The sequence below is a fragment of the Vibrio sp. SBT000027 genome (assembly GCF_963894355.1).
In the GTDB taxonomy this organism is placed as follows: domain Bacteria; phylum Pseudomonadota; class Gammaproteobacteria; order Enterobacterales; family Vibrionaceae; genus Vibrio; species Vibrio splendidus.
This window is the reverse complement of the sequence record NZ_CAWQGD010000003.1, coordinates 1-57671: the sequence shown is the minus strand read 5'-3', so window position 1 is coordinate 57671 and position 57671 is coordinate 1. Positions and strand designations below refer to the sequence as shown.

Sequence of the window (57671 nt, the reverse complement as noted above, 5' to 3'; positions counted from 1 at the left end):
AAATCAGGTAAAGCGGAAACAGCCAGCGAGCAGTATGCAAATCTTGAGGGCGTTCGTTCTCAACCACCATGGTATGGAATTGGCGCGGAAGACAGACAATCGCCAACATGGTTAAAACGGTATGAATAATTAAGGTCGGAATATTCGGCGATTCATAGGTGGAAGCCGCCACATCAAGCAGGTCGATTTTGTCACTGCTCACCGCCAGGTACATGATGAACAAGCCAACAATCAAAAATGCCGCGAGCTTAACGATGGATTCAAACGCTACAGCCATCATCATGCCACGGTGGTGTTCCGTGTTATCGATGTGTCGCGTGCCAAACAACATCGTAAAAATGGCCAATGCACCGACCACAAACCAAGAGACGTGATAGTCCTGATAACCAAAATCAGTGGCTAGGTTTGGCGCAACAATATCCAAGCCCATGGTAATACCGCGCAATTGCAGGGCGATATAAGGAAGAATGCCAACCACAGCGATAATGGTCACCGCCACCGCTAAGCCTTGAGATTTTCCATAACGAGCCGCGATAAAGTCGGCAATAGAGGTGATGTGTTCACGCTTCGCGATGAGGATCAGCCGAGCTAAGATCCGCCATCCCAACGTGAAAACTAAAATAGGGGCGAGGTAGATGGGCAAGAAGGACCATGGGTTATTGCTCGCCTGCCCGACCGTTCCATAAAAGGTCCAAGAGGTACAATACACCGCAATAGAAAGGCTATAGATCCATGGACGCCAGCGTGATAGCCAACGAACTTGCCTATCTCCATACCAAGCGATCAAAAACAACACGCCCAAATAGGCTAAAGAGACTGGAATTACTATCCATCCTTGCATTAAAAACCCTTTTTCATCCATAAAAAAACCTCTCCATAAGGGAGAGGTTTCATTTAACTAGGGAAGTGCGTTTAACTCAATCGCATCGCTTAAATTCTGTGCTTTAGGCTTTAATTCTGAGCATCAGATTGAGCTGAGGCTGTTTTATTAACCTCAACCACTGAGCTTCTTTCATCGACCTTAATAAACAAGGCAAGTGCTCCCATTGCGGCCATACCCCAGAAGATATTGGCACCCCAAAGCTCATATCCCCAACCACTTAAGGTGGTCATTAGTGCGATAAATGCACCCAATGGAATCGCATTATAGAGAGCTTGTAGCGCAACCATCTTGTTCTGTTCTTCAGATTGGATGTATTGAATCGCTGCGATGTGTGCCATGGCGAATGTCACCCCGTGCAGCAACTGAGCCACTATCAATACTGGAATCGCAATCGTTGATGCTGTGATACCCCAACGCGCCATTACCCCTATGCCAGCAATCACAAACAGAGTGCGCAATGATAATCCAGCAAACAATCGCTTGCTCAGAGCAAATACAGCCACCTCAGCAACCACAGCCAAGCTCCACAGATAACCGATGATCGCCTCAGAGTGCCCCGCCTCTTTCCAGTAAATCGCACTAAAGCTGTAATACGCGGCGTGGCTTCCTTGAAGCAGTGCCATCAATGCAAGAAACTTCACTACCGACGATTCACGTAATAGTTGACCAAGTTTAGGTCTTTCAGTGACTTGTTCTGATTCTGTCACCGGCATTACGTTCGGGTTTCTCATCGCGAACAACAGAGAAACCAAAACTCCTGCCAGCGCAGTATACAAAATCATATCCGTGCCAAATTCAGCCACCAGATAACCAACCACTGTTGAACCAGCAATAAATGCCACTGAACCCCACAAACGTGTACGTCCGTAATCGAGCATCTTGAGACGGCTGTAATGGTTCGCCATTGCATCAGAAAGCGGAATAATCGGTCCATAGCAGAGGTTGAACATTACCGTTGCTAGCAACATCAATAAAAAGCTACCACCAGTAAAGAAATGGAAACCAACAAATAATAGCGCGACAAAACTGAGGCAACGCAATGCTGGTATTAAATGCTCAACTTTATGGATACGCGGTGTTATCACAAAGTTGGCAACACAACGCGTAGCCAAACCCACACCAATCAATACGCCAATGTCCCCTGCAGAAACGCCTTGGTCTTCAAACCACAGCGCCCAAAATGGCAGATAAACGCCATAGGCAAAAAAGAAACCAAGAAAATACTGGGATATCCAGCCATAAGGGGAAGGATTAAACATAGGCGACCTATAAAAATGTGTGGAACAAGGAAGCGCCAATTATGCCTAGGTCACAAAAGATGAAAAAGGGAATTATTGAAGAGATAGTATTCCTGTATTCAATGAATATCGATATCCCATTTGAGTGAGGTATCCGGCGCTCACCCGCACCCACGATCGCATTTAGACTAAAGTCGTCTGGAGCTTCGCTGGTAATTTGTCAGACTGAAAAGAGACTCCTACTTCTTTCGATGCTTATGCCTGATAAATTTAATATGCAGCACCCGCCTTTCGATAGCCTGTCCGACACGGAGCAGTTAACGCTGCGTTCCTCATTAGATGTGGTTTATTACCGAGCACACGAGGTGATATTGGAGGCAGACCGCCCTAGTCGCCATTTGCATATTCTGATTAAAGGTGCTGTTGAAGAGCGTGCGAGCAGCGATGGAGAGATCTACGCACATTATGCCAATGACGATATTTTTGATGTCCGAAGCCAGTTTGAATCTCACACCAAACACCAATATATCGCGCTCGAAGATACATTAAGTTATCTGCTGCCCACCGATATTTTTCTCGAGCTTTACCACGCCAATGGCCAATTCGCCGCCTACTTTGATAGCAACCTTTCGACACGAAAAGCGCTAATTGAAGCTGCCCAACAGCAACAAAATCTAGCCGAGTTCATATTGACCAAAGTGGATGACTCTATCTATCACCCACCACTGATACTTGAACCGAACCAACCTATCAACCAAGTCACTCAAACCCTTAAAGAACGAGGGTTGGACTCAGCTCTCGTTCATTTGGAACATGATAATCCAAAAGCTTTTGGATCATCATGTTCCTTACCGTATGGAATCGTCACTCGAACCAATTTATTGCATGCTGTGATGCTCGATAATTTCCCACTGGATGCGCCCGTCGGCAAGATCGCGACGTTTCCGGTGATGCACGTAAATCAAGGCGACTTCTTATTTAACGCCATGATCACCATGACCAGAAATCGGGTAAAAAGGTTGATGGTCTGTGATGGTCTAAATGCAGTTGGCATGGTGGATATGACACAGATCCTCAGTGCATTCTCCACTCACTCTCACGTTCTCACTTTGCGTATTGCTCGCGCCACCAGCGTTGAAGAATTGGCAATGGCTTCTAACAAACAGCGTCAACTGGTCGAGAGCTTGCTCAGTAACGGGATTCGCACACGCTTTATCATGGAGCTGATTTCTGCGGTTAATGAACAGATCATAGAGAAAGCTTTTGAGTTGGTGATCCCACCTGCACTGCATAATCATTGCTGCCTAATCGTGTTGGGGTCCGAAGGCCGTGGGGAACAAATTCTCAAAACCGATCAAGACAACGCGCTAATAATTCAAGATGGCTTGGAGTGGCATCAATGCCAAAGTGCCATGAACGACCTCACCCACACACTGCAGCAATTGGGCTATCCACTGTGCCCGGGCAATGTGATGGTTAACAACCCGAAATGGGTACATTCAGAAAAAGAGTGGAAACAAACGCTCACCCGTTGGGTAAAAAAAGCCACGCCAGACACTGTGATGGATATTGCTATCATGGCGGATGCACACGCCGTTGCGGGTAACAGAGAGTTATTAAAACCAGTAAAACAACACCTCAGTGATTTGATGCTCGGACAGGAATTGATTCTGACTGAATTCTGCCGCCCTGCTCTGAACTTCTCGGTTCCCCTCACCCTGTTTGGTAATGTAAAAAAATCCAAATCAGGGCTCGATATCAAACAAGGCGGCATTTTCCCTATCGTGCATGGTGTGAGAGCACTTTGTCTTGAGCATGGCGTCACGGTCAACAACACCTTCGAACGCATTGAGCAGCTGGTCAGCAAGAAAGTATTAGAGCAAAGCACCGCAGACAATCTCAGTGAAGCTCTCAAACAATTCTTTAAGTGGCGCTTAGCCCAAAGGCTTTCTCAGCAGCACAGCAGCAACAAGATTAACGTCAAACTGATGGAGCGAGCAGACAGAGATCTGCTTCGTCATAGCTTACATGTGGTGAAGAAATTCAAGCAATGGCTAGGTTACCACTATCAAATAAGAGATTAGGCGGCTGAACGATGAATAGATTGGTTCGTTATTACTGGCATCACAAACTCAAAGGCTCTGCTTATCAGCCTCTGTTTGCTGCGTCTGCTAATCACGAATACGTATCTCTCGATTGTGAAACCACCAGTCTCGACCCCAATCAGGCGGAATTAGTTACCATTGCCGCGACCAAGATCATTGGTAATCGAATCATTACCAGCCAGCCTTTCGAGGTCCGGCTACGAGCCCCTCAATCGCTCGATTGCAATTCAATCAAAATTCATCGCATTCGCCATCAAGATCTCAAGCATGGTATCGAAGAGAAACAGGCTTTGATCGAGCTGCTCGACTTTATTGGTAATCGCCCTTTAGTTGGCTATCACATCCGCTATGACAAGAAAATTCTCGACCGCGCCTGTTTAAAACAACTCGGATTTCCACTGCCTAACCGGTTAGTCGAAGTGAGCCAGCTCTATCAAGAAAAACTCGAAAGACAGCTACCTAATGCCTATTTTGATCTTAGTATGGACGCCATCTGTCGCCAGCTGGATCTACCTATCCCTGTCAATAAACATGATGCATTACAAGACGCTATCTCCGCCGCCCTTATCTTTGTTCGCCTTAAACACGGTGATTTACCTCGTTTCAACTCTTCTTATTCTTAATTCAACCATTGCCTCTCTACATAGAGAGCAATATCGCAAAAATGAACTTAACTCGCTATTTTGTAAGTGAAAAGCGGCGTCTCATCCTAAAGTCTAATTGTGGAAATCGCCGTCCTAGCCGAGAGTGATAGCACAACGACGGTCCTGTAATAGACTTAGAAACTGAACACAAAGGAAGTTGCCAGTTCATTAAGAATGTAGGCACAAGGAGAGATGCAATGAGTGAAGCCCACGTTTATCCGGTAAAAGAAAATATTAAATCAACCACACACGCGGATAATGACACTTACCTAGCCATGTACCAGCAATCTGTTTCTGACCCTGAAGGCTTTTGGGGTGAACACGGAAAAATCGTTGATTGGATTAAACCTTTCACACAGGTAAAAAATACTTCTTTCGACCCAGGCCACATTGATATTCGCTGGTTTGAAGATGGCACGCTTAACGTTTCGGCTAACTGTATCGACCGTCATCTTGCTGAGCGCGGTGATGAAGTCGCTATCATCTGGGAAGGCGATGACCCTGCTGATGATAAAACCCTAACCTTTAACGAACTACACAAAGAAGTGTGCCTGTTTTCTAATGCTCTGAAAGAGCAAGGCGTACGTAAAGGCGATGTGGTTTGTTTATACATGCCAATGGTTCCAGAAGCGGCGGTTGCGATGCTGGCATGTACCCGTATCGGCGCAGTTCACACTGTGGTATTTGGCGGTTTCTCCCCAGAAGCACTGTCTGGTCGTATTATCGATTCAAATTCTAAAGTCGTTATCACTGCCGATGAAGGCGTGCGTGGCGGCCGTGCTGTTCCACTGAAGAAAAATGTCGATGAAGCACTGACTAACCCTGAAGTGAAGAACATCGAGAAGGTTGTGGTATTCAAACGTACTGGCGGTGATGTTGCATGGCACGAACACCGTGATGTGTGGTGGCATGATGCTATCGCAAACGTATCTGCAGACTGCCCACCAGAAGAGATGAATGCAGAAGATCCACTATTCATTCTTTATACATCAGGCTCAACAGGTAAACCTAAGGGTGTTATGCACACCACAGGTGGTTACCTTGTTTACGCAGCCATGACTTTCAAATACGTATTCGATTACCAAGAAGGCGAAACCTTCTGGTGTACTGCGGATGTGGGCTGGATTACTGGTCACACTTACCTTGTTTACGGACCGCTTGCCAATGGTGCGAAAACCATCCTGTTTGAAGGCGTGCCGAATTACCCGAACACAAGCCGCATGAGTGAAGTAGTTGATAAGCATCAAGTTAATATTCTTTATACTGCGCCAACGGCGATTCGCGCCCTAATGGCGAAAGGTAATGAAGCGGTTGAAGGGACTTCTCGTGACAGCCTAAGAGTCATGGGCTCAGTAGGTGAACCTATCAACCCAGAAGCGTGGGAGTGGTACTACAAAACAATTGGTAACGAACAGTCTCCAATTGTCGATACATGGTGGCAAACAGAAACGGGCGGCATCTTAATCGCTCCACTACCGGGCGCAACAGACCTAAAACCGGGTTCAGCGACTCGTCCATTCTTCGGTGTGCAACCAGCGCTTGTCGACAACATGGGCAACATCATTGAAGGCGCGACTGACGGCAACCTTGTGATTCTTGACTCTTGGCCAGGACAAATGCGTACCGTTCACGGCGATCATGACCGTTTTGAGCAGACTTATTTCTCTACCTTTAAAGGCATGTACTTTACCAGTGATGGCGCTCGTCGTGATGAAGACGGTTACTACTGGATTACGGGCCGTGTCGATGACGTGCTTAACGTATCAGGTCACCGTATGGGGACCGCTGAGATTGAATCTGCGCTAGTGGCGTTCGATAAGATTGCAGAAGCAGCGATTGTGGGCATTCCTCACGATATTAAAGGCCAAGCAATTTACGCTTACATCACGCTTAATGATGGTGAGTTCCCAACCGCAGAGCTTCATAAAGAAGTCAAAGACTGGGTACGTAAAGAGATTGGCCCAATCGCAACACCAGACGTACTGCATTGGACAGACTCTCTGCCGAAAACTCGTTCAGGTAAAATCATGCGTCGTATCTTGCGTAAGATTGCCACTGGCGATACTGGCAACCTAGGCGATACGTCGACACTGGCAGACCCAAGCGTGGTCGATAAACTGATTGCAGAGAAAGCTGAACTGGCATAAGCAACCCGTCACATTAGCTTATCACTGTTTAAAACAGCCATTAATAAACCGTCACCTATGTGGCGGTTTTTTTATGGCTGATCTTGATCTCAAATATCTTCGATAAAATTAAGGCCATCGTGGTTTTTTGTTAAGTTGATAACAATTCCATGCCGTACTTATAGGAGATTAGACCAGTAAATTGCTGCGATTTGCGCTGAATTAGCTATAATCTGGTTCTAATTTTTAAATTTGGGTTTTTCTTACTGGAAATTAACCCCAAATTTTCAATAAAATGGCAACATTCACATTCGTAAACACGATAAAGGAAGATAGCCCCACAATGTCTACAAAGTTTCGCATTCTAGTTTTAAATGGCCCAAACCTTAACCTGTTAGGCCTTAGAGAGCCTGCACACTACGGTTCTCAAACACTTGACCAGATTATTAGCTCTTTGACCGAGCAAGCGAAAACACAAGATGTTGAGCTGTCTCACTTACAGTCAAATCGTGAGTATGAACTGATTGAAGCTATCCATAGTGCTTATCAAAATGTTGATTTTATTATTATCAACCCAGCGGCCTTTACACATACCAGTGTGGCGTTGCGTGATGCACTACTTGGTGTTGCTATCCCATTTATTGAGGTTCACCTATCGAATGTTCACGCACGTGAACCATTCCGTCACCACTCTTACCTATCTGATAAAGCAGAAGGTGTGATTTGTGGCTTAGGTGCCCAAGGTTATCAATTTGCTTTGACGGCTGCGCTCAACAAGCTCAACGCAAAGTAAATAAAAACAACGAACTATTACTAACCTACTCAGTCAAAGAGTAAGTTCAATCAACAGATAAAGAGAAAGAAACAATGGATATTCGCAAAATCAAAAAGCTAATCGAATTGGTTGAAGAGTCTGGTATTTCTGAGCTAGAAATCTCTGAAGGTGAAGAGTCAGTACGAATCAGTCGTAACAGCCCTGTATCTGCAGCACCGATTCAATATGCAGCGGCTCCAGCTCCTGTAGCGGCAGCACCTGCGGCGGCTCCTGTAGCAGCAGAAGCAGCAGCTCCTGCAGTTCCAGCTGGTCACCAAGTTCTTTCTCCAATGGTTGGTACTTTCTACGGCGCTCCAAGCCCAGATGCAAAACCATTCGTTAAGGTTGGTCAATCTGTAACTGCTGGCGAAACGCTATGTATCGTTGAAGCAATGAAAATGATGAACCAAATCGAAGCTGATAAATCTGGTGTTGTAACGGCTATCCTAGTTGAAGACGGTCAACCAGTAGAATTCGACCAAGCTCTAGTAATTATCGAATAATAGAGAGCACTCATTATGTTAGATAAATTAGTAATCGCGAACCGTGGTGAAATTGCACTGCGTATTCTGCGAGCATGTAAAGAGCTTGGCATCAAAACGGTAGCGGTTCACTCAACAGCTGACCGCGATCTTAAGCACGTACTGCTTGCTGACGAAACCATTTGTATCGGTCCAGCTCGTGGTATCGATAGCTACCTAAACATCCCTCGTATCATCAGCGCAGCTGAAGTAACGGGTGCAGTAGCTGTTCACCCTGGCTACGGCTTCCTATCTGAAAATGCAGATTTTGCAGAACAGGTAGAGCGCAGTGGTTTTATCTTCGTTGGCCCTAAAGCTGAAACCATTCGCATGATGGGTGACAAAGTGTCAGCTATCACGTCAATGAAGAAAGCTGGCGTACCTTGTGTACCGGGTTCTGACGGCCCTCTTGATGATGATGAAGTGAAAAACAAAGCGCACGCTAAGCGCATTGGTTTCCCTGTAATCATCAAGGCATCTGGCGGCGGCGGCGGTCGTGGTATGCGTGTTGTTCGTACTGAAAAAGAACTAACAGAAGCTATCGCAATGACTCGTGCTGAAGCAAAAGCATGTTTCAATAACGACATGGTTTACATGGAAAAATTCCTAGAAAATCCACGTCACATTGAAGTACAAGTGCTTGCAGATGGTCAAGGCAATGCTATCCACCTAGGTGAGCGGGACTGTTCAATGCAGCGTCGTCACCAGAAAGTTGTGGAAGAAGCGCCAGCACCAGGTATCACTGAAGAGATGCGTAAGTACATCGGTGACCGTTGTACTCGTGCATGTCTTGAGATTGGTTACCGCGGCGCAGGTACATTTGAATTCCTATACGAGAACGGTGAGTTCTACTTCATCGAAATGAACACTCGTATCCAGGTTGAGCACACGATTACTGAAATGGTAACGGGTATCGACTTAGTGAAAGAGCAACTTCGTATTGCTGCTGGTCAGCCTCTATCATTCACACAGGATGATATTAAGCTGCGCGGCCACTCAATCGAATGTCGTATCAACGCGGAAGATCCAGTTCGTTTCTTACCATCTCCAGGTAAGATCACGCGCTTCCATGCTCCAGGTGGTATGGGTGTTCGTTGGGAATCTCACATCTATACTGGCTACACAGTACCACCACACTACGATTCAATGATCGGCAAGCTGATCACTTACGGTGAGAACCGTGACGTAGCGATTGCACGTATGAAGAACGCACTAGCAGAAATGATTGTTGAAGGTATCAACGTCAATACTGAGCTGCAATTAGCGATTATGAACGACGAAAACTTCCAACACGGTGGGGCAAACATCCACTACCTTGAGAAGAAGCTTGGTCTGCAATAGAAGCTAGTCTTCCGTAATACGTTCTCTGTAGAACAGTAATAAATGCTCACTTCGGTGGGCATTTTTGTTTTTAAACACTCGCAAAAATCAATCAATAATCCCTCTTATAATCCGCGGTGTTTTGATGAATTTGCTCATATTTTCTGCTAGACTCCCCATCCAATTTTTCTCATATAGAAGATGCAGCCATGCCTTGGATTCAAATCAAGCTTAATGCGACCAATGAAAATGCCGAACAAATCGGCGACATGTTAATGGAAGAGACTGGTGCTCTTTCCGTAACTTTCCTGGATGCACAAGATACCCCTGTATTTGAGCCTCTGCCGGGTGAAACTCGCCTTTGGGGTGATACTGACATTCTCGCGCTTTACGACGCTGAGACTGATACTGGTGTCGTTCTAGCGCAGATTAAAGCAAGCAACATGTTCCCTGCAGACTTTGCTCATAAAGTCGAGCAAATTGAAGACAAGGATTGGGAACGTGAATGGATGGACAACTTCCACCCAATGAAGTTTGGTGAGCGTTTATGGATCTGCCCTAGCTGGCGCGATATCCCTGAACCTGACGCTGTAAACGTAATGCTGGATCCCGGTCTTGCATTTGGTACTGGTACTCACCCGACAACGGCATTGTGTCTTGAGTGGCTTGAAGGCTTAGACCTTACAGGCAAAACCGTGATCGATTTCGGTTGTGGTTCAGGCATCCTAGCAATCGCTGCGATCAAACTTGGCGCGGCAAAAGTTATCGGGATCGACATTGATCCTCAAGCCCTGCTTGCATCAAAAGACAACGCACAACGCAATGGCGTGGCAGAGCAACTAGAAGTGTTCTTACCACAAGATCAACCGGAAGGTTTGCTTGCCGACGTTGTTGTTGCCAACATCCTTGCAGGCCCATTACGCGACCTTTCTGGCATCATTAAAGGCCTAGTTAAGCCAAATGGTGTACTTGCGATGTCGGGTGTTTTAGATACACAAGCGGAAGATGTTGCGACTTATTATCGTGATGAGCTTCACATTGATCCGATCATTGAACAACAAGAATGGTGTCGAATCTCAGGTCAGAAGCAGGCTAGGTAAGACTTTGAGCGCTAATTGATTGAAATTTAAACAAATTACAAAAACAAATTGTAAATGCTCAAATATTAGTCTTTTCACGCAGCGAAAAAATGCGTAAAATGCGCGCCCTTGCTGGTACAGAACTGTGATGACATTTTTGAAAATCGGAAATTATCAACTTAAGAACAATCTAATCGTCGCTCCTATGGCTGGCGTAACGGATAGACCATTCCGTGAGTTGTGTCTTCGTTACGGTGCGGGGATGGCAGTCAGTGAAATGATGTCCTCCAATCCTAAAGTTTGGAAAACGTCAAAGTCTCAGCAGCGTATGGTACATGAAGGCGAGTCGGGCATTCGTTCAGTACAAATCGCTGGTGCAGATCCACAGCTTATGGCCGAGGCTGCTCAATTTAATGTCGATAACGGTGCGCAAATCATCGATATCAACATGGGGTGTCCAGCCAAAAAAGTGAATAAGAAGCTTGCGGGCTCAGCCCTACTGCAGCATCCAGAACTCATTGAAGATATTCTGAAAGCGGTGGTAAATGCTGTCGACGTTCCAGTAACGTTGAAAACGCGCACAGGCTGGGACACAGACAACAGAAACTGTGTTCAAATCGCGAAAATAGCCGAAGACTGCGGCATACAAGCTCTTGCCCTTCATGGGAGAACTCGCGCTTGTATGTACAAAGGTGAGGCAGAATACAAACACATTAAAGCAGCGAAACAAGCAGTATCTATTCCGGTTATCGCTAACGGTGATATCGATAGCCCGGAAAAAGCGAAGTTTGTGCTGGAGTACACCGGTGCTGATGCTTTAATGATAGGTCGACCTGCCCAAGGACGTCCTTGGATTTTTAACGAAATCCTACACTATTTGGAAAACGGCACCACGATGGACCCGCTCCCGATTTCGGAAGTGAAAGACATCATGCTTGGTCATGTGAACGCTCTACATGAGTTTTATGGCGAGTTTTTAGGCCCCCGAATTGCTCGTAAGCATGTGGGTTGGTACCTAAAAGAACATGAACAAGCGAGTGAGTTTCGCCGTACCTTCAACGCATTCGAAGCAGGTGATCTGCAGCTTGAAGCGCTAGAAGGTTTTTTTGATAACGTTGCACCATAATTACGAGAAGAGCTAGACCGAATATGTTCGAACAAAATCTGACTTCAGAAGCATTGACAGTAACTACAGTTACATCACAAGACCAAATCACGCAGAAACCACTACGTGACTCAGTTAAAGCATCATTGAAAAATTACCTTGCTCAATTAAACGGTCAAGAAGTCAGCGAGTTATACGAATTAGTATTAGCTGAAGTTGAACAGCCACTACTAGACACTATCATGCAGTACACTCGCGGTAACCAAACTCGCGCAGCAACCATGATGGGTATTAACCGCGGTACTCTTCGCAAGAAACTTAAAAAATACGGCATGAACTAATCGTTCTTTCGTAATTTATTGAATGGAAAGCCAAGCTCATTTTTTGAGTTTGGCTTTTTTTTGGCTTGTCGATCCGTGACAGGTGGCTAATTACTCTCCAGTGCGACAGCAGCGCTCTTTATCAACGTTTGCTGAATCCAAGGCTGCCAGAATAGAACAATGGCTTGCATCGTCGTCTACGTGGCCACAACACGCATCATTGATCTTTTTAAGTGCAGTGCGAATCTTGGTTAACTCGGTAATCTTCTCATCGATCATCTCTAGTTTTGCTGAGGTAATTGATTTCACTTCAGCGCAACTGTGCTGTGTGGCTTCGAGACGAATCTCAAGCAATTCTTTAATCTCGTCCAGACTCAGTCCCAACGCTTTAGATTTGAGAATAAACGTTACCTGTTTCTGGTTATTTTCATCATATAGGCGATAACCCGACTCACTGCGACTGGCTGGCGCGATCAGGTTATTCTTCTCATAAAATCGTAAGGTATCGGCTGTCACACCGCATCGTTTCGCTAATTCACCGATCTGAAACATGTTTTTTCCTACTGTTCCGTCCATTCCACAATTAACCTTATCGTTACTTTTCAGGCTGAAATGGCACTTTTCATAATTAATTTTGAGATGCCAAACGATTGCGCGAGCTTTTTTGTAATAAATTAGTTAGAATCTGCGCCATCAAATTTGGAGTTGGTTATCTTATAGCTTAATCATAAGACTAACCCAAAAGGTCTTTACCAAAACTGGCCAATATTTTATCTCTTACTGGTATCTAAGATAATCCACGCTAAGAAGATAGAAACAAGTTCTTTTTTGGCAAATATCTTTATTTTAACCCCATGAATTTGAGGAAGATGGAAGCATGAATAACGCTCGTCCAATTCGCCGCGCTCTCATCAGCGTATCAGACAAAACTGGTATCGTTGAATTTGCACAAGCTCTTGCTAACCGTGGTGTAGATATCCTATCTACCGGTGGCACTGCTCGCCTGCTTGCTGAAAAAGGCATCTCTGTTACAGAAGTATCTGACTACACTGGTTTCCCAGAAATGATGGATGGCCGTGTTAAGACTCTGCACCCAAAAGTTCATGGTGGTGTTCTAGGCCGTCGTGGCCAAGATGATGACGTGATGGAAACTCACGGTATCAACCCTATCGATATGGTTGTTGTAAACCTATACCCATTCGCAGAAACCGTTGCTAAAGAAGGTTGTACCCTTGCTGACGCTGTTGAGAATATCGACATCGGTGGCCCTACAATGGTTCGCTCTGCAGCGAAAAACCACAAAGACGTAACGATCGTTGTAAACGCACACGACTACAAGCGCGTTGTCACTGAAATGGACGCGAACGATAAATCTCTAACACTAGAGACTCGCTTCGACCTCGCTATCGCAGCATTCGAACACACAGCTTCTTACGACGGCATGATCGCAAACTACTTCGGCACTATGGTTCCATCATACGGTGCCTCTCTACTTGATGAAGAAGGAAAGAAGGCTGACAAAGAGTCTAAGTTCCCTCGCACGTTCAACCAACAGTTCGAGAAGAAGCAAGACATGCGCTACGGTGAGAACAGCCACCAAGCAGCAGCTTTCTACGTTGAAGCAAACCCTGAAGAAGCGTCTGTATCTACAGCTCGTCAAATCCAAGGTAAAGCACTTTCTTACAACAACATCGCTGACACTGACGCAGCACTTGAGTGTGTGAAAGAGTTCGACCAGCCAGCATGTGTAATTGTTAAGCACGCTAACCCATGTGGTGTAGCACTAGGTACAGATATCCTAGAAGCATACGACCGTGCATTCAAAACAGACCCAACGTCTGCATTTGGCGGCATCATCGCATTCAACCGTGAACTAGACGCTGCAACAGCAACAGCTATCACTGAGCGTCAATTCGTTGAGGTTATCATTGCACCGTCGGTTTCTGCTGAAGCAGTAGCAATCGTCGCGGCTAAGAAAAACCTTCGCCTACTTGAGTGTGGTGAGTGGACAACGAAGACAACTGGTTTTGACGTGAAACGCGTTAACGGCGGCCTGCTAGTTCAAGACCGCGACCAAGGCATGGTTTCTGAAGACGACCTAAAAGTAGTTTCTAAGCGTCAACCAACGGCTGAAGAGCTAAAAGATGCGCTATTCTGCTGGAAAGTAGCGAAGTACGTTAAATCTAACGCGATCGTTTACTCTAAGGGTGACATGACGGTTGGTGTTGGCGCTGGCCAAATGAGCCGCGTTTACTCTGCGAAAATCGCAGGCATCAAAGCTGCAGACGAAGGTCTACAGGTTGAAGGTTGTGTGATGGCATCAGATGCATTCTTCCCATTCCGTGACGGTATCGACGCGGCAGCAGAAGCTGGCATCAAGTGTGTTATCCAACCGGGCGGCTCTATGCGTGATGACGAAGTTATCGCTGCAGCAGACGAACACGGCATGGCGATGATCTTTACGGGCATGCGTCACTTCCGCCACTAATTTCCTCTTCGTATTTGGCACTGTGGCGTCGTTAGCTGCTTTCGCCCACCCCGGTCACATAGCGGACTATGATTCCGGGGATGGGCTCAATTGCTGCCTAGCCACATCACCAACTACTTTGAGCAAGACTTATAACTTTGTTTTTTTAAATATTTAGATATTTGAGATTAAGGATTTTACAATGCGAGTTTTAATCATCGGTGCTGGCGGTCGTGAGCACGCACTAGGTTGGAAAGCGGCACAAAACCCAAACGTTGAAACAGTATTTATTGCTCCAGGCAACGCAGGTACTGCACTTGAGCCGAAACTGGAGAACGTAAACATCGGTGTTGAAGACATCGCTGGTTTAGTCGCATTTGCTCAAGATAAAAAAATCGAACTGACTATCGTGGGCCCTGAAGCACCATTGGTTATCGGTGTGGTTGATGCATTCCGCGAAGTAGGTTTGCCAATCTTCGGCCCTACTCAAGCCGCAGCACAGCTTGAAGGCTCTAAAGCATTCACTAAAGACTTCCTAGCTCGTCATGATATCCCAACAGGTTACTACTCAAACTTCACTGAGATTGAGCCAGCTATCGCTTACGTTCGCGAGCAAGGCGCTCCTATCGTAGTGAAAGCTGACGGTCTTGCGGCAGGTAAAGGCGTTATCGTTGCGATGACACTTGAAGAAGCTGAAGACGCGATCAAAGACATGCTAGCAGGCAACGCCTTTGGCGAAGCAGGCAGCCGCGTGGTGATTGAAGAATTCCTTGAAGGCGAAGAAGCAAGCTTCATCGTAATGGTTGATGGTTCTAGCGTACTTCCTATGGCTACCAGCCAAGATCACAAACGTGTTGGCGACAAAGACACAGGGCCTAACACGGGCGGCATGGGTGCTTACTCTCCTGCGCCGGTTGTAACTCCAGAAATCCACAACCGTATCCTTGAAGAAGTTATCTACCCAACGGTACGTGGCATGGACGCGGAAGGCGCACCTTACACAGGTTTCCTTTACGCTGGCCTAATGATCGATGCTGACGGCACACCTAAAGTTATCGAATACAACTGCCGCTTCGGCGATCCAGAAACGCAACCTATCATGATGCGTATGGAGTCAGACCTTGTTGAACTTTGCCTAATGGCTATCGACGAGAAGCTCGACGAAGCAGAATCGAAGTGGGATCCACGCGCTTCAATCGGTGTTGTTCTTGCGGCTGGCGGTTACCCTGCTGACTACGCAAAAGGTGACGTTATTTCACTACCAACAAACGAAGTTGAAGGCCAAAAGGTTTTCCACGCGGGTACGACAAATAATGAAGCTGGCGACGTTGTGACAAACGGCGGCCGTGTACTTTGTGCAACAGCACTGGGCAATACGGTTTCTGAGGCTCAAGAGCGTGCTTACGCGTTGACGAAGCAAGTTAGCTGGAATGGTATGTTCCACCGCAATGACATTGGTTACCGTGCGATTGCGCGCGAACAAGAGCAGTAAACAATCTTGTTGCTCGCTTACTTTCCAATAAAAGTAAGCAAATGACAGCAAGTGAATAATAGAAAAAGGCGCCTCAATAGGCGCCTTTTTATTATCTCATCTATGCAGAAACTGTATTTGTACAGACAAATAAGCACTTAGCCTACAGTAGGCCAAATACTCTTAATTCTTTGATTGCTTTCTATTCTTTCAGCAACGATGGCCTTACGACACAATCATGACTGTCTTCAGCCAGCATCAGTAACTCTTCTACGCTCATCTTACCGAGTAAGTCACTGCCAAGAAACGCCGCATAGCTTTCCACAGACGCCAATCGGTCAATCACGAAGCCTGGCAAGGTCTGGTTAAATTCAATGCGATCAAACTCACCACCAGCGCACGTTTTAAAAGAGCTGCCATTCCAGTAACCCTGAATCAGCCTAAGCCCTTCATCATGCTGCTTCGTTGTGGTCTCTAGAACCGACGTCGCTTCTTTCTGATAGTTTTCAAGCTGCTTGGCTTGGATAGGTAAGATTTTGCTGTCAATACGATATTGCTGATACACAGCCTCGCCTGACTTGTTGAAACGCACATGAACACGATAAGGCACCAACTTATTCGATGAATTACGCTGTTCGCCTTCACGAACGAATTCACGAAGTATACCTTCCGACCAAGCATAGTCAGTTTGGTACCAGCCGTAATCGCCGACAGTGACATAGTCAGCTGAAGAATGAGGTTGTGTTAGTTTATTAGTAACCCAGTAAAAACTTGTCGCGTCGCCCATGACTTGGCCGCCGGTGTGAGTTTCAAATTGCTCTAGGTTTTTGCTGGGGCTGGTCGATGAACAGCCAATGAGGAATGTAGATAATAGTGAAACGAGAAGAAATGCTTTTTTCATAAAAATCTGTACCGAGGTGGAATACGACTACCTCGGTACAGTTTAGATTATTTCACTGAATCTTTCAGCGCTTTACCTGCAACAAATGCTGGAACATTTGCAGCAGCGATTTGGATCTCATCACCAGTTTTTGGGTTACGACCAGTGCGAGCTGCACGGTGGTTTACTTTAAAAGTACCAAAACCAATTAGCTGAACTTGATCGCCATCTTTAAGAGCATCTGTAACACCACCAAGAGTCGCTTCTAGAGCAGCTTTAGCTTGTGCTTTAGAAAGGTCCGCTTTTTCAGCAATAAAGTCGATTAATTGAGTCTTGTTCATTTTAGGTTTCCCTTCTTTGTATTTTTGAATTCAATTTACTCTAAAACATAAATGCCCCATCTGGCAAAGGTTTGTCGTCGATCTTTAGCTCTAATGCCGTAGTTTTAGCCATAATATGAGTAATAACTCACAATTTGTTACTGATTTTATTGAGCAAGCCCTTGTTTAAAAGGGGCTGAGAGGCAAATTAATGATGACCTAGCCACTACTTTATCTCTATAATCCACGCTGAATCGCTGCTAAAGCGTACAATTTAATTTAAGGGCAAACATGCTGCTGCTAACTATTTACGTCTCCATTGCTATTGGAGTTTCTTTCATTTGTTCTGTTTTAGAAGCTGTACTTTTGAGTATTAGTCCGAGCTATATTGCTCAACTAAAACAAAATGGGCACCCTGCAGCAGAGTCTTTAGACAAACTGAAAACAGACATTGACCGCCCACTCGCGTCAATTTTAACGCTCAACACCATCGCGCACACAATCGGTGCTGCGACGGCAGGTGCACAAGCGGCTGTGGTTTTTGGTAGCCAATGGTTAGGTGTATTCTCTGCCGTACTGACTTTGGGTATTTTGGTTTTGTCTGAGATTGTTCCAAAAACCATTGGTGCAACCTACTGGCGTCAACTTGCTCCAGCATCATCAAACGTACTTCGCTGGATGGTTTTCTTCCTAACACCGTTTGTCTGGTTCTCAGAACAGATCACCAAACGTCTTGCTCGTGGCCACCAAGCTCCAAAAATGCGTGATGAGCTGTCTGCAATGGCTATTTTGGCAAAAGAAAGTGGTGAGTTTGCTGAAGGCGAATCAAAAATTCTGAGCAACCTATTAGGCATTCAAGATGTGCCCGTGACGCAAGTGATGACACCGCGCCCTGTTGTATTCCGCGTCGATGCCGAAATGAGCGTGAATACGTTCCTAGAGCAGCACAAAGACACACCATTCTCGCGCCCATTAGTTTACAGCGAGCAAACTGACAACATCATTGGTTTTGTGCACCGTCTGGAGCTGTTTAGATTACAACAAGCGGGTTGTGGCGAGAAAGCTCTGGGTGAAGTAATGCGCCCTATCCACGTGTTGCTGAACAACATGGGCTTGGCTAAAGCCTTTGACCAAATGATGGCAAACCGCCTGCAGCTTTCCTTAGTAGTTGACGAGTACGGTACGATTCAGGGCATCATCACCCTAGAAGATATCTTTGAGCACCTAGTGGGCGAAGAGATCGTCGACGAGGCAGATAAGACAACTGACATGCAAGAACTGGCATTTCAGCGTTGGGAACAGTGGAAAGAAACACACGGTGTTATCGAAAACCGCGATGAAGAGGACGAGCTAGAGGAAAAAACTCTAACAGACAACGACACCTCAGACTCAAAGTCAGTGGATGAAGACAAGGTTCAAAAAGAAGACAAAAAAGACGCTTAATCTCAATTTGATAACGTCAGATACAACAAAGGCTCCCTAGGGAGCCTTTGTTTTTATTCGTACTTTGATGCGATAGCGAATTATAACGCTACACCAATGTTACTTACTGGGTCTTCACGCAGTTCATGACGCAGATCTTTAATCAATTCTAGGTCACGCTCAGTCGTTTCACGTAGAGGTCGGAAGATGGCCCACTGAACGTCCCACTCTTCACACACCGCTTCGTTTTCTTTCTGGTTTTCGTTTGTCACTTCTTCAGCGCCTTGAGCAAACTCAAGCTCAGCAACCGTCTTCACCGATTGTTGACTCACTTTAATGACAGTTTCAAGCAGATGCTCACGGTCAAGTAAGCCATGGATTAACGTTGCTAAGCCTTGGCACGCGTCCATCGCAGGGTAAACACCGTAGAAATCAAAATCATCTCCACTTGGGAATAGCTCTTCGACTTTCTCAAGCTGACGCTCAAAATTCACCTTTGCCGTTTTAACGGTTAGGATTTCCCAAATGCTATCCAAAACATCACGATAGATTCGAGCTTCCGCAAATTCTGTATTCTCACAAAACATGGCATAGTTAGGGTACATACGCTCACATAGACACGCCATAAAGGTAATTTGTTGCCAAGGTTCTAACTTTTCTAGACGAACCTGCAGTGGATTCTGAAGCATAGTCACTCAATAATTGCAGAAAAAGACAGCGAAAGTGTACTTGATAAACCTAGGATGGAAAAGGTAGGCCGATGAACAATTTTACGAATAAGCTCTATATTCTTACTGAGCATGACGATACTTATACGCAACTGATTCTAAACCAAGGGTTACCTGACCTCGAAATCACTCAAAACCCCGAATTAGCTGAGATCGTGCTGGCTTCTCCTCCTTTAATCGCGGAGCGACTTAATGAGTTTAAACATCTAGACTGGGTGCAAAGTGCCTACGCAGGAATCAATAAACTCACTCAGCCGGATCTTCGTCAAGATTATACGCTGACCAACGTCAAAGGCATCTTCGGCCCTGCGATTGCTGAATACGTGTTAGGTTACACGATCAGCCACTGTAGACACTTCCCTCACTACCACCAGCAACAAGCACAACGAAGCTGGCAGCCACAGCTATATACTAGCCTAACTGACAAAACCATGGTGATTTTAGGAACAGGTTCAATCGGAAGTCATTTAGCGAAAACCGCAGCTGCCTTTGGTATTCATACCATTGGAGTCAACCGTACCGGCATCCCATCAAAGCAAGAGACCTTTAAAGAAACTTTCCACATCAATGAGATAGAGGCTGCCCTTAAGCAAGCGGATATTGTGGTCAACACCTTGCCATCAACAGCTGAAACCTATCAATTACTCAATCAAACGACCTTAAGTTACTGCTCGAATGTGCTGCTGTTTAATGTTGGCAGAGGAGAGAGCTTAGATAACAAAGCCTTGCTGCTAGCGATTAAGAATAAGTGGGTTGAGCATGCTTTCTTGGATGTGTTTGAAAGTGAGCCCCTCTCGCAGGAGCACCCTTTCTGGACATTACCGCAAGTGACCATCACCCCGCACATTGCAGCGCTGAGTGAGCCAAGGCAGGTGGTAGAGATCTTTGCCGAGAATTACCAACAGTGGCGAGATGGCTTTAAACTTAACCACATCATCGATTTTGATAAAGGTTACTGATGCCCTCATCGTTACTCAAAGAGATTCGACAATGCCGAGCTTGTGAGCCTCACCTATCACACGGTGCTAACCCGGTGATTCAAGCGCATCCAAACGCGCGCTTGCTTATCATCGGGCAGGCACCCGGCATCAAAGTTCATGAGTCATCGATCCCTTGGAATGATGCCAGTGGCGAACGATTAAGAGAATGGTTAGGGATAGATAGCGATACGTTTTATGACGAACAAAAAGTCGCGATTGTTCCTATGGGTTTTTGTTATCCGGGAAAGGGAAAGAGTGGCGATCTCCCACCACGTAAAGAGTGTGCGGAGCTTTGGCATAACAAAGTGCTGCAATCGCTACCCAACATCCAAATGACACTGCTGATTGGCCAATACGCACAAAACTATTACCTAACAAATAAAACCACCAGCACACTGACAGAAACAGTACGTAACTGGCAGGTTTGGGCTCCTGATTTTTTACCGCTACCTCACCCTTCGCCACGCAATAATATCTGGCTCAAGAAGAACCCTTGGTTTGAAAGTGAAGTCATTCCTTACATCCAAAAGCACATCTCGAAGCATTTGGCCTACTATGATCCAAATACCTAGTTAGCTGCACATCCACGATGATGAAGCCGATATTGGATGCGGATAAAAAGGTAATAAAAAAGCGCTGCCGATTTCTCGACAGCGCTTTTTCTAAAAACACATACTTAATTACTTATGGTATGGCTTAGATAGGTCATGAACTGCGTCCACAAATACACCAGCATTCTCTGGTGGCACATCTAGGTGAATACCATGGCCAAGGTTAAATACGTGACCAGTACCGCCGTCACCAAAACCTTCAAGGATAGTGCCGACTTCTTCACGAATACGCTCAGGTTGTGCGTAAAGCACTGATGGGTCCATGTTGCCTTGTAGAGCCACTTTATCGCCAATACGCGCTTTTGCATCCGCAATATTGATTGTCCAGTCTAGGCCCACCGCATCACAGCCAGTCGCTGCGATAGATTCTAGCCACATGCCACCGTTCTTAGTGAACAGAGTAACCGGTACACGGCGACCTTCGTTTTCACGGATTAGGCCATCTACAATTTTGTGCATGTACTGTAGTGAGAACAGGTTGTAGTCACGCGGAGTAAGTACACCACCCCATGTGTCGAATACCATTACCGATTGTGCACCCGCTTTAATTTGCGCGTTCAGGTATTCAATAACGGTGTCAGCCAGCTTATCTAGAAGTAAATGCAGTGTTTGTGGCTCTGCGTACATCATCTTCTTGATCTTAGTAAACGCCTTCGAGCTGCTGCCTTCAACCATGTAAGTTGCCAATGTCCAAGGGCTACCAGAGAAACCAATCAATGGCACTTCGCCTTTCAGATCTTTACGGATCTGACGAACAGCATTCATTACGTATTGAAGCTCGCCTTCTGGATCAGGTAGGCCAATCTTCTCTACGTCAGCTTTACATGTGATAGGACGTTCAAACTTAGGACCTTCACCAGTTTCAAAGTACAAGCCTAAGCCCATTGCATCAGGGATAGTTAGGATGTCAGAGAACAAGATTGCCGCATCAAGCGGGAAACGACGTAAAGGTTGAAGTGTTACTTCTGATGCCAGTTCAGCGTTTTTGCACAAAGACATGAAATCGCCCGCTTCAGCGCGCGTTGCTTTGTACTCTGGAAGATAGCGGCCAGCTTGGCGCATCATCCATACTGGTGTGTAATCAACAGGCTGTTTTAAAAGTGCGCGTAAATAGCGATCGTTTTTTAATTCGGTCATTCCGTTAAATTCCAATTCAATCTTGTCTAGTTTTGATGGCAAGTATTCTAACACTGATTGAAGGGTAAAAGCTGTGTGCTTTGCAACCTAGATCAAGTTATTAACTTTTAAATCAATGCTTAATTTGCACCCAATTGCAGGAGCATGTTAAAAATTTGTTCGCTAGCGAAAATTACAATTATAACATCTGAGTAGTCACTACTCAGCATCTCATAACGACATCTTACTTACCCCCTCCACTTGTGGAGGGTTTTTTTTAGCTTTTGACCACCTATAGGCCAAATACCATCATAGGTAAATTAGTACTCTATCGTCTGCTCCGTCACACCATCTTTCATCACGTCACCCACAGTTTTATCAATCAATTGTCTCGCAATCGTTCCTACTGGAGCAACATCAGGCAAGCTTGTTACATCAAACCACTGGGCATCCGACAATTCACTGTAATCTGGTTTAAGCGTTCCACCAGCATAGTCAGCCAGAAAGGCCATCATCATACTCGACGGAAACGCCCATGGCTGGCTGCCAAAGTAACGGATATTACTGACATCGATGCCTGTCTCTTCTTTTACTTCTCTTGCCACGCACTGCTCTAAGGTCTCTCCAACCTCTAGGAAGCCCGCTATCACGGTATACATACCAGTTTTATGTCTCGGGTGCTGTGCAAGCAATATCTTGTTGTCGTTACGTACAGCGACAATGATACACGGGAAGATGCGAGGATAATGAAGTGTTCGGCAGTCTCCGCATTGCATCGCCACCTGATTATGGTTGAGGTGATTACGACCGCCACACTGAGGACAAAAACGCATACTTTGCGTCATGTGCCCATACTGGATGGCTTTACTTGCTGTCAGAAAACTCGATTCAGGCCAGTGCAATAACTCACGTAGATTTATCATGGTCAGCTCACTCTCAACATCACAGTCGTTGAGCCAATACACCTTACGACCTTGATGCTGACCAATACAGATTGCATGCTCGACGCTCAGCCCTAGCTCTTCAGCTGAGCCATAAGGAAACTGATCATTATTAACCCAAATATCACTACCTGAAACGACGCACCAATAAGCTTGCTCTGTCATTTTGTTATCACTTTTTTTTAACATCCCTATGCCTCATTGCTTGCAGTTCGTTCATTTTACTGGCAATCTAATTTCATACTAGAGTTGTAGCAGAGAATAATTCAAACTATTACTTTTAGTAGATACCAATAAATGGACCTTACTTAGGCAATTACTTGATCACAAGGTTGTGATCAGATCATGAGGACATGGTCATGCTAAATAAATTCAAACAAATACAAGAACAATGGGGTGGCTCTAATGAGGTCATCGATCATTGGCTCGAAACTCGACAGTCTCTAATCGTTGAGTATTGTAAGCTTGCCGCTCTACAGCCTTCATCGTCGAAAGCAACTGCAATCACCGAACTGCCTTCTCCAGAAGAACTCCAAAAATTCAGCCAACATCTTGTTGATTACATCTCCGAAGGTCATTTCAAAATCTATGACATGGTGATGGACAAATGGCAGTCTACTGGCTTCAAAGCAACAGACGAAATCAACCAGTCTTATGGTCATATCGTCCTTACCACGGACCCTCTGCTCAACTTCACCGACAAATACGCCGCCATTGAAGCTAGTGATACATTAGAAAGCTTTGATAGTGAACTGTCACTCGTAGGTGAGATTCTTGAGGCTAGGTTTGCGGTTGAAGACCAACTGATACAACAAATTGCCGACAGCCTAGCGGTTCCACCAGGAGCTTAATGGCTTAACATCTTCTAAGCTTGCCTCTGTGCAAGCTTTTTGTTTTGTCTGTAGCGTTACCTGACACATCCAACTCTTTTATCAGAGCCTATTGGTTCGTCTCTATTCTGATGTTTTGCGATAACCCGACGTAACACTTCTCACCGGTTTCATCCTCTGCGCCTCCCTCTGCCTCCCTGTTAACGCGCAAGCTGCCTTCGATAAAGTACTATCGACTAAGTCCACCAGCCAAGCAATCGACAAGCATACCTATCAACTTCTAATCTATACACCTCTCATTAAACACCTATACGCCAGATACAAAAAAGGCACCCGAAGGTGCCTTTTCTTATCTCTTAGAGACTACTCGTAGAGCTTACTCTTCTGAAGAGAAACCAGCGTTTAGAAGTGCTGCTAGATTGTCAGTAGCTTGTTCAGCTGAAGGACCTTCTTGCTCTTCTTCACGTTGCTTTTGACGCTCTTGGTGGTATGCGAAACCAGTACCAGCTGGGATCAGACGACCAACAATTACGTTCTCTTTCAGACCGCGAAGGTCATCACGCTTACCAGAAACCGCAGCTTCTGTTAGTACGCGAGTCGTTTCTTGGAACGATGCAGCTGAGATGAATGACTCAGTTGCAAGAGATGCTTTAGTAATACCTAGTAGATCACGTTCGAAACGTACTAGTTCTTTACCTTCAGCTTCTAGCTTACGGTTAGCAATCTTAACATTGTGGTACTCAACTTGTTCGCCAGGTAGGAACGGAGAGTCACCAGAATGAGTGATTGTACACTTACGTAGCATTTGACGAACGATAGTCTCAATGTGCTTATCGTTAATCTTTACGCCTTGTAAGCGGTAAACTTCTTGAACTTCGTTCGCGATGTACTGAGTTACTGCGTGGATACCACGTAGACGCAGGATATCGTGTGGAGTTTCAGGACCGTCGGCGATTACATCACCACGTTCAATCTTCTCACCTTCGAACACGTTCAATTGACGATGCTTAGGAATCATCTCTTCGTAAGCGTCACCGCCTTCACGAGTGATTACTAGACGACGCTTACCTTTCGTTTCTTTACCGAAAGACACAGTACCTGTGTGCTCAGCAAGGATCGCAGGCTCTTTAGGCTTACGAGCTTCGAATAGGTCAGCTACGCGTGGTAGACCACCGGTGATATCTTTGTTTCCGCTCGATTTTTGAGGGATACGAGATAGTGTGTCACCAATGCCAACTTCAGCGCCATCTTCGATGTTTACAATCGCTTTGCCAGGTAGGAAGTAGTGAGCTGGCATATCAGTACCAGGGATCATTACGTCGTTACCTTGCTCATCAACAAGTTTGATAGCTGGACGCATATCTTTACCTGCTGCTGGGCGAGCTGCTGCGTCTGTAACTTCACTTGAAGAAAGACCCGTTAGATCGTCAGTGTTACGAGAAACTGTAATACCATCGATCATATCTACGAATTGGATACGACCTGCCACTTCAGTGATGATTGGCATGGTATGCGCTTCCCAGTTAGCTACAACTTCACCAGCAGTAACTGCTGCGTTGTCGCCTTTGGTTAGCATCGAACCGTAAGGAAGTTTGTGCTTCTCTTTAGTACGGCCGAACTCATCAATAATCGTCATCTCAGATGCACGAGAAGTGATAACCAGTTTCTTATCTTTGTTAGTTACGAACTTAGCATTGTGAAGCTTCACAGTACCAGTTGTCTTAGCTTGGATGCTGTTCTCTGCTGCTGCAGTAGATGCCGCACCACCGATGTGGAACGTACGCATCGTTAGCTGTGTACCCGGTTCACCGATAGATTGTGCAGCGATAACACCAACTGCTTCACCTTGGTTCACTAGGTGACCACGTGCTAGGTCACGACCGTAACACTGTGCACAACAACCGAAGTCTGCATCACAGGTAACAACAGAGCGCACTTTCATGCTATCTACTGAGTTGTCTTCCATGATTTGACACCACTTCTCATCAATCAGAGTATTACGTGGAATCAGTACATCTTCAGTACCAGGCTTAAGAACATCTTCAGCAACAACACGACCAAGAGCAAGCTCAGAAAGTGCAACTTTAACGTCACCACCTTCGATGTGAGGCATCATGTCGATACCTTCATGCGTGCCACAGTCATGTTCGTGTACTACAACGTCTTGAGCAACGTCTACTAGACGACGAGTTAGGTAACCCGAGTTTGCTGTTTTCAGTGCTGTATCCGCAAGACCCTTACGAGCACCGTGCGTTGAGATAAAGTACTGAAGGACGTTTAGACCTTCTTTAAAGTTCGCAGTGATCGGCGTTTCGATGATTGAACCATCTGGACGCGCCATCAGACCACGCATACCTGCTAGCTGACGAATCTGAGCTGCAGAACCACGTGCGCCCGAGTCGGCCATCATGTAGATGCTGTTGAACGATTCTTGCTGTTCTTCTTCGCCGTCACGGTTAATAACTGTTTCAGAAGATAGGTTATCCATCATTGCTTTCGCAACGCGGTCATTCGTAGATGCCCAGATATCGATAACTTTGTTGTAACGCTCACCCGCAGTAACAAGACCAGATTGGAATTGCTCTTGGATTTCGCGAACTTCTTCTTCAGCAGATTCAATCTCGTCGTATTTCGCTTGAGGAACAACCATATCGTTGATACCTACAGAAACACCAGAAAGAGCCGCGTATGCGAAACCTGCGTACATGATTTGGTCAGCAAATACTACTGTATCTTTTAGACCAAGCTTACGGTAACACTCGTTAAGAAGAGTAGAGATCTGCTTCTTACCTAACTTTTGGTTAACGATGCTGTACGGAAGGCCTTTAGGAACGATCTGCCATAGCATTGCACGACCTACAGTAGTATCTACTAGACCAGTATTCGTTGTGCTATTGCCGTCTTCGTCTACTACTGTTTCAGTGATACGTACTTTAACGCGAGCATGTAGCTCAGCAGTCTTAGTACGGTATGCCTTTTCAGCCTCAGCAGGGCCAGCAAGGTACATACCTTCACCTTTCACGTTGATCTTGTCACGTGTCATGTAGTAAAGACCCAATACAACGTCCTGAGAAGGTACGATGATCGGATCACCTGATGCTGGCGACAGAATGTTATTCGTCGACATCATTAGGGTACGAGCTTCAAGCTGTGCTTCTAGAGTTAGAGGCACGTGTACAGCCATTTGGTCACCATCGAAGTCGGCGTTGTATGCCGCACACACTAGTGGGTGAAGCTGAATCGCTTTACCTTCGATTAGTACTGGTTCAAACGCTTGGATACCTAGACGGTGAAGTGTAGGTGCACGGTTAAGCAGTACTGGGTGTTCACGGATAACTTCGTCTAGGATATCCCAAACGATCGCTTCTTCGCGCTCTACCATTTTCTTAGCAGCTTTGATTGTCGTAGCCATGCCACGAGTCTCTAGCTTGCTGTAGATGAACGGCTTAAATAGCTCAAGTGCCATCTTCTTAGGAAGACCACACTGATGTAGACGAAGGTATGGACCTACTGTGATTACAGAACGGCCAGAGTAGTCTACACGTTTACCTAGAAGGTTCTGACGGAAACGACCTTGTTTACCCTTGATCATATCAGCAAGAGATTTCAGAGGACGCTTGTTAGAACCCGTGATCGCACGACCGCGACGACCGTTATCTAGAAGGGCATCAACAGACTCTTGCAACATACGCTTTTCGTTACGTACGATGATGTCTGGAGCCGCTAGCTCTAGAAGACGCTTCAAACGGTTGTTACGGTTGATCACACGACGGTAAAGGTCGTTCAGATCTGAAGTCGCAAAGCGACCGCCATCTAGAGGTACTAGAGGACGAAGATCTGGCGGTAGCACTGGAAGTACAGTTAGGATCATCCACTCAGGCTTGTTGCCTGACGAGATGAACGCTTCAACTAGCTTCAAACGCTTAGTAACTTTCTTACGCTTAGTTTCAGAGTTAGTTGTTTCCAACTCTTCGCGCATTTCTTCCACTTCTTGATGAAGGTCCATTGTTGAAAGCAGATCTTTGATCGCTTCAGCACCCATCTTAGCAGTGAATTCGTCACCCCACTCTTCTAGACGATCCAGATACTCTTCTTCAGTAAGCATCTGAGATTTTTCTAGATCAGTCATACCCGGTTCAGTTACTACGTACATTTCGAAGTAAAGAACACGTTCGATATCACGCAGAGGGATATCCATTAGTAGACCGATACGAGACGGCAGTGATTTTAGGAACCAGATGTGAGCAACTGGTGAAGCAAGCTCGATGTGGCCCATACGGTCACGACGAACTTTAGTTTGTGTAACTTCAACGCCACACTTCTCACAGATAACACCACGGTGCTTCAGGCGCTTGTATTTGCCACAAAGACATTCGTAGTCTTTAACTGGACCAAAAATACGTGCACAGAACAGACCATCACGTTCAGGTTTGAACGTACGATAGTTAATTGTTTCTGGCTTTTTAACTTCACCAAAAGACCACGAACGGATCGTGTCTGGTGAAGATAGACCGATTTTGATTGCATCAAATTCTTCGGTCTTATGCTGTGCTTTTAGAAAGTTTAATAAGTCTTTCACGTTCAGCTCCTGTAAGGAGTTAAAGGAGCTCACCGACTAAAGTGAGCCCCCTTTACCAAGTAATCCAATCTTCTTTATAAAAAAGAGGGATTACTCTTCGTCTTCTAGCTCGATGTTGATACCTAGCGAGCGAATCTCTTTCAACAGTACGTTGAACGACTCTGGCATGCCAGGTTCCATGCTATGGTTGCCATCTACGATGTTCTTATACATCTTAGTACGGCCGTTAACGTCATCCGACTTAACTGTTAGCATTTCTTGTAGAGTATATGCAGCACCGTATGCTTCTAGTGCCCATACTTCCATCTCACCGAAACGCTGACCACCGAACTGAGCTTTACCACCAAGTGGTTGCTGAGTTACTAGGCTGTAAGAACCAGTTGAACGAGCATGCATCTTGTCATCAACCAAGTGGTTCAGTTTCAGCATGTACATGTAACCAACAGTTACAGGACGCTCAAACGAATCACCAGTACGACCATCAAACAGTTTAAGCTGACCAGATTCTGGCAGATCACCCAGTTTAAGTAGTTCTTTGATTAGAGACTCAGAAGCACCGTCGAACACAGGAGTAGCAATCGGTAGACCGCCACGTAGGTTCTTAATCAGTGTACGAACTTGATCATCAGACAGTTCAGCAATATCAACTTTCTGACGAGTATCACCAAGATCATAAACCTTCTGTAGGAACTCACGGAACTTATGCAGTTCTTGTTGTTCCTTAACCATTTGGTTGATCTTGTCACCGATACCTTTCGCAGCCAAACCTAAGTGAACTTCTAGGATCTGACCGATGTTCATACGCGATGGTACACCCAGCGGGTTAAGTACGATGTCTACAGGCTGACCTTTCTCATCGTATGGCATGTCTTCAACAGGGTTAATCTTAGAGATTACACCTTTGTTACCGTGACGACCGGCCATCTTATCACCAGGCTGGATACGACGTTTAACCGCTAGGTAAACTTTAACAATCTTAAGAACGCCAGGCGCTAGATCATCACCTTGAGTGATTTTACGACGCTTAGTTTCAAACTTCTTATCGAAGTCTGCTTTTAGCTCATCCCACTGCTCAGCAAGTTGCTCAAGCTGTGTTTGTAGCGCATCGTCTTCTAGAACTTGCTCTAGCCATTGCTTACGACCGATAGTATCAAGCTTAGCTTCAGAGTAACCACCAGACAGAAGTACAGCTTTAACACGGTTAAGAAGGCCACCCTCAAGAATTTGGAACTCTTCAGTTAGATCTTTCTTAGCTTCTTTAAGCTGCATCTGTTCGATTTCAAGTGCACGTTTGTCTTTCTCTACGCCATCGCGAGTGAAGACTTGTACATCGATGATAGTACCCGAAACAGAGTTTGGTACACGTAGAGAAGTATCTTTAACATCAGATGCTTTCTCACCGAAGATAGCACGTAGTAGCTTCTCTTCAGGAGTCAGTTGAGTTTCACCTTTAGGGGTTACTTTACCAACTAGGATGTCGCCACCCTTAACTTCAGCACCAATGTAAACGATACCTGACTCGTCTAGTTTAGACAGAGCAGACTCACCTACGTTTGGAATATCAGCTGTGATCTCTTCAGAGCCCAGCTTAGTATCACGAGCCACACAAGATAGTTCTTGAATGTGGATTGTCGTGAAACGGTCTTCTTGAACTACGCGCTCAGATACTAAGATCGAGTCTTCGAAGTTGTAACCATTCCAAGGCATAAATGCGATACGCATGTTTTGGCCAAGAGCAAGTTCACCAAGGTCAGTTGAAGGACCATCAGCAAGAACATCACCGCGTGCAACTGGTTCACCAGGAAGTACAGTTGGACGTTGGTTAATACATGTGTTTTGGTTCGAACGCGTGTACTTAGTTAGGTTGTAGATATCGATACCAGCTTCGCCAGGTACCAATTCATCTTCGTTAACCTTAACTACGATACGAGAAGCGTCTACAGACTGAACTTGACCACCACGTTTAGCAACCGCTGTAACACCAGAGTCAACTGCGATGTTACGTTCAATACCAGTACCTACTAGAGGTTTATCAGCTCTAAGTGTTGGTACCGCTTGACGTTGCATGTTGGCACCCATCAATGCACGGTTCGCATCATCGTGTTCTAGGAACGGGATAAGCGAAGCAGCGATAGATACTACTTGGTTTGTCGCAACGTCCATGTAGTCAACGTGCTCGCGTGGGTGAAGACCAGATTCACCTTTTTGACGAGCTGTGATTAGCTCATCTGCAAACGTACCTTCTTCTGTAAGAATAGTGTTTGCTTGCGCGATTACGAATTGACCTTCCTGGATTGCAGACAGGTAATCAACTTCTTCTGTTACTACACCATCTACTACACGACGATACGGAGTTTCTAGGAAACCGTAATCGTTACAACGTGCAAACGCAGATAGCGAGTTAATTAGACCGATGTTTGGACCTTCAGGCGTTTCGATCGGACATAGACGACCGTAGTGAGTTACGTGAACGTCACGTACTTCGAAGCCTGCGCGCTCACGAGTAAGACCACCAGGACCTAAAGCAGAGATACGACGTTTGTGCGTAACTTCTGACAATGGGTTGTTTTGGTCCATAAACTGTGAAAGCTGTGAAGAGCCAAAGAATTCTTTAACTGCAGCAGAGATCGGCTTAGCGTTGATAAGATCTTGAGGCATGATTGCATCAAGGTCACCAAGGCTTAGGCGCTCTTTAACGGCACGTTCTACACGAACTAGACCAACACGGAATTGGTTTTCTGCCATTTCACCTACAGAACGGATACGACGGTTGCCAAGGTGGTCGATATCGTCCACTTCACCAATACCGTTACGGATGCCGATCAGTTTCTTCATCACTTCGATGATGTCTGATTCATCCAGAGTACCGCGCTCTTCTTCTTCTTCACGCTCGATAGAGCTGTTGAATTTCATACGGCCTACAGTTGATAGGTCGTAACGATCTTCAGAGAAGAATAGGCTTTCGAACAATGATTCTGCAGCTTCTTTCGTTGGTGGCTCGCCAGGGCGCATCATGCGGTAGATTTCTACCAATGCAGAGATGCGATCTACTGTGCTATCCGCACGTAGAGTGTCTGACATGAATGGACCATGGTCTAGGTCATTCGTGAACAGCACTTCTAGAGTCTTGTGACCTGCTTGAGACAGGTTAGCAAGTGCTTCTAGGCTAATCTCTTGGTTTGCGCCAACGATGATCTCGCCAGTTGCTTCGTTGATGTAATCTTTCGCAGCAATCTTTTCAACGATGTACTCTACTGGTACTTCGATGTGCTCAACGCCATCTTTTTCAAGTTGACGGATATGGCGAGCAGTAACACGACGACCAGTCTCAACGTAAGTTTTACCGTTTGATTCGATGTCGAATGACGCAGTTTCACCACGTAGACGATCAGGAACCAACTCCATAAGTAGAGTTTGGTCTTTAACTTCGAAGTTCACCTTGTCGAAGAACAGATCTAGGATCTCTTCAGTCGATTTACCAAGTGCACGAAGAATAATCGATGCTGGTAGCTTACGACGACGGTCGATACGTACGAATAAGTTATCCTTAGGATCGAACTCAAAGTCTAACCATGAGCCACGGTAAGGAATTACACGTGCGTTATAAAGAACTTTACCTGATGAGTGGGTCTTACCCTTATCACTGTCGAAGAACACGCCTGGGCTTCGGTGCAGCTGGGATACGATAACCCTCTCGGTACCATTAATTACGAAAGTACCATTGTCTGTCATAAGCGGAATTTCGCCCATGTAGACTTCTTGTTCTTTAATGTCTTTTACAGTGCCTGCTGGTGCGTCTCGATCAAAGATAACTAGACGTAGTTTTACGCGTAGTGGCTTTGAGTAAGTTACACCGCGGATTTGACATTCTTTAACGTCAAAAACTGGCTCACCAAGACGGTAGCTAACGTATTGCAGCTCAGAATTGCCGTTGTAGCTCTGAATTGGAAATACAGAACGGAAAGCAGCTTCAAGACCGTATTGACCTTCTGGATCCTGTTCGATGAATTTATCGAAAGAATCAAGCTGGATCGATAACAGGTATGGAATGTCCAAAACTTGTGGACGAGTACCAAAATCCTTACGGATGCGCTTTTTCTCGGTATAAGAGTAAACCATGGGGTTCCTCAGCTCGCTGATAAGTGACCCAAACCACCCAAAACACTCTTCAGAGGGGGCGGTGACAAACAGCTGTTTACTGTAGTTGAACAATCATTTCGAAAAAATGACTGTTTTTTTGCTCGGATTATGACGGTTAAACAGCGGGAAATTCGTCATAGCCCTACAGCGCAAAAAGGCCGGTGGTTAATAAACCACCAGCCAATAGCCTTGCGGCTAGGAAATTAAGTAATAATTACTTGATTTCAACAGAAGCGCCAACTTCTTCTAGCTGTGCTTTAAGAGCTTCAGCTTCAGCTTTGTCAACGCCTTCTTTAAGCGCTGCAGGAGCTGAGTCTACAAGACCTTTAGCTTCTTTAAGACCTAGGCCAGTTGCGCCACGTACAGCTTTGATAACTTGTACTTTGTTTGCGCCAGCGCCAGTAAGGATAACGTCGAATTCAGTTTGCTCAGCAGCAGCTTCAGCAGAAGCTCCACCAGCTACAACTGCAGCAGCAGCAGTAACACCGAATTTTTCTTCCATAGCTTCGATAAGCTCAACAACTTGCATTACAGACATTTCTGCAACTGCGTCTAGGATTTGCTCGTTAGTAATAGACATAACAATTCTCTTTTAAGTCAACAATAAGTTTAAATAGCAACCAGTGAAAAGCAAGGCTTATGCCGCAGCTTCTTCTTTTTGGTCGCGAACAGCAGCGATAGTACGAACCAGCTTGCCAGCAGAAGCTTCTTTCATGCACATCATTAGGCGTGCGATAGCTTCGTCGTAAGTTGGTAGTGTCGCTAGTACATCAGCATCAGTAACTGCGCCTTCAAATGCAGCAGCTTTGATCTCGAATGTTTTGTTCTCTTTAGCGAAGTCTTTGAAAAGACGCGCTGCAGCACCAGGGTGCTCGTTAGAGAACGCAAGTAGGCTAGGACCAGTAAATGTGTCTTGTAGACACTCATACTCAGTACCTTCTACTGCACGGCGTGCTAGTGTGTTACGAACAACTCTCATGTAAACACCCGCTTCGCGAGCTTGTTTACGTAGAGAAGTCATCGCGCCAACAGTAACGCCACGAGAGTCAGCTACAACTGCAGAAAGTGCACCACTGGCTGCTTCGTTGACTTCAGCAACAATTGCTTTTTTGTCTTGAAGATTTAAAGCCATTTGGATTAACCTCTGGTTGTGATTACAGCACTCAATATAAAATACATTGAGCGTTTACGATGTTATTCAAAAATGAATAAATTCATTTCAAACGACAACATCGCCTACGTAGGTTTTATTAAGCTTCACCTTAAAAAGGTTCAGCGCCTACGGTCTTGGGATAGACAGTTATGAATTGCTTCAAAAACCACCCAACCACAAATATTAGGCGCAGAAGTATATACTAAATCTGCGCCAAAGCAAATTAGTTTGCTTGAGTGTCAAGACTAGCTTGATCAACAGTAACACCAGCACCCATCGTAGTAGAGATGCTTACTTTCTTCAGGAAAGTACCTTTCGCTGAAGAAGGCTTAGCTTTCTTAAGAGCAACTAGAAGTGCTTCTAGGTTCTCTTGAAGCTGGTTAGCTTCGAAAGATGCTTTGCCGATAGTAGTGTGGATGATACCGTTCTTGTCGTTACGGTAACGAACCTGACCAGCTTTAGCGTTCTTAACCGCTTCAGCAACGTTAGGAGTTACAGTACCAACTTTAGGGTTTGGCATTAGACCGCGTGGACCTAGGATTGTACCTAGTTGACCAACAACGCGCATTGCATCAGGAGAAGCAACAACAACGTCAAAGTCCATTACGCCTTTTTTCACTTGCTCAGCAAGATCTTCCATACCAACGATATCTGCGCCAGCTGCTTTAGCTGCTTCTGCGTTTGCACCTTGAGTGAACACAGCAACGCGGATTTCACGGCCAGTACCGTGAGGTAGCACAGTTGCGCCACGTACGTTTTGGTCAGATTTACGAGCATCGATGCCTAGGTTAACAGCAACATCTACAGACTCAACGAATTTAGCAGTCGCTAGTTCTTTAAGAAGAGCAACAGCTTCGTTGATTTCGTATTCTTTAGTTACTTCAACTTTGTCGCGGATTACGCGCATACGCTTAGTAAGTTTTGCCATGATCTTATCCCTCTACCACTAGGCCCATTGAACGAGCAGTACCAGCAATAGAACGCTTCATTGCTTCGATGTCAGCACCAGTCATATCAGCAGCTTTAGTTTCTGCGATTTCCTGAACTTGAGCGTCAGTTACAGTACCAACTTTCTCAGTGTTTGGACGACCTGAACCAGACTTAACGCCAGCAGCTTTCTTAAGAAGAACAGCAGCAGGTGGAGTCTTAGTTACGAACGTGAAAGAACGGTCGTTGTAAACAGTAATTACTACTGGAGTAGGTAGACCTTTCTCAACAGATTCTGTTTTTGCGTTGAACGCTTTACAGAATTCCATGATGTTCACGCCGTGTTGACCTAGAGCAGGACCAACCGGTGGACTTGGGTTTGCCATACCAGCTGCAACTTGCAGTTTGATATAAGCTTCAACTTTCTTAGCCATGATATTTCCTAATTTTTGGGTACATGCGCTAGCCCTAAGGCAAGCTCCCCTTAATTTCAATTAACTCTTTCTTACTTCGATAGAAGCAAAAAGGCGCGAAATTATAATCATAATTCGCGCCTTTAACAACCCTAAAAAGGTGGTTTTTTATACTCTTTTATTTTGAACAACTTATGAAGCATTTATCCACAGCTTGTTCAAAAGTTAGAGTTTTAGTCTAGCTTTTCAACTTGACCAAATTCAAGCTCAACCGGCGTTGCACGACCAAAGATCGATACAGATACCTTAATGCGGCTTTTCTCGTAATCTACTTCTTCAACTGTACCGTTGAAATCAGCAAACGGACCATCGTTCACACGAACCACTTCACCCGCTTCGAACATTGTCTTAGGACGTGGAGACTCGCTCGCTTTCTCTAGACGGTTCAAGATAGCATCAGCTTCTTTGTCAGTGATTGGTGCAGGACGATCAGAGGTACCACCAATGAAGCCCATAACACGAGGGATACTGCGCACTAAGTGCCATGATTCATCATTCATGATCATTTGCACTAATACGTAGCCAGGGAAGAACTTACGTTCGCTTTTACGGCGTTGACCTGCACGCATTTCCACTACTTCTTCAGTAGGTACTAAAACGTCACCAAAGAACTCTTCCATGTCGTGCATTTTAATATGTTCGCGTAACGATTGAGATACACGACCTTCATAGCCAGAAAAGGCTTGAACTACATACCAACGTTTTTTTGGAGCTTCACTCATGAATCAGAACCCTCTACACCCCAGTCGCTAGAGAAACTAAACGGACCATAATGCCGTCAATTCCCCAAAGCACTAGAGACATAACAATACATACAGCTAAAACGATCAATGTAGTTTGCATAGTTTCTTGGCGAGTAGGCCAAACAACTTTACGAATCTCCATACGAGATTCTTTTGCAAAATCGATCGCAGCTTTACCTTTAGTTGTTGTTGCTGCAACGCCTAGTGCGGCAGCAATCAGCACAACTACACCTGCAGCGCGAATTACAACAGACAATTCACCATACAGGTAATTACCCACAACAGCAGCAGCCAACAGTACAAAAGCGACTACCCACTTCATTGTATCTGCTGCACCTGAGCTATCAGGAGTTTCAGCGTTTGCTTTCATAAAACCAACCTGTGATAAGTCTTAAATATAGACGACAATAACCCCGCTGTTGCAGGGCACATTCCTTTGCGTTGCAAAACAACACATCTAACAGTCATTTTAGTCAAAAAGACCGTTTAATTCTTTGCTAAGAGCTAAAATTGATGTCAAAACACCCAACTCTTTTTTCAGCGCAGAAAAAGGGCATCAAATGATGCCCTTTTTACTAGTGGTTCGTCAAATCTTATGCAAAGATTTTAGCTACAACACCAGCACCAACTGTACGGCCACCTTCGCGGATTGCGAAACGTAGACCTTCGTCCATTGCGATTGGAGCGATTAGCTCAACAGTCATTTGAACGTTGTCACCTGGCATTACCATTTCTACGCCTTCAGGTAGAGTGATATCGCCTGTTACGTCAGTTGTACGGAAGTAGAACTGTGGACGGTAACCCTTGAAGAAAGGAGTGTGACGGCCGCCTTCGTCTTTAGAAAGTACGTATACTTCAGACTCAAACTTAGTGTGTGGGTTGATTGAACCTTTAGCAGAAAGTACTTGGCCACGTTCAACGTCATCACGCTTAGTACCACGTAGAAGTGCACCAACGTTCTCACCTGCACGACCTTCGTCAAGCAGTTTACGGAACATTTCAACACCAGTACAAGTAGTAAGAGTAGTTTCTTTGATACCAACGATTTCTACTTCGTCACCTACACGTAGGATACCGCGCTCGATACGACCAGTAACTACAGTACCACGACCTTGGATTGAGAATACATCTTCAATAGGAAGTAGGAACGGTAGGTCAACAGCACGCTCTGGAAGTGGAATGTAAGAATCTAGTGCTTCTGCAAGCTCAACGATCTTGTCTTCCCACTGCTTTTCGCCGTTTAGAGCGCCAAGTGCAGAACCTTGAATTACTGGAAGGTCGTCTCCTGGGTACTCGTACTCAGAAAGAAGTTCACGAACTTCCATTTCTACTAGCTCAAGTAGCTCTTCGTCATCAACCATGTCACATTTGTTCATGAATACGATGATGTAAGGGATACCAACTTGACGACCAAGTAGGATGTGCTCACGAGTTTGTGGCATAGGGCCATCTGTAGCAGCAACAACTAGGATACCGCCGTCCATTTGAGCAGCACCAGTGATCATGTTTTTAACATAATCGGCGTGTCCAGGACAGTCTACGTGTGCGTAGTGACGTTCAGGAGTATCGTACTCAACGTGAGAAGTTGCGATTGTGATACCACGTTCGCGCTCTTCTGGAGCGTTATCGATAGATGCGAAATCTTTAGCAACACCGCCGTACACTTTTGCAAGTGTAGTACAGATAGCAGCAGTTAGAGTTGTTTTACCGTGGTCAACGTGGCCGATAGTACCAACGTTTACGTGCGGTTTCGTACGTTCAAATTTTTCTTTAGACATGGGGTGTCCCTCTAGGTACGGATTAGGTGGCTTAAAATAAGACCACGCAACCAAAAAAATGGTTTTCTTTATTAAAGGAGAAGAAGCTTTAGACTGGTGCTAATACCCAGAGTCGAACTGGGGGCCTCACCCTTACCAAGGGTGCGCTCTACCGACTGAGCTATATCAGCACACAAAAATGAGTTGGAGCGTGCAGCGGGAATCGAACCCGCATCATCAGCTTGGAAGGCTGAGGTAATAGCCATTATACGATGCACGCAACACGTAACTCTTTTGAGCTATTTAACCTTTAGAATATGGTGGAGGGAGACGGATTCGAACCATCGAAGGCAGTGCCGGCAGATTTACAGTCTGCTCCCTTTGGCCACTCGGGAACCCCTCCAAATTTTGATCTTTCTCTCGCTCTCTATAAATAGAAGGGAGAAAGTGGTGCCGACTACCGGAGTCGAACTGGTGACCTACTGATTACAAGTCAGTTGCTCTACCTACTGAGCTAAGTCGGCACAAGTGGGGCGCATTTTATTGAATGATTTTCCACCTTGCAATAGTAAATTGCAAAAAAGTGCAAAATTCTCTTATCAAATTCCTATATACGGTTATTTAGCTCAAGGTTTCTGCCTTTAATCCGCATCTAGTAAAGGAAGATATTTAATTTATCTATCGCTTGATGTATTTTCCATGCACTTGTTTTGTTATCCACTATAGAGTTTTGTATGAGCCCATTTATGTCATTTGACCGCGCGCAGTGGTCTGAACTAAGGAATTTAGTTCCAATGACACTTTCTGAGAGCGATTTGAAAGAGCTTCAAGGCATCAATGAAAAGCTGACAATGGAAGAAGCAGTAGAGATTTATCTACCGTTATCGCGCCTGTTAAACCTCTATGTGGCCGCTCGACAAAATAGAAACTCAGTGCTTCATCAATTTCTGGATAAGAAAGAAACTGCGCCACCATTCATCATTGGTATTGCTGGCAGTGTAGCAGTAGGGAAAAGTACAACAGCTCGTCTATTGAAAGCTTTGCTATCTCGTTGGGAAAACCACCCTAAAGTTGAGTTAGTTACGACAGATGGCTTCTTATATCCAAATGAAATATTAGAAGAAAAAGGATTAATGAGTAAGAAAGGGTTCCCTGAGTCCTATGATATCAAAGCTCTAGTCAATTTTGTTTCAGACGTAAAGGCATGTAAGCGTAATGTGACTGCACCTGTGTACTCTCATCTCACCTACAACATTACCAAGGAAGTAAAAGAGGTCGACTTACCCGATGTGCTCATTATCGAAGGGCTCAACGTTTTACAAAGCGGTATGAATTACCCACATGAGCCTCATAGAGTCTTCATTTCAGACTTCCTCGACTTCTCATTGTATGTCGATGCTGAAAGCGCTCAAATTCAACAATGGTATGTAAATCGTTTTATGAAGTTCCGTGAAGGTGCCTTCGCTAAACCTGGTTCATATTTCGGGCACTACACTAAATTATCAGATCTTGCCGCTAAGGAAAAAGCAGAAGGTATTTGGCAATCAATCAATGGTTTAAACCTAGAGCAGAATATCCTTCCGACCAGAGAAAGGGCTCACCTGATTTTACGCAAAGGCACAGATCATATGGTTGAGGAAGTGTTACTAAGAAAATAATAACCTCTTAGTCCCCTTTTCTTAGGGATATCTCTCCACCGATATAGCTCTCAACACCGTTCTCAGTTTTGAGTAACACGGCACCTTGTTCATCGATACCCTGTACAACACCTTCAATTTCTCTAGGTCCAATGATCAGTCTAACGTTGCGACCTAAGAAGTTATCTAAGCGGTTCCACCGTTCGACAAAATTAGACATTCCTTTCAACTCATAGTCAGCAAGTGACTTGTCCCAAGCATTGATCAGAGCCTGTGTTAACTGGTTACGGTCGGGCACTTTTCCATCACAGACCTCTTTGAGAGACGTCCACGGCTGACCAATACCTGATGTTGTCGGGTCCATGGACAGGTTTAGTCCCAAACCAATAACAATATGAGCAGCGCCACCAGACTGTCCTGACAACTCGACTAAAATACCCGCGAGTTTCTTGTCATTATGGTAAAGATCATTCGGCCATTTCAGTTTAACTCCTTCAACACCCATCTCTTCCAAGGCTTCAACAACAGCAACGCCAACGACAAGGCTTAACCCCATAGCGGCAGCCATGCCTGCATCGAGCCTCCAATACATTGAAAGGTAAAGATTTGCACCAAATGGCGATACCCACTCTCTTCCACGACGTCCACGACCTGCAGCTTGATATTCAGCAATGCAGATCGACCCCGATTCGAGGGTATTAGTACGCTCTAACAGGTGTTGGTTTGTTGAACCTATGATTGGAATGAGTTCAAGAGAAGCATCACGACTGACAGCGGACAATTTTTCTTGGTCAAGCATATCTAAACGACTGGCTAGCTTATAACCTTTGCCTTGTACTCGATAGATGTCTAACCCCCACTCTTGGATACCTTTAATGTGCTTACTGATAGCCGCTCGTGATACACCGATCATTTCACCTAAGTATTCACCAGAATGAAACTCACCATCGGCAAGACATCTCAATAGTGCGAGCTTGGTACTGTGCTCTCTCATGCCATTGCCTCCAACGCCTTGTCTAAGTTTGTCTCACTGTCTTGGCCCATAAAGCGGACTTCGTGTTCCAATGGAATGTCGAACTTATCTAGGACAGCTTGACGTACTCGTGATGCAAGTCTGAGGATATCCACAGCAGAGGCTTCATCATAATTGATGATAACCAAAGCTTGGTTTGGATGAACTTGAGCACCACCTTCAATCACACCTTTAAACTGGCATTGATCAATAAGCCACCCGGCGGCGACTTTGATCATGTCATTACTCTCGTAACCGACAATGTTTGGGTATAACGCAAACAGCCGATCAAAATGATCTTTGGTGATCACAGGGTTTTTGAAGAAGCTACCCGCATTGCCTTGGACTCTAGGATCTGGCAACTTACTTGAACGGATAGCGCATACTTCATCAAATATAGTACGAGGAGAGAGAGTCTCAGCTGGTAGGCTTTTTAACGGACCATAGTGATTACATGGATTCCACTCTTTAGGTAGGGTCAAACCAATCGCAACAACAATCGCTTTGCCATAGAGAGCGTGTTTAAAAATAGAATCTCGGTAGCCAAAGAGACATTCCTCTTTGCTTAACCGCTTAACTGTATAAGTATCCAGATACAGAATATCAACATATTCGCATACGTCTTGCAGTTCAACACCATACGCACCAATATTCTGAATCGGAGCAGAGCCTGAACAACCAGGTATCATTGCGAGGTTTTCTAGACCACCCAGACCTTTATCAACACTCCACTCAACCAAGCTTGGCCAATCCTCACCACCACTCACATGCAGAAGGTGATGACGGTCCGTCTCGGTCAGCTCAATCCCAGCTAATTTATTCACAATGATCAAACCGGCGAAATGCTTGGTAAAAAGCATATTACTGCCCTTACCCAAAATTAACTTAGGTGAAGTCGACCATTTAGGATTCCTATAAACCGAAATCAGTTCGTCGATCGTAGTTACTTCAACCAACGCATCACAGGTCTGATCGATAGAAAAAGTATGAACATTTTTTAAACTAGCATTGAGATGGAATTGCATGGCGATATTCAATTAACTTACACTGCCATCATTCTACAGCAGATAAACCAATGGCGCAGTGACTGAATGAACAATGTCATCATTACTCAATTAGACCCAGTAAAGGTTCCCCTAGTTAAACGTTTCTATAAGGAACATTATCCAACGGGAAAAGCGAACAAGAGTGAACTGATCTATTCGTTATTACTAGATAACGAACTTTGTGGTGTCGTGCGTTTTCGCACCATTGAAGATAATCGCTTACTTACTGGTATGGCGATATCAAAACAACATCGTGGTAAGCAATTAGGCTCTCTGCTTATGGACTATTGTACGAAACATACGCTAACAGAAAGCGATTATTGCTTTGCTTATGCTCATCTCACCAACTTTTACTCTCGACACAAGTTCATGCAAGTAGACCCGACAGATCTTCCTAATGGCCTAAGAGTTTTGTACGAGCGCTATTTGAATAGCGGAAAAGATCTCATTCCTATGCATTATCAGCAAAATTGTTAGAGAATGCCTCGATTATCTAGTATTTCATGCTATCCCTTTGGTAAAATTAAAGGTTCGCAATTTTGCATATTTTTAAGGTAAAACAGTCAATATGATTGCCAGTAGGAATCCATTCATACAGTTGCCAACCATAGCGCAGAATCCTGACAAGTTTGAAGTACTACTATCAGCGCAAGAGTTTAGAGCTCGCTTACTTGATGAGATATCTCGCGCAACAACTCGTATTAGTTTAGTCGCTTTGTATCTTGAAGATGATGAGGCTGGCCGTGAGATCCTAACTGCCTTATATGAAGCAAAGCAAAAGAATCCAAAATTAGATGTGAGTGTGTGTGTCGATTGGCACAGAGCTCAACGTGGATTGATTGGCGCAGAGTCTTCTGAAGGCAATGCAGCCATGTATAAAGAGTTTGCGGTAAAATATCAGCACTCTGTACCCGTCTATGGCATTCCTGTTCGCGGCAAAGAAGTCTTTGGCGTATTGCACTTAAAAGGCTTTATCGTCGATGACAGCGTGATATACAGCGGTGCAAGCCTTAACAATATCTACCTGAACTACCATGACCGCTATCGCTTTGATCGTTACCACGTTTTAAACAACGCAACGCTTGCTGATACAATGTTTACATACGTACACGAACAGATGGTCTCAGACATTGCTGTTTATGATTTGGCTGATAAGAACAAACCAGCTACCAAAGAACTGAAACCTGCAATTCGTCAGTTCCGAGCATCGTTAGCAAGATCTCAATATCAATTCGATGGTCAAGATGTTTCTCCCGAACAAGTCGCTGTGACACCATTGGTAGGTATCGGCAAGAGACGTAACCGTCTGAATCAGGGAATTAACCAACTGGTTGCTCAAGCTAAAGATGAAATTTTCATTTGTACGCCATATTTCAATTTTCCGCCTAGCCTAGCGAAGGAAGTGAAGAAAGCACTTAAGCGTGGCGTAAAGGTCACGATTGTTGTCGGCGATAAGACAGCCAATGACTTCTTTATCTCCCCAGAGGAAGAGTTTAAAACGATTGGTGGCTTGCCTTACTTATACGAATTGAACCTGCGTCGATTTGCGAAGGCAAATGAAGCGAATATAGCAAGTCGTAACCTGTCTATCCGACTTTGGCAACACGATTCCAACAGCTTCCATTTGAAGGGCATTTGGGTTGATAAACGCTACATGCTACTCACAGGTAATAACCTAAACCCACGCGCATGGAAGTTGGACTTAGAAAATGGCATATTCATCCAAGATAACTATCATCATCTAACGGATAAATTCCAAGCCGAGGTTGATAATATTGTTCAACACACACAGCTAATCTGCACTTATAAGCAATTGGACAAGGTTGAGAGCTATCCGATGGAGGTTCAGAAGTTGATTCGTAAGATCACTCGTGTCAAAGCCGATAGAGTCCTTAAACAAATATTGTAGTCGATGTATTAGAAACATTATTTATCAACGCCTAGTAAACGCTAGGCGTTTTTGTATCTGCGAGATAAGTTTGTTTGATGTAATTTCGCTATTTACTCAAGACTAGAGCCAACGCTTAAATCTCCAAGTACCTACCTTTCTTAGTCAGCCTAATAATTAAGATTCAGCTATCAGATACAAATAACAACCAAGTAAGATACCAACTCAATCGACAATTATTTTCTGTATCCTAATCGCTACTCCTTACAGCGAGGAACTAGCGTGATAGATCCCCCCCTTATGCTCAGTTGTGCTTAGATTAGTCTAATTTGAGACTCAGTTATCTTTAGAGGCTGTAGCAAAAAGAGTTAGAAGTAACCATCTCAATTCGTCAGGTTTAAGGGCAAAGCAGCACGAGCCTGCCACTATCTAGAGAGACACCTCAATATGTAGCGATAAGGTCTGTAATCGAAGCCCAAAACTAATACATCAGAAACGACGAAAGCCTAGTCGTCAGACTAGGCTTTCTAATAAGTAGCGGAATGGACGGGGTTGCGGACTTCAGGCAACCCCTTTGTAGGGCTCATTAGGCCGAAGGGCAAAACACCTTTCTTGAGATGTAAAAAAGCCCTGCTATTTCTAGCAGGGCTTTTCTAATAAGTGGCGGAGTGGACGGGACTCGAACCCGCGACCCCCGGCGTGACAGGCCGGTATTCTAACCAACTGAACTACCACTCCGCAGTGGTCAACTCACTAAGTGAGCGTCCATATCTCCAGGTCGGTCAACCTAAAGATTTAATTTAAAGCCTGGCGATGTCCTACTCTCACATGGGGAAACCCCACACTACCATCGGCGCTATTGTGTTTCACTTCTGAGTTCGGCATGGAATCAGGTGGGTCCACAATGCTATGGTCGCCAAGCAAATTTTAAAATTCGGAAAGCTGCTTCTCTATTGAATAGAGCTATAAAAGTTTCTCTTCAAACGCATTCAAGGTCTGGTACATCTGAGTCCACAAAACCCCTTGGGTGTTGTATGGTTAAGCCTCACGGGCAATTAGTACAGGTTAGCTCAATGCCTCGCAGCACTTACACACCCTGCCTATCAACGTCGTAGTCTACGACAACCCTTTAGGACACTTATAGTGCCAGGGAAAACTCATCTCAAGGCTCGCTTCCCGCTTAGATGCTTTCAGCGGTTATCGATTCCGAACTTAGCTACCGGGCAATGCCATTGGCATGACAACCCGAACACCAGAGGTTCGTCCACTCCGGTCCTCTCGTACTAGGAGCAGCCCCTTTCAATTTTCCAACGCCCACGGCAGATAGGGACCGAACTGTCTCACGACGTTCTAAACCCAGCTCGCGTACCACTTTAAATGGCGAACAGCCATACCCTTGGGACCGACTTCAGCCCCAGGATGTGATGAGCCGACATCGAGGTGCCAAACACCGCCGTCGATATGAACTCTTGGGCGGTATCAGCCTGTTATCCCCGGAGTACCTTTTATCCGTTGAGCGATGGCCCTTCCATTCAGAACCACCGGATCACTATGACCTGCTTTCGCACCTGCTCGAATTGTCATTCTCGCAGTCAAGCGGGCTTATGCCATTGCACTAACCACACGATGTCCAACCGTGTTTAGCCCACCTTCGTGCTCCTCCGTTACTCTTTGGGAGGAGACCGCCCCAGTCAAACTACCCACCAGGCACTGTCCGTAATCCCGATTCAGGGACCAACGTTAGAACATCAAAACTACAAGGGTGGTATTTCAAGGACGACTCCATCACATCTAGCGACGCAATTTCATAGTCTCCCACCTATCCTACACATGTAGGTTCAATGTTCAGTGCCAAGCTGTAGTAAAGGTTCACGGGGTCTTTCCGTCTAGCCGCGGGTACACTGCATCTTCACAGCGATTTCAATTTCACTGAGTCTCGGGTGGAGACAGCGTGGCCATCATTACGCCATTCGTGCAGGTCGGAACTTACCCGACAAGGAATTTCGCTACCTTAGGACCGTTATAGTTACGGCCGCCGTTTACCGGGGCTTCGATCAAGAGCTTCGACCGAAGTCTAACCCCATCAATTAACCTTCCGGCACCGGGCAGGCGTCACACCGTATACGTCATCTTACGATTTTGCACAGTGCTGTGTTTTTAATAAACAGTTGCAGCCACCTGGTATCTGCGACTCTCGTCTGCTCCATCCGCAAGGGACTTCACTGATAAGAGCGTACCTTCTCCCGAAGTTACGGTACCATTTTGCCTAGTTCCTTCACCCGAGTTCTCTCAAGCGCCTTGGTATTCTCTACCCGACCACCTGTGTCGGTTTGGGGTACGATTCCTTACAATCTGAAGCTTAGAGGCTTTTCCTGGAAGCATGGCATCAATGACTTCACTACCGTAGTAGCTCGACATCGTATCTCAGCGTTAAGAAAGTCCGGATTTACCTAAACTTTCCGCCTACGTACTTGAACCTGGACAACCGTCGCCAGGCCCACCTAGCCTTCTCCGTCCCCCCATCGCAATTGTAAGAAGTACGGGAATATTAACCCGTTTCCCATCGACTACGCCTTTCGGCCTCGCCTTAGGAGTCGACTTACCCTGCCCCGATTAACGTTGGACAGGAACCCTTGGTCTTCCGGCGAGGGAGTTTTTCACTCCCTTTATCGTTACTCATGTCAGCATTCGCACTTCTGATACCTCCAGCAGCCCTTACAGACCACCTTCAACGGCTTACAGAACGCTCCCCTACCCCACATACCCTAAGGTACGTAGCCGCAGCTTCGGTGTATAGCTTAGCCCCGTTACATCTTCCGCGCAGGCCGACTCGACCAGTGAGCTATTACGCTTTCTTTAAATGATGGCTGCTTCTAAGCCAACATCCTGGCTGTCTGAGCCTTCCCACATCGTTTCCCACTTAGCTATACTTTGGGACCTTAGCTGGCGGTCTGGGTTGTTTCCCTCTCCACGACGGACGTTAGCACCCGCCGTGTGTCTCCCGGATAGTACTTACTGGTATTCGGAGTTTGCAAAGGGTTGGTAAGTCGGGATGACCCCCTAGCCTTAACAGTGCTCTACCCCCAGTAGTATTCGTCCGAGGCGCTACCTAAATAGCTTTCGGGGAGAACCAGCTATCTCCAGGTTTGATTGGCCTTTCACCCCTAGCCACAAGTCATCCGCTAATTTTTCAACATTAGTCGGTTCGGTCCTCCAGTTGATGTTACTCAACCTTCAACCTGCCCATGGCTAGATCACCTGGTTTCGGGTCTAATCCTAGCAACTGTACGCCCAGTTAAGACTCGGTTTCCCTACGGCTCCCCTAAACGGTTAACCTTGCTACTAAAATTAAGTCGCTGACCCATTATACAAAAGGTACGCAGTCACACCACGAAGGTGCTCCTACTGCTTGTACGTACACGGTTTCAGGTTCTATTTCACTCCCCTCACAGGGGTTCTTTTCGCCTTTCCCTCACGGTACTGGTTCACTATCGGTCAGTCAGTAGTATTTAGCCTTGGAGGATGGTCCCCCCATATTCAGACAGGATATCACGTGTCCCGCCCTACTCGTTTTCACTGATTATGATGTGTCGGTTACGGGGCTATCACCCTTTATTGCGAGACTTTCCAGACTCTTCACCTGCATCATTAAAAGCTTAAGGGCTAATCCAATTTCGCTCGCCGCTACTTTCGGAATCTCGGTTGATTTCTCTTCCTCGGGGTACTTAGATGTTTCAGTTCCCCCGGTTTGCCTCCTGTTGCTATGTATTCACAACAGGATACTTGCTTATGCAAGTGGGTTTCCCCATTCAGGAATCCCAGACTCAAAAGGTTATTACTACCTAATCTGGGCTTATCGCAAGTTATTACGCCTTTCATCGCCTCTGACTGCCAAGGCATCCACCGTGTACGCTTAGTCACTTAACCATACAACCCGAAAGGGTTTCTATTTGCTTTCACTTTAAAAAGTGAAGACAAATAAGTGTATGGCAACTAACCAAGGTTTTTGGTTGTCATCAAGAAGGGTTAATTCTCAATGACTGTTTGCCGGACTCAATTGTGAATCAAACTAAAGTTTGATTCGAATACAAGACACTTGAATGTGTTTGTTGTGTTTATACCGTTCTTATTAAATAAGAGCAGATAAACATTGAGAACTTTTAAATTTGATTGAATTACTCGTAAGTAAATCAATCAGTCAGCTTTCCAAATTGTTAAAGAGCATAAAGCAAAAAGCTTTAATCAATAACTTACGTTATTAATTAAAGCTCTGGCTTTAACTAAATCTAAACCATCAATCTGTGTGGACACTCATCGTAAGTATCTTCGTATAAGGAGGTGATCCAGCCCCAGGTTCCCCTAGGGCTACCTTGTTACGACTTCACCCCAGTCATGAACCACAAAGTGGTGAGCGTCCTCCTCGAAAGGTTAAACTACCCACTTCTTTTGCAGCCCACTCCCATGGTGTGACGGGCGGTGTGTACAAGGCCCGGGAACGTATTCACCGTGACATTCTGATTCACGATTACTAGCGATTCCGACTTCATGGAGTCGAGTTGCAGACTCCAATCCGGACTACGACGCACTTTTTGGGATTCGCTCACTATCGCTAGCTTGCTGCCCTCTGTATGCGCCATTGTAGCACGTGTGTAGCCCTACTCGTAAGGGCCATGATGACTTGACGTCGTCCCCACCTTCCTCCGGTTTATCACCGGCAGTCTCCCTGGAGTTCCCGACATTACTCGCTGGCAAACAAGGATAAGGGTTGCGCTCGTTGCGGGACTTAACCCAACATTTCACAACACGAGCTGACGACAGCCATGCAGCACCTGTCTCAGAGCTCCCGAAGGCACACCTGCGTCTCCGCTGGCTTCTCTGGATGTCAAGAGTAGGTAAGGTTCTTCGCGTTGCATCGAATTAAACCACATGCTCCACCGCTTGTGCGGGCCCCCGTCAATTCATTTGAGTTTTAATCTTGCGACCGTACTCCCCAGGCGGTCTACTTAACGCGTTAGCTCCGAAAGCCACGGCTCAAGGCCACAACCTCCAAGTAGACATCGTTTACGGCGTGGACTACCAGGGTATCTAATCCTGTTTGCTCCCCACGCTTTCGCATCTGAGTGTCAGTGTCTGTCCAGGGGGCCGCCTTCGCCACTGGTATTCCTTCAGATCTCTACGCATTTCACCGCTACACCTGAAATTCTACCCCCCTCTACAGCACTCTAGTTCACCAGTTTCAAATGCAGTTCCGAGGTTGAGCCCCGGGCTTTCACATCTGACTTAATGAACCACCTGCATGCGCTTTACGCCCAGTAATTCCGATTAACGCTCGCACCCTCCGTATTACCGCGGCTGCTGGCACGGAGTTAGCCGGTGCTTCTTCTGTTGCTAACGTCAAGAGATAACGCTATTAACGTTACCCCCTTCCTCACAACTGAAAGTACTTTACAACCCGAAGGCCTTCTTCATACACGCGGCATGGCTGCATCAGGCTTTCGCCCATTGTGCAATATTCCCCACTGCTGCCTCCCGTAGGAGTCTGGACCGTGTCTCAGTTCCAGTGTGGCTGATCATCCTCTCAGACCAGCTAGGGATCGTCGCCTTGGTGAGCCATTACCTCACCAACTAGCTAATCCCACCTAGGCATATCTTGACGCGAGAGGTCCGAAGATCCCCCTCTTTGGCCCGTAGGCATTATGCGGTATTAGCCATCGTTTCCAATGGTTATCCCCCACATCAAGGCAATTTCCTAGGCATTACTCACCCGTCCGCCGCTCGACGCCCATTAACGCACCCGAAGGATTGTTAGTGTCGTTTCCGCTCGACTTGCATGTGTTAGGCCTGCCGCCAGCGTTCAATCTGAGCCATGATCAAACTCTTCAATTTAAGATTTTGTGACTCAACGAATACTGACTTCAAAACTAATATTCATGTAAACATGAACATGTAATTCTAAAGCTATTACCATTCCAACAGAATGGTAATGAATTGACTGTGCCAAAATTAAGTAAACTTAATTTTGTATTGGTCACTCAGTTCATTGAAATCAAGTTTGTTACCGAAGTAACTGTCATTACGCTCTTTTGAAAAAGAACCAATAACGTTTTGATATTCATCAACGAGTGCCCACACAGATTGATAGGTTTAAATTGTTAAAGAGCGTGTTCTCTAAAAAGAGAACGCTTTCAGTGCCTTAGCACTTAAGCAGGACGCGTATAATGCGCTTTCCACTTTGAAAGTCAACATAAAACTCTAAGAAACTTAGAACTCTATGGTGACTTGTCTATTAAATAGACAAAGTCGAAATTAAAGCCTGGCGATGTCCTACTCTCACATGGGGAAACCCCACACTACCATCGGCGCTATTGTGTTTCACTTCTGAGTTCGGCATGGAATCAGGTGGGTCCACAATGCTATGGTCGCCAAGCAAATTTTAAAATTCGGAAAGCTTATCTAAAAGTTATTTCTCTTCAAACTCATTCAAGCGTTTGGTATTTCTATTGAGTCCACAAAACCCCTTGGGTGTTGTATGGTTAAGCCTCACGGGCAATTAGTACAGGTTAGCTCAATGCCTCGCAGCACTTACACACCCTGCCTATCAACGTCGTAGTCTACGACAACCCTTTAGGACACTTATAGTGCCAGGGAAAACTCATCTCAAGGCTCGCTTCCCGCTTAGATGCTTTCAGCGGTTATCGATTCCGAACTTAGCTACCGGGCAATGCCATTGGCATGACAACCCGAACACCAGAGGTTCGTCCACTCCGGTCCTCTCGTACTAGGAGCAGCCCCTTTCAATTTTCCAACGCCCACGGCAGATAGGGACCGAACTGTCTCACGACGTTCTAAACCCAGCTCGCGTACCACTTTAAATGGCGAACAGCCATACCCTTGGGACCGACTTCAGCCCCAGGATGTGATGAGCCGACATCGAGGTGCCAAACACCGCCGTCGATATGAACTCTTGGGCGGTATCAGCCTGTTATCCCCGGAGTACCTTTTATCCGTTGAGCGATGGCCCTTCCATTCAGAACCACCGGATCACTATGACCTGCTTTCGCACCTGCTCGAATTGTCATTCTCGCAGTCAAGCGGGCTTATGCCATTGCACTAACCACACGATGTCCAACCGTGTTTAGCCCACCTTCGTGCTCCTCCGTTACTCTTTGGGAGGAGACCGCCCCAGTCAAACTACCCACCAGGCACTGTCCGTAATCCCGATTCAGGGACCAACGTTAGAACATCAAAACTACAAGGGTGGTATTTCAAGGACGACTCCATCACATCTAGCGACGCAATTTCATAGTCTCCCACCTATCCTACACATGTAGGTTCAATGTTCAGTGCCAAGCTGTAGTAAAGGTTCACGGGGTCTTTCCGTCTAGCCGCGGGTACACTGCATCTTCACAGCGATTTCAATTTCACTGAGTCTCGGGTGGAGACAGCGTGGCCATCATTACGCCATTCGTGCAGGTCGGAACTTACCCGACAAGGAATTTCGCTACCTTAGGACCGTTATAGTTACGGCCGCCGTTTACCGGGGCTTCGATCAAGAGCTTCGACCGAAGTCTAACCCCATCAATTAACCTTCCGGCACCGGGCAGGCGTCACACCGTATACGTCATCTTACGATTTTGCACAGTGCTGTGTTTTTAATAAACAGTTGCAGCCACCTGGTATCTGCGACTCTCGTCTGCTCCATCCGCAAGGGACTTCACTGATAAGAGCGTACCTTCTCCCGAAGTTACGGTACCATTTTGCCTAGTTCCTTCACCCGAGTTCTCTCAAGCGCCTTGGTATTCTCTACCCGACCACCTGTGTCGGTTTGGGGTACGATTCCTTACAATCTGAAGCTTAGAGGCTTTTCCTGGAAGCATGGCATCAATGACTTCACTACCGTAGTAGCTCGACATCGTATCTCAGCGTTAAGAAAGTCCGGATTTACCTAAACTTTCCGCCTACATACTTGAACCTGGACAACCGTCGCCAGGCCCACCTAGCCTTCTCCGTCCCCCCATCGCAATTGTAAGAAGTACGGGAATATTAACCCGTTTCCCATCGACTACGCCTTTCGGCCTCGCCTTAGGAGTCGACTTACCCTGCCCCGATTAACGTTGGACAGGAACCCTTGGTCTTCCGGCGAGGGAGTTTTTCACTCCCTTTATCGTTACTCATGTCAGCATTCGCACTTCTGATACCTCCAGCAGCCCTTACAGACCACCTTCAACGGCTTACAGAACGCTCCCCTACCCCACATACCCTAAGGTACGTAGCCGCAGCTTCGGTGTATAGCTTAGCCCCGTTACATCTTCCGCGCAGGCCGACTCGACCAGTGAGCTATTACGCTTTCTTTAAATGATGGCTGCTTCTAAGCCAACATCCTGGCTGTCTGAGCCTTCCCACATCGTTTCCCACTTAGCTATACTTTGGGACCTTAGCTGGCGGTCTGGGTTGTTTCCCTCTCCACGACGGACGTTAGCACCCGCCGTGTGTCTCCGGATAGTACTTACTGGTATTCGGAGTTTGCAAAGGGTTGGTAAGTCGGGATGACCCCCTAGCCTTAACAGTGCTCTACCCCCAGTAGTATTCGTCCGAGGCGCTACCTAAATAGCTTTCGGGGAGAACCAGCTATCTCCAGGTTTGATTGGCCTTTCACCCCTAGCCACAAGTCATCCGCTAATTTTTCAACATTAGTCGGTTCGGTCCTCCAGTTGATGTTACTCAACCTTCAACCTGCCATGGCTAGATCACCTGGTTTCGGGTCTAATCCTAGCAACTGTACGCCCAGTTAAGACTCGGTTTCCCTACGGCTCCCCTAAAACGGTTAACCTTGCTACTAAAATTAAGTCGCTGACCCATTATACAAAAGGTACGCAGTCACACCACGAAGGTGCTCCTACTGCTTGTACGTACACGGTTTCAGGTTCTATTTCACTCCCCTCACAGGGGTTCTTTTCGCCTTTCCCTCACGGTACTGGTTCACTATCGGTCAGTCAGTAGTATTTAGCCTTGGAGGATGGTCCCCCCATATTCAGACAGGATATCACGTGTCCCGCCCTACTCGTTTTCACTGATTATGATGTGTCGGTTACGGGGCTATCACCCTTTATTGCGAGACTTTCCAGACTCTTCACCTGCATCATTAAAAGCTTAAGGGCTAATCCAATTTCGCTCGCCGCTACTTTCGGAATCTCGGTTGATTTCTCTTCTCGGGGTACTTAGATGTTTCAGTTCCCCCGGTTTGCCTCCTGTTGCTATGTATTCACAACAGGATACTTGCTTATGCAAGTGGGTTTCCCCATTCAGGAATCCCAGACTCAAAAAGGTTATTACTACCTAATCTGGGCTTATCGCAAGTTATTACGCCTTTCATCGCCTCTGACTGCCAAGGCATCCACCGTGTACGCTTAGTCACTTAACCATACAACCCGAAAGGGTTTCTATTTGCTTTCACTTTATAAAGTGAAGACAAATAAGCGTATGGCAACTAACCAAGGTTTTTGGTTGTCATCAAGAAGGGTTAATTCTTGATAACTGTTTGCCGGACTCAATTGTGAATCAATGTAAACATTGATTCGAATACAAGACACTTGAATGTGTTTGTTGTGTTTTATACCGTTCTTATTAAATAAGAGCAGATAACATTGAGAACTTTTAAATTTGATTGAATTATCTCGTAAGTAATCAATCATAGTCAGCTTTCCAAATTGCAGAGCTTATAAAAGCAAAAGAATCTTACTTTTAAAAAAAAAATTGGTTTCAAATCTAAACCTAATCAATCTGTGTGGACACTCATCGTGACTATCTTCGTATAAGGAGGTGATCCAGCCCCAGGTTCCCCTAGGGCTACCTTGTTACGACTTCACCCCAGTCATGAACCACAAAGTGGTGAGCGTCCTCCCCGAAAGGTTAAACTACCCACTTCTTTTGCAGCCCACTCCCATGGTGTGACGGGCGGTGTGTACAAGGCCCGGGAACGTATTCACCGTGACATTCTGATTCACGATTACTAGCGATTCCGACTTCATGGAGTCGAGTTGCAGACTCCAATCCGGACTACGACGCACTTTTTGGGATTCGCTCACTATCGCTAGCTTGCTGCCCTCTGTATGCGCCATTGTAGCACGTGTGTAGCCCTACTCGTAAGGGCCATGATGACTTGACGTCGTCCCCACCTTCCTCCGGTTTATCACCGGCAGTCTCCCTGGAGTTCCCGACATTACTCGCTGGCAAACAAGGATAAGGGTTGCGCTCGTTGCGGGACTTAACCCAACATTTCACAACACGAGCTGACGACAGCCATGCAGCACCTGTCTCAGAGCTCCCGAAGGCACACCTGCGTCTCCGCTGGCTTCTCTGGATGTCAAGAGTAGGTAAGGTTCTTCGCGTTGCATCGAATTAAACCACATGCTCCACCGCTTGTGCGGGCCCCGTCAATTCATTTGAGTTTTAATCTTGCGACCGTACTCCCCAGGCGGTCTACTTAACGCGTTAGCTCCGAAAGCCACGGCTCAAGGCCACAACCTCCAAGTAGACATCGTTTACGGCGTGGACTACCAGGGTATCTAATCCTGTTTGCTCCCCACGCTTTCGCATCTGAGTGTCAGTGTCTGTCCAGGGGGCCGCCTTCGCCACTGGTATTCCTTCAGATCTCTACGCATTTCACCGCTACACCTGAAATTCTACCCCCCTCTACAGCACTCTAGTTCACCAGTTTCAAATGCAGTTCCGAGGTTGAGCCCCGGGCTTTCACATCTGACTTAATGAACCACCTGCATGCGCTTTACGCCCAGTAATTCCGATTAACGCTCGCACCCTCCGTATTACCGCGGCTGCTGGCACGGAGTTAGCCGGTGCTTCTTCTGTTGCTAACGTCAAGAGATAACGCTATTAACGTTACCCCCTTCCTCACAACTGAAAGTACTTTACAACCCGAAGGCCTTCTTCATACACGCGGCATGGCTGCATCAGGCTTTCGCCCATTGTGCAATATTCCCCACTGCTGCCTCCCGTAGGAGTCTGGACCGTGTCTCAGTTCCAGTGTGGCTGATCATCCTCTCAGACCAGCTAGGGATCGTCGCCTTGGTGAGCCATTACCTCACCAACTAGCTAATCCCACCTAGGCATATCTTGACGCGAGAGGTCCGAAGATCCCCCTCTTTGGCCCGTAGGCATTATGCGGTATTAGCCATCGTTTCCAATGGTTATCCCCCACATCAAGGCAATTTCCTAGGCATTACTCACCCGTCCGCCGCTCGACGCCCATTAACGCACCCGAAGGATTGTTAGTGTCGTTTCCGCTCGACTTGCATGTGTTAGGCCTGCCGCCAGCGTTCAATCTGAGCCATGATCAAACTCTTCAATTTAAGATTTTGTGACTCAACGAATACTGACTTCAAAACTATATTCATGTAACATGAACATGTAATTCTAAAGCTATTACCATTCCAACAGAATGGTAATGAATTGACTGTGCCAAAATTAAGTAAACTTAATTTTGTATTGGTCACTCAGTTCATTGAAATCAATTTGTTACCGAAGTAACTGTTTTATCCAAAGGATAAAACGTTTTGATATTCATCAACGAGTGCCCACACAGATTGATAGGTTTAAATTGTTAAAGAGCGTGTTCTCTAAAAAGAGAACGCTTTCAGTGCCTTAGCACTTAAGCAGGACGCGTATAATACGCTTTCACTTTGAAAGTCAACATAAAACTCTAAGAAACTTAGAACTCTATGGTGACTTGTCTATTAAATAGACAAAGTCGAAATTAAAGCCTGGCGATGTCCTACTCTCACATGGGGAAACCCCACACTACCATCGGCGCTATTGTGTTTCACTTCTGAGTTCGGCATGGAATCAGGTGGGTCCACAATGCTATGGTCGCCAAGCAAATTTTAAAATTCGGAAACTGATTAAAAGTTATTTCTCTTCAAACTCATTCAAGGTTTGGTACATTGAGTCCACAAAACCCCTTGGGTGTTGTATGGTTAAGCCTCACGGGCAATTAGTACAGGTTAGCTCAATGCCTCGCAGCACTTACACACCCTGCCTATCAACGTCGTAGTCTACGACAACCCTTTAGGACACTTATAGTGCCAGGGAAAACTCATCTCAAGGCTCGCTTCCCGCTTAGATGCTTTCAGCGGTTATCGATTCCGAACTTAGCTACCGGGCAATGCCATTGGCATGACAACCCGAACACCAGAGGTTCGTCCACTCCGGTCCTCTCGTACTAGGAGCAGCCCCTTTCAATTTTCCAACGCCCACGGCAGATAGGGACCGAACTGTCTCACGACGTTCTAAACCCAGCTCGCGTACCACTTTAAATGGCGAACAGCCATACCCTTGGGACCGACTTCAGCCCCAGGATGTGATGAGCCGACATCGAGGTGCCAAACACCGCCGTCGATATGAACTCTTGGGCGGTATCAGCCTGTTATCCCCGGAGTACCTTTTATCCGTTGAGCGATGGCCCTTCCATTCAGAACCACCGGATCACTATGACCTGCTTTCGCACCTGCTCGAATTGTCATTCTCGCAGTCAAGCGGGCTTATGCCATTGCACTAACCACACGATGTCCAACCGTGTTTAGCCCACCTTCGTGCTCCTCCGTTACTCTTTGGGAGGAGACCGCCCCAGTCAAACTACCCACCAGGCACTGTCCGTAATCCCGATTCAGGGACCAACGTTAGAACATCAAAACTACAAAGGGTGGTATTTCAAGGACGACTCCATCACATCTAGCGACGCAATTTCATAGTCTCCCACCTATCCTACACATGTAGGTTCAATGTTCAGTGCCAAGCTGTAGTAAAGGTTCACGGGGTCTTTCCGTCTAGCCGCGGGTACACTGCATCTTCACAGCGATTTCAATTTCACTGAGTCTCGGGTGGAGACAGCGTGGCCATCATTACGCCATTCGTGCAGGTCGGAACTTACCCGACAAGGAATTTCGCTACCTTAGGACCGTTATAGTTACGGCCGCCGTTTACCGGGGCTTCGATCAAGAGCTTCGACCGAAGTCTAACCCCATCAATTAACCTTCCGGCACCGGGCAGGCGTCACACCGTATACGTCATCTTACGATTTTGCACAGTGCTGTGTTTTTAATAAACAGTTGCAGCCACCTGGTATCTGCGACTCTCGTCTGCTCCATCCGCAAGGGACTTCACTGATAAGAGCGTACCTTCTCCCGAAGTTACGGTACCATTTTGCCTAGTTCCTTCACCCGAGTTCTCTCAAGCGCCTTGGTATTCTCTACCCGACCACCTGTGTCGGTTTGGGGTACGATTCCTTACAATCTGAAGCTTAGAGGCTTTTCCTGGAAGCATGGCATCAATGACTTCACTACCGTAGTAGCTCGACATCGTATCTCAGCGTTAAGAAAGTCCGGATTTACCTAAACTTTCCGCCTACATACTTGAACCTGGACAACCGTCGCCAGGCCCACCTAGCCTTCTCCGTCCCCCCATCGCAATTGTAAGAAGTACGGGAATATTAACCGTTTCCCATCGACTACGCCTTTCGGCCTCGCCTTAGGAGTCGACTTACCCTGCCCCGATTAACGTTGGACAGGAACCCTTGGTCTTCCGGCGAGGGAGTTTTTCACTCCCTTTATCGTTACTCATGTCAGCATTCGCACTTCTGATACCTCCAGCAGCCCTTACAGACCACCTTCAACGGCTTACAGAACGCTCCCCTACCCCACATACCCTAAGGTACGTAGCCGCAGCTTCGGTGTATAGCTTAGCCCCGTTACATCTTCCGCGCAGGCCGACTCGACCAGTGAGCTATTACGCTTTCTTTAAATGATGGCTGCTTCTAAGCCAACATCCTGGCTGTCTGAGCCTTCCCACATCGTTTCCCACTTAGCTATACTTTGGGACCTTAGCTGGCGGTCTGGGTTGTTTCCCTCTCCACGACGGACGTTAGCACCCGCCGTGTGTCTCCCGGATAGTACTTACTGGTATTCGGAGTTTGCAAAGGGTTGGTAAGTCGGGATGACCCCCTAGCCTTAACAGTGCTCTACCCCCAGTAGTATTCGTCCGAGGCGCTACCTAAATAGCTTTCGGGGAGAACCAGCTATCTCCAGGTTTGATTGGCCTTTCACCCCTAGCCACAAGTCATCCGCTAATTTTTCAACATTAGTCGGTTCGGTCCTCCAGTTGATGTTACTCAACCTTCAACCTGCCCATGGCTAGATCACCTGGTTTCGGGTCTAATCCTAGCAACTGTACGCCCAGTTAAGACTCGGTTTCCCTACGGCTCCCCTAAACGGTTAACCTTGCTACTAAAATTAAGTCGCTGACCCATTATACAAAAGGTACGCAGTCACACCACGAAGGTGCTCCTACTGCTTGTACGTACACGGTTTCAGGTTCTATTTCACTC

Annotated in this window: 37 protein-coding genes, 5 tRNA genes and 8 rRNA genes (1 of these 50 running past the window's edge); 18 read left to right on the top strand and 32 right to left on the bottom strand. The window is 46.0% G+C overall.

The window, feature by feature from the left end:
* Together AACU28_RS08765 and AACU28_RS08760 are read right to left on the bottom strand one after the other, a co-directional pair.
* On the bottom strand, positions 1 to 841 hold the 5' portion of the coding sequence (locus AACU28_RS08765) for a hybrid sensor histidine kinase/response regulator (RefSeq protein ID WP_241904800.1). 2591 nt of this gene lie to the left of the window's left edge; 841 of the gene's 3432 nt are visible here — the first part of the coding sequence; its start codon is at positions 839 to 841; the stop codon falls past the left edge of the window.
* A 110-nt stretch (positions 842 to 951) separates the two neighbouring features.
* The gene (locus tag AACU28_RS08760) at positions 952 to 2142 is read right to left on the bottom strand and encodes a 3-phenylpropionate MFS transporter (RefSeq protein ID WP_121602815.1); all 1191 of its coding nucleotides are present in this window, start codon (positions 2140 to 2142) and stop codon (positions 952 to 954) included.
* A 230-nt stretch (positions 2143 to 2372) separates the two neighbouring features.
* On the opposite strand from AACU28_RS08760, the gene AACU28_RS08755 reads away from it, so the two are divergent.
* From AACU28_RS08755 to fis, 9 genes are all read left to right on the top strand, one after another.
* Positions 2373 to 4205, top strand: coding sequence for a DUF294 nucleotidyltransferase-like domain-containing protein (locus AACU28_RS08755; RefSeq protein WP_121602814.1), 1833 nt, complete (start codon positions 2373 to 2375; stop codon positions 4203 to 4205).
* 11 nt (positions 4206 to 4216) lie between these two features.
* Positions 4217 to 4849: a 3'-5' exonuclease gene (locus AACU28_RS08750; RefSeq protein WP_121602813.1), complete on the top strand. Its 633-nt coding sequence runs from the start codon at positions 4217 to 4219 to the stop codon at positions 4847 to 4849.
* Positions 4850 to 5067: 218 nt separating this feature from the next.
* Positions 5068 to 7017: an acetate--CoA ligase gene (gene acs / locus AACU28_RS08745; protein ID WP_017108601.1), complete on the top strand. Its 1950-nt coding sequence runs from the start codon at positions 5068 to 5070 to the stop codon at positions 7015 to 7017.
* A gap of 322 nt (positions 7018 to 7339) precedes the next feature.
* Entirely contained in the window at positions 7340 to 7789 is a 450-nt protein-coding gene (gene aroQ / locus AACU28_RS08740) for a type II 3-dehydroquinate dehydratase (RefSeq protein ID WP_004729735.1), read from the top strand.
* 74 nt (positions 7790 to 7863) lie between these two features.
* Positions 7864 to 8313, top strand: a complete 450-nt coding sequence (gene accB, locus AACU28_RS08735) for an acetyl-CoA carboxylase biotin carboxyl carrier protein (protein WP_017083823.1) — start codon at positions 7864 to 7866, stop codon at positions 8311 to 8313.
* Positions 8314 to 8328: 15 nt separating this feature from the next.
* Positions 8329 to 9672: an acetyl-CoA carboxylase biotin carboxylase subunit gene (accC, locus tag AACU28_RS08730; RefSeq protein ID WP_004729738.1), complete on the top strand. Its 1344-nt coding sequence runs from the start codon at positions 8329 to 8331 to the stop codon at positions 9670 to 9672.
* Between the two features lie 188 nt (positions 9673 to 9860).
* Complete coding sequence (prmA, locus tag AACU28_RS08725; RefSeq protein ID WP_121602812.1) at positions 9861 to 10751, top strand: 50S ribosomal protein L11 methyltransferase; 891 nt, start codon at positions 9861 to 9863, stop codon at positions 10749 to 10751.
* A gap of 136 nt (positions 10752 to 10887) precedes the next feature.
* Complete coding sequence (gene dusB, locus AACU28_RS08720) at positions 10888 to 11856, top strand: tRNA dihydrouridine synthase DusB (RefSeq protein ID WP_004729742.1); 969 nt, start codon at positions 10888 to 10890, stop codon at positions 11854 to 11856.
* A 23-nt stretch (positions 11857 to 11879) separates the two neighbouring features.
* On the top strand, positions 11880 to 12176 hold the full coding sequence (fis, locus tag AACU28_RS08715) for a DNA-binding transcriptional regulator Fis (RefSeq protein WP_004729744.1): 297 nt from the start codon (positions 11880 to 11882) through the stop codon (positions 12174 to 12176).
* A 90-nt stretch (positions 12177 to 12266) separates the two neighbouring features.
* On the opposite strand, the gene zntR is transcribed toward fis, so the two are convergent.
* The gene (zntR, locus tag AACU28_RS08710) at positions 12267 to 12707 is read right to left on the bottom strand and encodes a Zn(2+)-responsive transcriptional regulator (RefSeq protein ID WP_029222059.1); all 441 of its coding nucleotides are present in this window, start codon (positions 12705 to 12707) and stop codon (positions 12267 to 12269) included.
* Between the two features lie 325 nt (positions 12708 to 13032).
* On the opposite strand from zntR, the gene purH reads away from it, so the two are divergent.
* Both purH and purD read left to right on the top strand, forming a co-directional pair.
* A complete protein-coding gene (gene purH / locus AACU28_RS08705) occupies positions 13033 to 14643 on the top strand; it encodes a bifunctional phosphoribosylaminoimidazolecarboxamide formyltransferase/IMP cyclohydrolase (protein WP_121602811.1) in 1611 nt (536 codons plus the stop codon).
* 181 nt (positions 14644 to 14824) lie between these two features.
* A complete protein-coding gene (gene purD / locus AACU28_RS08700; RefSeq protein ID WP_017085998.1) occupies positions 14825 to 16114 on the top strand; it encodes a phosphoribosylamine--glycine ligase in 1290 nt (429 codons plus the stop codon).
* A 181-nt stretch (positions 16115 to 16295) separates the two neighbouring features.
* Here the strand turns inward: purD and AACU28_RS08695 are convergent, their stop codons facing one another.
* Complete coding sequence (locus AACU28_RS08695) at positions 16296 to 16994, bottom strand: DUF1481 domain-containing protein (RefSeq protein ID WP_004729751.1); 699 nt, start codon at positions 16992 to 16994, stop codon at positions 16296 to 16298.
* Between the two features lie 47 nt (positions 16995 to 17041).
* Positions 17042 to 17314 (bottom strand): nucleoid-associated protein HU-alpha, encoded by a 273-nt coding sequence (gene hupA, locus AACU28_RS08690; RefSeq protein WP_004729753.1) that lies wholly within the window; start codon positions 17312 to 17314, stop codon positions 17042 to 17044.
* A 270-nt stretch (positions 17315 to 17584) separates the two neighbouring features.
* On the opposite strand from hupA, the gene AACU28_RS08685 reads away from it, so the two are divergent.
* Positions 17585 to 18736, top strand: coding sequence for a CNNM domain-containing protein (locus tag AACU28_RS08685; RefSeq protein ID WP_004729755.1), 1152 nt, complete (start codon positions 17585 to 17587; stop codon positions 18734 to 18736).
* An 80-nt stretch (positions 18737 to 18816) separates the two neighbouring features.
* Here AACU28_RS08685 and AACU28_RS08680 read toward each other — a convergent pair whose 3' ends face one another.
* Positions 18817 to 19404, bottom strand: a complete 588-nt coding sequence (locus AACU28_RS08680; RefSeq protein ID WP_004729756.1) for a YjaG family protein — start codon at positions 19402 to 19404, stop codon at positions 18817 to 18819.
* Positions 19405 to 19475: 71 nt separating this feature from the next.
* Here AACU28_RS08680 and AACU28_RS08675 point away from each other — a divergent pair, with 71 nt between their 5' ends.
* The gene (locus AACU28_RS08675) at positions 19476 to 20402 is read left to right on the top strand and encodes a D-2-hydroxyacid dehydrogenase (protein ID WP_004729758.1); all 927 of its coding nucleotides are present in this window, start codon (positions 19476 to 19478) and stop codon (positions 20400 to 20402) included.
* Positions 20402 to 20995 (top strand): uracil-DNA glycosylase family protein, encoded by a 594-nt coding sequence (locus AACU28_RS08670; RefSeq protein WP_102489010.1) that lies wholly within the window; start codon positions 20402 to 20404, stop codon positions 20993 to 20995. The genes AACU28_RS08675 and AACU28_RS08670 overlap by 1 nt, the downstream gene beginning before the upstream one ends.
* Before the next feature lie 108 nt (positions 20996 to 21103).
* Here AACU28_RS08670 and hemE read toward each other — a convergent pair whose 3' ends face one another.
* Entirely contained in the window at positions 21104 to 22171 is a 1068-nt protein-coding gene (gene hemE, locus AACU28_RS08665) for a uroporphyrinogen decarboxylase (protein WP_004729761.1), read from the bottom strand.
* 299 nt (positions 22172 to 22470) lie between these two features.
* Positions 22471 to 23280 carry an NAD(+) diphosphatase gene (gene nudC / locus AACU28_RS08660; protein WP_121602810.1) on the bottom strand — a complete coding sequence of 270 codons (810 nt, stop codon included), beginning with the start codon at positions 23278 to 23280 and terminating at the stop codon, positions 22471 to 22473.
* A 164-nt stretch (positions 23281 to 23444) separates the two neighbouring features.
* On the opposite strand from nudC, the gene AACU28_RS08655 reads away from it, so the two are divergent.
* Positions 23445 to 23942 (top strand): Rsd/AlgQ family anti-sigma factor, encoded by a 498-nt coding sequence (locus AACU28_RS08655; RefSeq protein ID WP_017083833.1) that lies wholly within the window; start codon positions 23445 to 23447, stop codon positions 23940 to 23942.
* Positions 23943 to 24297: 355 nt separating this feature from the next.
* Here the strand turns inward: AACU28_RS08655 and rpoC are convergent, their stop codons facing one another.
* From rpoC to AACU28_RS08590, 13 genes are all read right to left on the bottom strand, one after another.
* Entirely contained in the window at positions 24298 to 28500 is a 4203-nt protein-coding gene (gene rpoC / locus AACU28_RS08650) for a DNA-directed RNA polymerase subunit beta' (protein ID WP_004729767.1), read from the bottom strand.
* Between the two features lie 90 nt (positions 28501 to 28590).
* Complete coding sequence (gene rpoB, locus AACU28_RS08645) at positions 28591 to 32619, bottom strand: DNA-directed RNA polymerase subunit beta (protein WP_029222057.1); 4029 nt, start codon at positions 32617 to 32619, stop codon at positions 28591 to 28593.
* A gap of 235 nt (positions 32620 to 32854) precedes the next feature.
* Positions 32855 to 33220, bottom strand: a complete 366-nt coding sequence (rplL, locus tag AACU28_RS08640) for a 50S ribosomal protein L7/L12 (protein WP_004729770.1) — start codon at positions 33218 to 33220, stop codon at positions 32855 to 32857.
* A 57-nt stretch (positions 33221 to 33277) separates the two neighbouring features.
* Positions 33278 to 33772 (bottom strand): 50S ribosomal protein L10, encoded by a 495-nt coding sequence (rplJ, locus tag AACU28_RS08635; protein WP_017077558.1) that lies wholly within the window; start codon positions 33770 to 33772, stop codon positions 33278 to 33280.
* Between the two features lie 244 nt (positions 33773 to 34016).
* Entirely contained in the window at positions 34017 to 34721 is a 705-nt protein-coding gene (gene rplA, locus AACU28_RS08630) for a 50S ribosomal protein L1 (protein ID WP_017077557.1), read from the bottom strand.
* A gap of 4 nt (positions 34722 to 34725) precedes the next feature.
* Positions 34726 to 35154 carry a 50S ribosomal protein L11 gene (gene rplK, locus AACU28_RS08625; protein WP_010435555.1) on the bottom strand — a complete coding sequence of 143 codons (429 nt, stop codon included), beginning with the start codon at positions 35152 to 35154 and terminating at the stop codon, positions 34726 to 34728.
* Positions 35155 to 35366: 212 nt separating this feature from the next.
* Positions 35367 to 35915, bottom strand: coding sequence for a transcription termination/antitermination protein NusG (nusG, locus tag AACU28_RS08620; RefSeq protein WP_012605006.1), 549 nt, complete (start codon positions 35913 to 35915; stop codon positions 35367 to 35369).
* Between the two features lie 13 nt (positions 35916 to 35928).
* A complete protein-coding gene (gene secE, locus AACU28_RS08615; protein ID WP_017096511.1) occupies positions 35929 to 36306 on the bottom strand; it encodes a preprotein translocase subunit SecE in 378 nt (125 codons plus the stop codon).
* Between the two features lie 223 nt (positions 36307 to 36529).
* Positions 36530 to 37714: an elongation factor Tu gene (gene tuf / locus AACU28_RS08610; protein WP_012604914.1), complete on the bottom strand. Its 1185-nt coding sequence runs from the start codon at positions 37712 to 37714 to the stop codon at positions 36530 to 36532.
* Between the two features lie 94 nt (positions 37715 to 37808).
* Positions 37809 to 37884: transfer RNA gene (locus AACU28_RS08605), tRNA-Thr, on the bottom strand.
* Positions 37885 to 37898: 14 nt separating this feature from the next.
* Positions 37899 to 37973 (bottom strand) — tRNA-Gly (locus AACU28_RS08600).
* Positions 37974 to 38011: 38 nt separating this feature from the next.
* Positions 38012 to 38096, bottom strand: a tRNA-Tyr gene (locus AACU28_RS08595).
* A gap of 45 nt (positions 38097 to 38141) precedes the next feature.
* A tRNA-Thr gene (locus AACU28_RS08590) sits at positions 38142 to 38217 on the bottom strand.
* A 210-nt stretch (positions 38218 to 38427) separates the two neighbouring features.
* Here AACU28_RS08590 and coaA point away from each other — a divergent pair.
* A complete protein-coding gene (coaA, locus tag AACU28_RS08585) occupies positions 38428 to 39351 on the top strand; it encodes a type I pantothenate kinase (RefSeq protein ID WP_065605265.1) in 924 nt (307 codons plus the stop codon).
* Positions 39352 to 39358: 7 nt separating this feature from the next.
* Here the strand turns inward: coaA and birA are convergent, their stop codons facing one another.
* Together birA and murB are read right to left on the bottom strand one after the other, a co-directional pair.
* Positions 39359 to 40324 carry a bifunctional biotin--[acetyl-CoA-carboxylase] ligase/biotin operon repressor BirA gene (gene birA / locus AACU28_RS08580; protein ID WP_121602809.1) on the bottom strand — a complete coding sequence of 322 codons (966 nt, stop codon included), beginning with the start codon at positions 40322 to 40324 and terminating at the stop codon, positions 39359 to 39361.
* Positions 40321 to 41367 carry a UDP-N-acetylmuramate dehydrogenase gene (gene murB / locus AACU28_RS08575; protein ID WP_029406461.1) on the bottom strand — a complete coding sequence of 349 codons (1047 nt, stop codon included), beginning with the start codon at positions 41365 to 41367 and terminating at the stop codon, positions 40321 to 40323. Before murB ends, birA begins: the two co-directional genes overlap by 4 nt.
* A gap of 66 nt (positions 41368 to 41433) precedes the next feature.
* Here murB and AACU28_RS08570 point away from each other — a divergent pair, with 66 nt between their 5' ends.
* Both AACU28_RS08570 and pssA read left to right on the top strand, forming a co-directional pair.
* Complete coding sequence (locus tag AACU28_RS08570) at positions 41434 to 41865, top strand: GNAT family N-acetyltransferase (RefSeq protein ID WP_102495989.1); 432 nt, start codon at positions 41434 to 41436, stop codon at positions 41863 to 41865.
* 91 nt (positions 41866 to 41956) lie between these two features.
* Positions 41957 to 43297: a CDP-diacylglycerol--serine O-phosphatidyltransferase gene (gene pssA / locus AACU28_RS08565; RefSeq protein ID WP_108177878.1), complete on the top strand. Its 1341-nt coding sequence runs from the start codon at positions 41957 to 41959 to the stop codon at positions 43295 to 43297.
* Positions 43298 to 43937: 640 nt separating this feature from the next.
* On the opposite strand, the gene AACU28_RS08560 is transcribed toward pssA, so the two are convergent.
* The 9 genes from AACU28_RS08560 to AACU28_RS08520 all read right to left on the bottom strand — a co-directional run.
* A tRNA-Asp gene (locus AACU28_RS08560) sits at positions 43938 to 44014 on the bottom strand.
* A 67-nt stretch (positions 44015 to 44081) separates the two neighbouring features.
* Positions 44082 to 44197, bottom strand: a 5S ribosomal RNA gene (rrf, locus tag AACU28_RS08555).
* A 113-nt stretch (positions 44198 to 44310) separates the two neighbouring features.
* Positions 44311 to 47203: ribosomal RNA gene (locus AACU28_RS08550) — 23S ribosomal RNA — on the bottom strand.
* Between the two features lie 404 nt (positions 47204 to 47607).
* Positions 47608 to 49162 (bottom strand): 16S ribosomal RNA (locus tag AACU28_RS08545).
* 425 nt (positions 49163 to 49587) lie between these two features.
* Positions 49588 to 49703 (bottom strand): 5S ribosomal RNA (gene rrf, locus AACU28_RS08540).
* A gap of 102 nt (positions 49704 to 49805) precedes the next feature.
* A 23S ribosomal RNA gene (locus AACU28_RS08535) occupies positions 49806 to 52697 on the bottom strand.
* Between the two features lie 391 nt (positions 52698 to 53088).
* Positions 53089 to 54642 (bottom strand): 16S ribosomal RNA (locus AACU28_RS08530).
* A 409-nt stretch (positions 54643 to 55051) separates the two neighbouring features.
* Positions 55052 to 55167 (bottom strand): 5S ribosomal RNA (gene rrf, locus AACU28_RS08525).
* A gap of 95 nt (positions 55168 to 55262) precedes the next feature.
* Positions 55263 to 57671, bottom strand: a 23S ribosomal RNA gene (locus tag AACU28_RS08520); the annotation flags it as partial.

Coding starts and splice junctions, on each gene's coding strand:
- AACU28_RS08760 (WP_121602815.1), bottom strand. CDS start 2,142: ATGTTTAATCCTTCCCCTTATGGCTGGATATCCCAGTATTTTCTTGGT.
- AACU28_RS08755 (WP_121602814.1), top strand. CDS start 2,373: ATGCTTATGCCTGATAAATTTAATATGCAGCACCCGCCTTTCGATAGC.
- AACU28_RS08750 (WP_121602813.1), top strand. CDS start 4,217: ATGAATAGATTGGTTCGTTATTACTGGCATCACAAACTCAAAGGCTCT.
- acs (WP_017108601.1), top strand. CDS start 5,068: ATGAGTGAAGCCCACGTTTATCCGGTAAAAGAAAATATTAAATCAACC.
- aroQ (WP_004729735.1), top strand. CDS start 7,340: ATGTCTACAAAGTTTCGCATTCTAGTTTTAAATGGCCCAAACCTTAAC.
- accB (WP_017083823.1), top strand. CDS start 7,864: ATGGATATTCGCAAAATCAAAAAGCTAATCGAATTGGTTGAAGAGTCT.
- accC (WP_004729738.1), top strand. CDS start 8,329: ATGTTAGATAAATTAGTAATCGCGAACCGTGGTGAAATTGCACTGCGT.
- prmA (WP_121602812.1), top strand. CDS start 9,861: ATGCCTTGGATTCAAATCAAGCTTAATGCGACCAATGAAAATGCCGAA.
- fis (WP_004729744.1), top strand. CDS start 11,880: ATGTTCGAACAAAATCTGACTTCAGAAGCATTGACAGTAACTACAGTT.
- zntR (WP_029222059.1), bottom strand. CDS start 12,707: ATGTTTCAGATCGGTGAATTAGCGAAACGATGCGGTGTGACAGCCGAT.
- purH (WP_121602811.1), top strand. CDS start 13,033: ATGAATAACGCTCGTCCAATTCGCCGCGCTCTCATCAGCGTATCAGAC.
- purD (WP_017085998.1), top strand. CDS start 14,825: ATGCGAGTTTTAATCATCGGTGCTGGCGGTCGTGAGCACGCACTAGGT.
- AACU28_RS08695 (WP_004729751.1), bottom strand. CDS start 16,994: ATGAAAAAAGCATTTCTTCTCGTTTCACTATTATCTACATTCCTCATT.
- hupA (WP_004729753.1), bottom strand. CDS start 17,314: ATGAACAAGACTCAATTAATCGACTTTATTGCTGAAAAAGCGGACCTT.
- AACU28_RS08685 (WP_004729755.1), top strand. CDS start 17,585: ATGCTGCTGCTAACTATTTACGTCTCCATTGCTATTGGAGTTTCTTTC.
- AACU28_RS08680 (WP_004729756.1), bottom strand. CDS start 19,404: ATGCTTCAGAATCCACTGCAGGTTCGTCTAGAAAAGTTAGAACCTTGG.
- AACU28_RS08675 (WP_004729758.1), top strand. CDS start 19,476: ATGAACAATTTTACGAATAAGCTCTATATTCTTACTGAGCATGACGAT.
- AACU28_RS08670 (WP_102489010.1), top strand. CDS start 20,402: ATGCCCTCATCGTTACTCAAAGAGATTCGACAATGCCGAGCTTGTGAG.
- hemE (WP_004729761.1), bottom strand. CDS start 22,171: ATGACCGAATTAAAAAACGATCGCTATTTACGCGCACTTTTAAAACAG.
- nudC (WP_121602810.1), bottom strand. CDS start 23,280: ATGTTAAAAAAAAGTGATAACAAAATGACAGAGCAAGCTTATTGGTGC.
- AACU28_RS08655 (WP_017083833.1), top strand. CDS start 23,445: ATGGTCATGCTAAATAAATTCAAACAAATACAAGAACAATGGGGTGGC.
- rpoB (WP_029222057.1), bottom strand. CDS start 32,619: ATGGTTTACTCTTATACCGAGAAAAAGCGCATCCGTAAGGATTTTGGT.
- rplL (WP_004729770.1), bottom strand. CDS start 33,220: ATGTCTATTACTAACGAGCAAATCCTAGACGCAGTTGCAGAAATGTCT.
- rplJ (WP_017077558.1), bottom strand. CDS start 33,772: ATGGCTTTAAATCTTCAAGACAAAAAAGCAATTGTTGCTGAAGTCAAC.
- rplA (WP_017077557.1), bottom strand. CDS start 34,721: ATGGCAAAACTTACTAAGCGTATGCGCGTAATCCGCGACAAAGTTGAA.
- rplK (WP_010435555.1), bottom strand. CDS start 35,154: ATGGCTAAGAAAGTTGAAGCTTATATCAAACTGCAAGTTGCAGCTGGT.
- nusG (WP_012605006.1), bottom strand. CDS start 35,915: ATGAGTGAAGCTCCAAAAAAACGTTGGTATGTAGTTCAAGCCTTTTCT.
- secE (WP_017096511.1), bottom strand. CDS start 36,306: ATGAAAGCAAACGCTGAAACTCCTGATAGCTCAGGTGCAGCAGATACA.
- tuf (WP_012604914.1), bottom strand. CDS start 37,714: ATGTCTAAAGAAAAATTTGAACGTACGAAACCGCACGTAAACGTTGGT.
- coaA (WP_065605265.1), top strand. CDS start 38,428: ATGAGCCCATTTATGTCATTTGACCGCGCGCAGTGGTCTGAACTAAGG.
- birA (WP_121602809.1), bottom strand. CDS start 40,324: ATGAGAGAGCACAGTACCAAGCTCGCACTATTGAGATGTCTTGCCGAT.
- murB (WP_029406461.1), bottom strand. CDS start 41,367: ATGCAATTCCATCTCAATGCTAGTTTAAAAAATGTTCATACTTTTTCT.
- AACU28_RS08570 (WP_102495989.1), top strand. CDS start 41,434: ATGAACAATGTCATCATTACTCAATTAGACCCAGTAAAGGTTCCCCTA.
- pssA (WP_108177878.1), top strand. CDS start 41,957: ATGATTGCCAGTAGGAATCCATTCATACAGTTGCCAACCATAGCGCAG.